Raw genomic sequence first — 57671 nt, forward strand, 5'->3', positions numbered from 1 at the left:
CAAAACGGCCGGAGACGGGGTATCAACATATCTGGCGTTGACTTTTGGCACGCTGTTGAGTTCTCAAGGAACGGACGCTTCCTTCGGTCCCGTATCACCGGGGCCCTCCGGGCGCTTCCCTTCGTTTCACTTCTTTGTCTTGCTGTCTTGCGTTTCCGACTCTATCAGACTCTTTCGTGTCCGATTCCCGGTCGAAGCGGGCCGTGCAGTTTCGCTTTCCAGGTTCTTCGCTTTCGCGCTTCTCCCTTTCCGGCGAGTCCGACTCTATCAGATCCTTTCGGGCCTGATTCCCAGTCAGCGGGGTTTGTCCTCCCGGCCGTTGGGCCGTTCCGACGCTCAAACTCTAGCGGATTCTCCCGGCGGCTCATAATCGGGCCCTCGTCGTGAATTCCGGCATGCCGAAATCATCCCGAGTGGGAGATCGTGCTGAAGTTTGGTTGCCGCGTTCACGGCGGGATCGGCTGCCGCAGAACCGTTAGGCTCCGTGACAACTCGGAGAACTTTACGGATCCACCAGGGGTGTGTCAACCCTTCCCCGGTGGCCTCCCTGGTGGCCTCCGGGGAGGCCACCAGGGTCTTCAGTCCAGGTCCGTGAGCCGGCCGCCGGCGTCCGGCTGGGCGTGCTCGACCCGGCGCAGGAGGCGGACCAGGAGCTCTCCGAGGACGCCCCGCTCGTCGCCGGTCAGGTCCTGGAGCAGGTCCTCCTCGAAGTCGCTCGCCATGCGCATCGCCTCGAGCCACTTCGTACGGCCCTCGTCGGTCAGCTCGACGATGACGCGGACCCGGTTGTTTTCGTCGCGGTCGCGGGTGACGAGGCCTTCGCCGGCCATCCGGTCGATGCGGTGGGTCATGGCCGCCGGGGTGAGGCCGAGGCGCTTCGCCAGTTCGCCGGGGCCCAGCCGGTAGGGGGCTCCCGAAAGAACCAGGGTCTTCAGGACCTCCCACTCGGCGTTGCTGATGCCGAGCGCGGCGACCTGCCTCCCGTACGCGACGTTCATCCTGCGGTTCAGGCGGCCCAGTGCGGAGACGACCTGCTCGACCTGGGGATCGAGGTCGCGGAACTCGCGCTGGTAGGCGGCGATCTGTTCGTCGAGGCTCGGCTCGCTGGGGCCGGGCTCCTCGGTGCTCTCAGACATGGCGGGCAGTATGGCACGCCCTCACCACCCTTGAAGTCCTTCAGGCTGAAGTTTTCACCTTCTAAGTTTAGTGCTAAAGTCTTCGAGTCTGATTCCTTCAAGATCTTGAGGTAGGTGAGTGTGACCAGGGAGATGGGCGCAGCGCTGCGGCGGATCCAGCTGGGCAGCGCGCTGAGCGCGTTCGGGCTCGGGTTCACCGTTCCGTATCTGTACGTCTACGTGGCGCAGGTACGGGATCTGGGCGCCGGGACGGCGGGAGTCGTCCTGGCGGTCTTCGCGATGGCAGCGCTGGCCGTTCTGCCTTTCACCGGACGGGCCATCGACCGGCGGGGCCCGTTGCCCGTGCTGGTGGTGGCCTCCGCGCTGGCCTCCGTGGGCGCCGCGGCCCTCGGGTTCGCGAGCAGTGTTCCGGCCGCCGTGCTGGCCGCCGCGGTCCTGGGTGCGGGCACCGCCGTCATGCAGCCGGCTCTCGCCACGATGCTCGTGTGGTGTTCCAGCACCGCGACCCGTACGCGCGCCTTCGCCATGCAGTTCTTCCTGCAGAACCTGGGGCTCGGCCTCGGCGGACTCGTCGGCGGGCAGCTCGTGGACGTGGACCGTCCGGCGAGCTTCACGATGCTCTTCCTGATCGAGGCCGCGATGTTCGTGGTGCTCGGTGCCGTCGTCACCACGGTGCGGATGCCTCGTACGGCTTCCCTCGGCGGGGCCAGGCCCTCGGGCGACGCCGCTGCCAAGGGCGGCGGGCTGCGGGCGCTGCTCTCGCACCGGGCCATGGTGCAGCTCTGTGTGCTGGGTTTCGTGCTGTTCTTCGCCTGCTACGGGCAGTTCGAGTCCGGGCTCGCCGCGTACGGCACGGAGGCCGCCGGGATCGAGCCCTCGACCCTCGGCTTCGCGCTGGCCGCCAACACCGCGGTCATCGTCGTCGCACAGTTCGTCGTGCTGCGGCTCGTGGAGCGGCGGCGGCGCAGCCGGGTCATCGCCGCGGTCGGTCTGATCTGGGCGTTCGCCTGGATCGTGGCGGGGTATGCGGGGCTGGGCCACGGCAGCCAGGCCATGGCGACGGCCGCGTTCATCTCGACGTACGCGCTGTTCGGGCTGGGTGAGGCGATGCTGTCGCCGACCGTCGCCCCGCTGGTCGCCGATCTGGCGCCGGAGTCGATGGTCGGGCAGTACAACTCGGCGTTCGCCCTGTGCAAGCAGCTCGCGCTCGCGGTCGGTCCGGCCGTCGGCGGCCCGATGGGGGCTTCGCTGCACGGCCCGTACATCGTGACGTTCGTGCTGTTCTCGCTGGGCATCACGGTGCTCGCGCTGCGGCTGGGGCGCCGGCTCACCCCCGTACAGGATCAGCCGTCGCTGGCAGCCGTTCCCTCGCGGGTGGTGGCGGTGTCACTGCCCGAGGGTGCGGACGGGGCGGTGCCCGTCGGGAACACCGCAGCCGCTCCCGCCTCGGCTTCCCCTTCCGCCTCCGCCGGTCATTGACCGAGCCCGACCCAGCACGTCCGCCCTGCCGCCCTGTTTCACTGCGGCAGGGCGAACTCGCACCAGACCGCCTTGCCGCCGCCCGGCGTGCGACGGCTGCCCCACGAGGTGGCGATCGAGGCGATGATCGAGATCCCGCGTCCCGCCTCGTCGGCCGGTTCGGCCTGGCGGCGGCGCGGGAGGTGGTCGTCGCCGTCGGTGACCTCGATGATCAGCCGCCGGTCCGTACGGCGCAGTCCCAGGCGCATCGGCGGCGTGCCGTGCTGGAGGGAGTTCGCGACGAGCTCACTGGTGGCGAGGACGCCGAGGTCGCGGAGTTCCACGGGGAAGCGCCAGGAGGTCAGGACTCCGGTGGCGAAGGCGCGGGCGCGGGGGGCGGCCTCGATGCCGCCGAGGAGATCGAGCGCGGCGTTGTGGAACAGCTCCGCGTTCGCCCCCGTACGAGCGGGGTGCTGGACGACCAGGACCGCCACGTCGTCGTCGTGCTCGGCGGTGACGCCGAGGGAGCGGATCAGCCGGTCGCAGACCACCTGGGGTGATCCCTTGGCGCCCTCGAGGGCCCGGGCCAGGGAGGCGACGCCCTCGTCGATGTCCTCGCTGCGCCGTTCGACCAGGCCGTCCGTATAGAGGACCGCGGTCGAGCCGGGCGGCAGCGCGATGGTGCCCGAGGTGTGGACCCAGCCGCCGGTGCCGAGCGGGGGTCCGGTGGGGTCGGCGGCGCGCTGGACGGTGCCGTCCTCGTCGCGGACGAGGATCGGGAGGTGTCCGGCGGAGGCGTAGACGAGCTGCCCCTCGTTCGGATCGTGGACGGCGTAGACGCAGGTCGCGATCTGGCTGGCGTCGATCTCCGCGGCGAGGACGTCCAGCAGCTGGATCACCTCGTGCGGCGGGAGGTCGAGGCGGGCGTAGGCGCGGACGGCGGTGCGGAGCTGGCCCATGACGGCGGCGGCCCGGACCCCGCGGCCCATCACGTCGCCGATGACGAGGGCGGTGCGGCCCGCGCCGAGGGTGATGACGTCGTACCAGTCGCCGCCGACCGCGGCGTCGGTGCCGCCGGGCTGGTAGGTGGCGGCGATGCGGAGGTCGTCGGGATGTTCCAGCTCCTGCGGCAGCAGGGAGCGCTGGAGGGTGACGGCCGTTTCGCGGTGGCGGCGCTCGCTGGTGCGCAGGCGTTCGGCGGCTTCGGCGTGGTCGGTGACGTCGGCGGCGTAGACGAGGACGCCGTCCTCTCCGGCGATCGGGGTGCAGGTCACCGTGTAGGAGCCGCCCTCGGTGGTTCTGCGGGACTTGACCGTGCGGGGGGTGCCGCTGCGCAGGACCTGGTCGAGGAGTGGGAGGACGCTGAGCCGGTCGAGCTCGGGCATGGCCTCGGCGGCGGGGGCGCCGGTCGGGCGGGGGCCGAACGCGGCTTCGTACGCGTCGTTGACGTATGCGACGCGGTGGTCCGGGCCGTGGAGCAGGGCGACAGGGGCGGGCAGCCGGCCGAGGATCTCGCGGGCGGAGAGGTCGTCGAGGGCGGGCCCGGGGAGGCCCTCCGCCGCATCGGTGCCGGAAGGCTCCGGGGCGGCGTCGTCCGGCTGGGCGGGCGTGCCCTCCGGACGGGCGTACTCGGCTCGGGCGGCCGGCACGGAACTGCGGTCGTCCCGCGCGGCGGCTCGGCGCTGCGTTCCGGGGAGGCGGGCGCTCCAACGCGTGAAGTTCACGGTATTTCTGGCCTCGTGTGTCGGTCTGGTCCGCTCGGGCGGGCTGCTTCTTCTGCCGTTTCCTCGGCCGTGTTCGGGGCTCCGGCGGCCGTACCCCCGGGAAGGCGCAGCCGGGCCTCGTCGTGCTGTTGGTGCGTCGCTGCTGGTCACTGATGGTCACTGCCGACCGGGTCACTCTGTGCAGGTGTGGGCCCACCTATGGTCACACGTCCAGTGTGACCGACCGTACTGACAGTCGCCGCCGGGCCGCTCGGTGAACGGCCGTCAGCCGGCTCTCCGGCCCCACCGTCAGCTGTCGGCCCGGCCGTCCCCCGGCGGTTCTCCGGCGTCCTTCGGCGGTTCCCCGGGGCCCTTCGGGCGGCTGGGGCCGGGCAGTCCGGGGGTGCCGGAACCGCCGCCTCCCGCCGCGAGTTCGAATTCGGCGCGGGGGTGCTCCAGCGAGCCGAGGGAGACGATCTCGCGTTTGAAGAGTCCGGACAGGGTCCATTCGGCAAGGACGCGTGCCTTCCGGTTGAACGTCGGTACCCGGCTGAGGTGGTACGTACGGTGCATCAGCCAGGCGGGGTAGCCCTTGAGCTTGCGGCCGTAGACGTGGGCGACGCCCTTGTGCAGGCCGAGGGAGGCGACCGAACCGGCGTACGCGTGGCGGTACTCCGTGAGCGGCCTGCCGTCGACGGAGGCGAGGACGTTGTCGGCGAGGACCTTCGCCTGGCGCACGGCGTGCTGGGCGTTGGGGGCGGTCTCGCGGCCGGGTTCGGAGGCGGTCAGGTCGGGTACGGCCGCGGCGTCGCCGGCGGCCCAGGCGTGCGGCATGTCCTCGACGCCGAGGGTGGCGGTGCAGCGGAGCCGGCCGCGTTCGGTGAGGGGCAGGTCGGTGGCGGCCAGCAGAGGGGCCGGTTTGACGCCCGCGGTCCAGACGAGGGTGCGGGTGGGGAAGCGGGAGCCGTCGCTGAGGACGGCGACGCGGTCCTCGCAGGTGTCGAGGCGGGTCTCCAGGCGGACGTCGATGTTCCGGCTCCGGAGCTCGCCGATGGCGTAGGTGCCCATGGCCTCGCCGACCTCGGGGAGGATGCGCCCGGATGCCTCGACGAGGATCCATTTCAGGTCGGCCGGCTTGATGTTGTGGTAGTACCGCGCCGTGTAGCGGGCCATGTCCTCCAGTTCGGCCAGCGCCTCGACGCCCGCGTAGCCGCCGCCGACGAACACGAAGGTGAGAGCGGCGTCGCGGATCGCGGGGTCGCGGGTGGCGGAGGCGATGTCCATCTGTTCGATGACGTGGTTGCGCAGCCCGATGGCTTCCTCGACGGTCTTGAAACCGATGCCGAAGTCGGCGAGACCGGGGATCGGCAGGGTGCGCGAGACGGACCCGGGGGCGATGACGATCTCGTCGTACCCGATCTCCAGGGCTCCGGTGCCGTCCTCACCGGTGGCGAGGGTGGTGACGGTCGCGGTCCGTTTGGCGTGGTCGACGCGCTGGGCCTCGCCGATGACGATCGTGCAGTCCTTGAGGACCCGGCGCAGCGGCACGACGACATGGCGGGGCGAGATCGAGCCGGCCGCCGCTTCGGGGAGGAAGGGCTGGTACGTCATGTAGGGCTCGGGCGTGACGACCACGATCTCGGCGTCGCCGCTCTTCAGTCTCTGCTTCAACTTCCGCTGGAGACGCAGCGCTGTGTACATCCCGACGTAGCCGCCGCCGACGACGAGAACGCGCACACCTGGCCGGGTGCCGGGGGTCGTCCCCCGGGAATCTGGAGCCATCACCACCCCATGACGCAACGGAGTCAGTGGTTTGTCCACAGGCCCGGCAAATTGTGTGACCGGAGGACCGGCAACGGCGCTCGGGGCCCTTCGGCGGCGGGAAGCGACAGCCGTGCAGGTCAGGCGGTACGTGTGGGGTGAACGGAGGGGCTATGTTCCGGTGCCGATCGGATCGTGGTCCGATCGGGGGGCGTCCCATGCGGAACAACCCCCTTCTGAATTGACGCGGGCTCAACTATGTTCGTAACCCGTCGGGGTGTCGGGTGCGGATTTCGTATGGCTCCGCTCCCCGGCTGAAACGGCGGGAAGTCTCCGGGGGGAGACGTCATAACCGGGGGAAGTTATGCATATTCAGGATACTCATGGCCAGACTGCGCTCTCGCGCGCTTCCGAGGACACAGGACGCCTCGGCTCCGTGGGTGCGCTGGGCGTCATGAACTCGGCCGATGCTGTTCGTTCCGCGGCCGCGGTGAGTGCGGCGACGCTGAGTTCGGCCGCTGCCGGACAGGCCCCGAACGGGGCGACGACGACCGGAACGGCGACGACGGGGACCGCGGGCGCGCCGCGCTCGGCTCCCCTGCGGGTCGACGCGCAGCGCAATCTGGAGCATGTGCTGCGGGCGGCCCGCGAGGTGTTCGGGGAGCTGGGTTACGGCGCTCCGATGGAGGATGTGGCCCGTCGCGCACGCGTCGGCGTGGGCACCGTCTACCGGCGGTTCCCCAGCAAGGACGTGCTGGTGCGCCGGATAGCCGAGGAGGAGACCGCCCGGCTGACCGAGCAGGCGCGGACGGCGCTGGGGCAGGAGGAGAAGCCCTGGGCGGCGCTCTCCCGCTTCCTGCGGACGTCGGTGGCGTCGGGCGCGGGCCGGCTGCTGCCGCCCCAGGTGCTGCGGGTCGGGGTCGACGGTGAGGAGCAGCCCGGTGTTCCGGCGGCTACGCCGGAGTCGGTGGACGAGACCCGGGTTCCGCAGCAGCGGCAGGGGGTGGGTCAGGAGGAGTTCCAGGGCACCGGCCGCCGCCCCGCCGGAGGCGGTGACGGGCTGGACGGCCTCGACGAGGAGACCGGCGCGGTGGAGCTGCTGGAGGTCGTGGGGCGGCTGGTGGACCGGGCGCGGGACTCCGGTGAGCTGCGCCGGGATGTGACGGTGGCCGATGTGCTGCTGGTCATCGCCACGGCGGCTCCTTCGCTGCCGGACGCCGCTCAGCAGGCCGCGGCTTCGGCCCGGCTGCTGGACATCCTGCTGGAGGGGCTGCGGTCGCGGCCGGCGTGACCGCCGGGGCCGGCGGCCCCCGCTCGTCACGGCCCGGCCGGGGCTCGTCCGGCCGGGGCTCGTCCGGCCGGGGCCTCGTCCGACCGGTGGTCGGTGGGAGCGGTGGTCGGTGGGAGCGGTGGTCGGGTACGACCGGTGGTCGGTGCGAGCTGAGGCTCGTGCGGCCCGCTGATCACCCCGGTCCGCTCGTCCGTATCGCTCGGACGCGTCAACGGGGGGTCATTCCCCGAAAGAGGGAGCTCTAGTACTCACATTCGGGATAACGCCCCGGATGAGTGGTTGGCGGGACTGAGAGGCCAACACGATTGAGCCATGTGGCAGTCTTGGCCGGTATTCGGGTCCGAGGGTGTATACGGGGGCTTCCGCGATGAGCGGTAACGAGCAGCAGGAAGAGCCGCTCGGCGAGATCGCTGCGGCCGACAGGGACACGAAGGCGGACGGACTGTCCGCCGCGCAGGTGCCGGTCCAGGCCGTGCGCGGCCCGTCGGGCGGCGCGGCCGAGGGCGGCACCGTCCTGCCCGGCCCGTGGCCCCCCGTCGCCGAGGAGGACGCGTCCGGCGAGGAGGCCGGTACGGGCACCGGCCCGCACGCGGTTCCGCAGCAGCGCGCCGGCCGCAGCGGGGCTCCCGAGGCCGGCCCCTCCGACGCCCGGCTGATCGAGGACATGCGGGCGGGCGACGACCAGGCCTACGAGGAGCTGTTCCGGCGGCATTCGGGCGCCGTGCTCCGCTACGCCCGCAGCTGCTGCCGGGACGCGCACACCGCCGACGACCTGACGGCCGAGGTGTTCGCCCGCACGCTCCAGGCCGTACGGGGCGGAAAGGGGCCGACGGAAGCGGTCCGGGCCTATCTGATGACCGCCGTCCGCCATGTCGCCGCCGCCTGGACCAAGAGCGCCAAGCGGGAGCATCTGGTCGACGACTTCGCGGTGTTCGCCGCGCAGGCGACCCGTTCCGCCGAGATCTCCGACGACGACACCCTCGAACTCGGCGCCGACGTCCTCGCGATGCACGAGGCCGAGCAGTCGATGGCGATGCAGGCGTTCCGGAGCCTCCCGGAGCGCTGGCAGGCGGTCCTGTGGCACACGACGGTGGAGGAGGAGTCGCCGAGCGAGATCGCCCCGCTGTTCGGCCTCACCGCCAACGCCACCGCCGTGCTGGCCAGCCGTGCCCGCGAGGGGCTCAAGCAGGCGTATCTCCAGGCCCACGTCAGCCAGGCGCTCACCACCGGCGGAGACTGCGCGCAGTACGCCGACCGGCTCGGCGCCCATGCCCGGGGCGGGCTGCGGACCCGGGCCGAACGCGGGCTGCGCAAGCATCTCGACGAGTGTGCCAAGTGCCGGGTGGCCGCGGGCGAGCTGGACCATGTGAACGCGGGGATTCCGGCGCTGCTGCCCGTCGCGGTCATCGGCTGGTTCGCCGCCGGGTTCTCGCTCAAGGCCGCGGGTGTCGTGGCCGGCGGTGCGGCCGGGGCCGCCGGGGCGGGTGCCGCCGCCGCGGCCACCGGGTCCGGTTCCACCGGCGGGGCCGCCGGGGGTGCGGCGGCATCCGAAGGGCTCGGCGCGCCCGCCAAGGCGGGGATCGCCGCCGCCGTGGCGGTGGCCGCCGCGGCCGGTCTGGTCTGGGCACTCGTCGGCGACGACCAGCCGAAGCCGGAGCCCAAGCCAGTCGCGAAGCCCCCGGCCGTGGCGCCCGCGGTGCCGGCGCCGGAGCCTCCGCCGCCGTCCCCGAAACCTGCTCCGAAGCCGCCGGCCGCACCCGCGCCCCCGGCGCCGTCCCCGTCCGAGCCGGCGCCGAAGCCGACGCCCACGCCGAGCCCCACGCCCTCGCCCGAGCCGCCGCCGAAGCCCGCGCCCCCGGCGCCGAGCCCGCCGCCGTCCCCGAAGCCGACGCCGAAACCGCCCGAGCCCGCACCGCCGCCGCCCGCCCCGGAGGTGTACCAGGTCAGCGAGTTGGCGTATTCCGTGTTCGGCGACCACACCGAGCCGGAAGTGGCGATGGGCCGGAGCAGTTGGATCTGGCAGCGGTCGAACGTGTCGATCGCCTCCACCCGTTACGCACACGGGGTGACCGTGCACTCCCGCTCCTCGGTGACCATCGAGCTGAACCGGCCGTGCACGCGTTACGAGGCCATGGTCGGGGTGGACGACATGACGCTCGGGCTCGGCGCGGTGCGGTTCTCCGTGTTCAACGGGGACGGGGTCCGGCTGTGGCGCTCCCCGGTGATGGAGGGCGGCGAGCCCGCCGTCCCGGTGAGCGTGGGCATCGCGGGCCAGTCCTCGATCCGCCTCGTGGTGGAGCCGGAGGGGCCGATGGGCGGGGTGGCCCTGGCCGACTGGGCGGAGTCCCGGATCAGCTGCGCCTGAGCCGTACGCGCGCCGCACCTCCTCGACGGCGGATTCCGGTCAGGGCTGGAGTGTGCGCCGGGCGGGGATCACTCCGCCCGCGACCGCGCGCTGGCGCGGGGCCGCCGTGCCCGTCCAGCAGGTGCCGCGGCGGGTCACCAGGCGGCGCAGCCACAGTTCGGTGGAGGCCAGGTCCGCCAGGCCGTCCAGGGGCAGCGGTTCGCCCTCGGACGCGGCTCGCAGGGCCTTGCGGACCACCCGGGCCTCGACCAGGCCCGCGTCCGCCAGCAGCGGGGCGTCGAACAGGGCCATCAGCTCGGGCAGCGCGGTGCGCAGGCCGGTCCGGGTGACGGCGGTGGAGGTGGCCTGGGAGGGCGTGCCCCAGCCGGGCGGCAGATCGTGGATGCCCGCCCCGCCGAGCACCCGGCGCAGGATCGCGGCCCGTGCGCCGGGCTGGACGCGCAGCGACTCGGGCAGGGCGCGGGCCGCCCGGACGACCTGGTTGTCGAGGAACGGGGCGTGCAGCCGCTGGCTGCGGATCTCGGCCGCCTGCTCCAGGATGCGGTGATCGGCGGCGGCGCGGGCGAGGGTGGCGCGGGCGCGGGCCTCGCCGGGGCGCTGCACGGAGGTGGGGCGGATCGCCGCCTCCTGGAGACGAACCGATACTTCGGCCAGTGCTTCCCCCGTCAGCCAGCGCGCCGCCGGCCCCGGGCGCGACCAGGCGAGGGCCGCGAGCGAGGCGTCGGCGGGGGTGGCGAGGTCGGGGGCGTGACGGTTGGCGTCGGGGAGGAGCCCGGCGGCGGACTCCAGGCCGGTGCGGTACGACGTACGGGCCAGGCGGCGCGCGGCGCGGTAGACCGTGAGCGGGACGAACAGCGAGTGCGCCGTGGGGCCTTCGGCCTTGGTGAGGGCGGCGACGGGGCGCAGGAGGTGGCGTCTGCGCCGGTCCATCAGGAGGTCGGCGAGGCGGGCCGGGTGGGCGTCCAGGACCTGCCGGGCCCCGGTCCCGACGAGGTGGTCGGCGCTGCCGGCGGAGAGCCGGCGGCGGTGGCGTTCGGCGAGGACGAGGGAGGGTGCCGGTTCGTCGGTGAGCGCGCCGGTCTCCAACGAGGCGTACGGCAGGGCCTCTTCGCCCGCCGCGACGACGACGTGGTGCAGGCGCGGGTTGGCGGCGATGGAGCGGGCCCGCTCCATCTCGTCCTCGTTGCCGCGGGTGGTGAGGTCGTTGAAGGTGACGGCGAGGAGCCGCTCCCCCGCGCCGGTGCCGTGGCCGAGGAGGGTGCCGGGCAGTCCGGGCAGTCCGGAGGCGAGCAGGGCGAGGGTGGCGGACGCGCTGCCTCCGGAGAGGTCGGCGCCGATGCCCGCGACGGGTCCGCCCCGGGCCGCGCGGCGGTCGGCGGGGCCCATGCCGGGGACGGGACCCGGGTCCGGCGGCATGCTCTCCGGCGCGTGGCGCGGGGCCGTGAGCCGGGCGCGTACGGCTTCGACGAGCGCGTCCCGTACCCCCTCCACCGCGTGCACCGGGTCGGCCTGGGGTGCGGCGACGGCGAGCGAGGCGACGGCCTCGTACCCGGTGATCTCCCGCGAGCCCTCGCGGAGGATCAGCGCGTGGCCCGGCGGGACCCGCCGCACGCCCTCGTACGGCGTGCCGTCTCCGAGGGCCTCGGGGGTCTCCGGGCAGGCGAGCAGGGCGGCGAGGTGCCCGATGTCGAGCTGGGCCTCGATGAGGTCGGCGAGCGGCAGGGCGGCGGTGGCGTAGGCGGTGCCGCCGGCCCAGGGGGTGTGGAAGACGGGCCGGGCTCCGGCGAGGTCGCCCGCGACGGTGATGCGGCGGCCGATCTGGACGACGGCGGTGTAACTGCCGGGCCAGGCCGTGAGATGGCGCATCGCGCCGCCGCGTGCGGCGAGCAGCCCGACGCGCAGCTGTTCGTCGGTGGCGCCGCAGCAGCCGAGGACCGCGAGGCGGGCGGTGGGGGCGCCTTCGGGGGTCGCGACGCCGATGACGCGGATCTCGTCGGGGCGCCAGTCGCCGACCGCCCACAGCGGATCCGGGTCGCCCCACAGGAGTTGGGAGCCCACGGGGTGAACCGTGCGCCCCTCTCCGCCGTTTCCGACGGTGCCGAAGCTCGCGGCGATACTGCTCCATCCCACCAACCAACGCATCGCCGCCTCCACAGGCTGTGGACAAACGGCGCACGAGATGAGCGAAAACGCCGCTGCGGGACATGCTGCCACGACAACGCCGCAGGAGAGGGTGTACGGGCAGCGCACGCCGGAAGAGCATGCGCCCCTGGCAAAGGCCCGACGCGGTCTTCACCGCGGCGACAGCAACGGAACTGCCGGTTCCGGGAGTTGTCGAGGCCGGGCCGTGCGGTCACCGCGCCGCCCCGGCCCGCTCCCCGAGGCAGGGGAGGGGCCGGCGCCGCCCGGAAACAGCGGCGATATCCGGCCATAGTCGGACCGTTGGCCAGACCCTGACCGGACCGTCGCTATTCGGCCATTCTCTCGAAGTGTCGCCCTGCGCGCATACCGCGCCGCGCCCCCCTGGCGACTCCTCCACGCACAGTCCGGGAGGTGGGCCTCACCTCCCGGACCGGTCCGCCGCCCGCGGGGAATGGAGCGGCGGTTTCCCCCAGCCCACTGAGTCCAGTGCAGCGGGCCGACCCACGCAGGACTCAGCCAAGCGCCACGCGACGGGACGGGCCAGAGCGCACGGCCGGGCGCACGGCCACACACCGGGAGCACGCCGCACCCCGGCCCGTAACCCCCGCCCCGAACACCCGGACCGCCCGCACGGACAACAATCCCGCCATCCGGACGTCTGCCCCTTAACGGTAGGGATAGGGAGAACTACGCTGTGTTCACTGGTGTTCTCGACAGGGGGCATATTCCTCGGGGCTCGGCCACATGCGTGTGCAGGCGGAGTACGAGGGTTCGAACCTGGGGAGGCATCGGTACGAATGCCGCGCGCCGTCCTCGGTGACGCGGCGGCCGTCTGTGTGTCGAGGGGTGGCGCATGTCCAGGGAGCAACGCGGGCCGAACGAGAAGCTCGGCACGGTTCTCGCCCTCGCGGGAATCAGCAACGCCGGGCTCGCCCGGCGGGTCAACGACCTCGGAGCACAGCGCGGTCTGACACTTCGCTACGACAAGACCTCGGTGGCCCGGTGGGTCGCCAAGGGGATGGTGCCGCAGGGCGCGGCGCCGCATCTCATCGCCGCGGCGATCGGGGCCAAGCTCGGCCGCCCGGTGCCGCTGCACGAGATCGGCCTCGCCGACGCGGACCCGGCCCCCGAGGTCGGTCTCGCCTTCCCCCGGGACGTGGGCGAGGCGGTCCGGTCGGCGACCGAGCTGTACCGGCTGGATCTGGCCGGGCGGCGGGGCGGCGGCGGGATCTGGCAGTCCCTGGCGGGATCCTTCTCGGTGAGCGCCTACGCGACGCCCGCTTCCCGCTGGCTGATAACCCCCGCCGACCCGTCGGTGGCCCGGGACCCGACGGCGGCGCAGGCGGCGGTCCTCGGAGCGCGCGGTGGCGGATCCGAAGGCCCCGGCACGGCCGGAACCCAGGGGCCGGGGGCCGCACCGGACGCCCGGGGCGCACACATCCTCCACACCGGCGGCACGGCGGGCTCCGTCCCCGTACAGCCGGGGCCCGAGTCCGCGGCGGACGCCTCGCCGCTGCGGGTCGGCCACAGCGATGTGTCGAAGCTGCGCGAGGCGGCCCAGGACGCCCGGCGCTGGGACTCCAAGTACGGCGGCGGCGACTGGCGTTCCTCCATGGTTCCCGAGTGCTTACGCGTCGACGCCGCACCCCTGCTCCTCGGCTCGTACACCGACGAGGTCGGACGGGCCCTGTTCGGCGCCTCCGCCGAGCTGACCCGGCTGGCCGGCTGGATGGCCTTCGACACCGGCCAGCAGGAGGCCGCCCAGCGCTACTACATCCAGGCCCTGCGCCTGGCCCGGGCCGCCGCCGACGTCCCGCTCGGCGGCTATGTCCTCGCCTCGATGTCCCTCCAGGCGACCTACCGCGGCTTCGCCGACGAGGGCGTCGACCTCGCCCAGGCCGCCGTCGAGCGCAACCGGGGTCTCGCCACCGCCCGCACCATGAGCTTCTTCCGGCTGGTGGAGGCCCGCGCCCATGCGAAGGCCGGCGACGCACCGGCCGCGGGGGCCGCGCTCAAGGGCGCCGAGAGCTGGCTGGAGCGGTCCCGGGCGGGCGACGCCGATCCGTCCTGGCTCGGCTTCTACGGCTACGACCGGTTCGCCGCCGACGCCGCCGAGTGCTACCGGGACCTGAAGGCCCCCCGCCAGGTGCGGCGCTTCACCGAGCAGGCGCTGTCCCGGCCGACCGAGGAGTTCGTCCGCAGCCACGGACTGCGGCTCGTCGTCTCCGCCGTCGCCGAGCTGGAGTCGGGCAATCTGGACGCGGCCTGCGCCGCGGGCACCCGGGCGGTGGAGGTCGCGGGCCGGATCTCCTCGGCCCGCACCACGGAGTACGTCCGCGATCTGCTGCACCGCCTGGAGCCGTACGGGGACGAGCCCCGCGTCGCGGAGCTGCGCGAGCGGGCCCGCCCGCTGCTGGTCTCCCAGGCCTGAACGGGACGCACACTCCGCCCACCGGGCAGGTGCCGGGCGGAGTGTGCGCCACGCCCTGCCCATCTCGGGTTTGAGCCGGTTGTCAGTGGGTCAGTGCACTATCGGGGTGGGAGGTGGCGTGATGATGACGCACGCGGCGTACGACTGCGATGTGCTGGTGATCGGCGGCGGGATCGTCGGTCTGTCGACCGCGTATGCGCTGACCCGGGCGGCTCCGGGCACCCGGGTCACGGTCCTGGAGAAGGAGCGCGGCCCCGCCCGCCACCAGACCGGCCGCAACAGCGGCGTGATCCACAGCGGCATCTACTACCGCCCCGGCTCCCTCAAGGCGCGGTACGCGCTGCGCGGCTCGGCGGAGCTCGCGGACTTCTGCGCGGAGCACGGAATCGCCCACGCCACCACCGGCAAGCTGATCGTCGCCACCGAGCGCTCCGAGCTGCCCCGGCTGCACGCCCTGGTGCAGCGCGGCCGCGAGCACGGGCTGCCCGTGCGGGAGCTGGGCCCGGCCCAGATCGCGGAGCACGAGCCGGAGGTCCGGGGCCTGGCGGCGATCCGGGTCGGCACGACGGGCGTCTGCGACTTCACCGCCGTGGCCACCCGCTTCGCGACCGAGGTCACGGCGGCGGGCGGCATCGTGCGGTACGGGGCGGAGGTCACCGCGATAGACCGGCGCCCCTGGGGCGTCGCGGTGCGCACGGCGGACGGCCTGGTAGTCCGGGCCCGGGTGCTCGTCAACTGCGCGGGGCTGCACTGCGACCGGGTGGCCCGCCTCGCCGGGGACGACCCGGGGGTGCGGATCGTGCCGTTCCGGGGTGAGTACTACGCGCTGGCCCGCCCCGAGCTGGTGCGCGGTCTGGTCTACCCGGTGCCGGACCCGGCGTTCCCCTTCCTCGGCGTCCACCTCACCCGGGGCTTCGACGGCTCCGTCCACGTCGGGCCGAACGCGGTCCCCGCCCTGGCCCGCGAGGGATACACCTGGCCCCAGGTCCGCCCCGCCGAACTGCTGTCCACGCTGAGCTGGCCGGGCACCTGGCAGATCGCCCGCCGCCACTGGCGTTACGGGGCGGGCGAGGTGCACCGCTCGCTGTCCCGGTCCGCGTTCACCCGGGCCGTCCAGCGGCTGCTGCCCGCCGTCACCGAGGACGATCTGCGCCCGTCGCCCGCCGGGGTGCGGGCCCAGGCGGTGCTGCGGGACGGCACGCTGGTCGACGACTTCCTGATCCGCGAGGCCCCGCACACCGTGCATGTGCTCAACGCCCCGTCGCCCGCCGCGACGGCGTGCCTGCCCATCGGACGGGAGGTGGCGCGGCTCGCGCTGCGCCGGGCTCGGGGGACGGGGTGGAAGCCGCCCGCCGTAGAATCCGGTCATTGTGTCTGAGCAGCCCCTGAACCCCACGCCCGCCGGATCCCACGACGCCGACGTCACATCCGACGCCACGTCCGACCCCTCGGCCGCCGACGAAGCCGCCGCGCTGCGGGCCGCCTCCTTCGAGCGGGCGCGCCGGCTGCGCATGGAGCCGCGCTTCCCCGGCGGCCCCGCCGCCGACCCGGCCGGTTCGCACCACGAGCGCCGGATCCGCAGCTTCCAGCCGCGCCGCAGCCGGGTCACCACCGGCCAGCAGGAGTCCCTGGAGCGGCTGTGGCCCACGTGGGGCCTGGACATCGACGGCAAGCGGGTCCTCGATCTGGCCGAGCTGTTCGACGGGCTGCCCGTGGTCCTGGAGATCGGCTTCGGCATGGGCGAGGCCACCGCGCAGATGGCGGCCGACGACCCGGGCACCGGCATCCTCGCGGTCGACGTCCACACCCCCGGCCAGGGCAATCTGCTGGGCCTCGCGGACAAGGCCGGCTCGACGAACGTACGGGTGGCCAACGGCGACGCGGTCATCCTGCTGCGCGAGATGCTGGCCCCCGAGTCCCTCGACGGCCTGCGGGTCTACTTCCCCGACCCGTGGCCCAAGGCCCGGCACCACAAGCGGCGGCTCATCCAGCCCGAGTTCCTGGACCTGGTGGCCCCGGTGCTGAAGCCCGGCGCGATCGTCCACTGCGCCACGGACTGGGAGCCGTACGCCGAGCAGATGCTGGAGGTGCTCACCGCGCACCCCCGCTTCGAGAACACCGCGGCCGACGGCGGCTACGCCCCGCGTCCCGCGTTCCGGCCGCTCACCCGCTTCGAGGGTCAGGGCCTGGACAAGGGCCACGTCGTCCACGACCTGCTGTTCGCCCGCGTCTGACGCACCGGCCGGCAGCCGGGCGCCGTGCCTCACGCACCGGCCGGCAGCCGGGCGCCGTGCCTCACGCACCGGCCGGCAGCCGGGCGCCGCGTCTCACGCACCGGCCGGCAGCCGGGCGATGGCCGGATGCGCCGTCGCCGGGTGTCAGTGCTCCTCGTTAGGGTCGAGAGGTGTCCGACCCCTCCACACAACCCCAGCAGGCGCACCCCGCCGTCCCGGTCCTCCACGAGCAGCGGCTCGACGAGGTCTTGGGCTCCGCGCCGGAGCACGGCCGGGCGCGTTACCGGCCGCGCCGCGTCGGCATGGTGTGGCGCAGCAAGGTGTTCCGCGCCGGAGCCGTGATCGTGGCGCTCCTGCTGTGCGGGCTGCTGATCCTGGCTCTCGTCCGCGAACAGACCGGCCCGGAGGGGTTCCTCGTCGGTCTGGGCCTGGCGGTGCTGCCGGTCCCGCTGCTGATGGCGGCGTTCCGCTGGCTGGATCGGGTCGAGCCGGGCCCCTGGCGGAATCTGATCTTCTCCTTCGCCTGGGGCGCGTGCGCCGCCGCGCTCGTCGCGATCATCGCCAACTCCTTCGCGACGCGCTGGATAGCCACCGCGACGGCCGACCCGGCGAGCGCCGACACCCTGGGGGCGACGGTGATCGCCCCTGTCGTCGAGGAGAGCGCGAAGGCGGCGGCCGTGCTGCTGATCTTCCTGTTCCGCAGACGGGAGTTCAGCGGGGTGGTGGACGGCATCGTCGTCGCCGGCTTCACCGCGACGGGCTTCGCGTTCACCGAGAACATCCTCTATCTGGGCAACGCCTTCGGCGAGGACCAGCAGCTCGGCAGCTCCGGGTTCGCCTCGGTGACGGCCGGGACGTTCTTCGTCCGGATCGTCATGTCGCCGTTCGCGCACCCCCTGTTCACGGTGCTCACCGGCCTCGGCTTCGGCTTCGCGGCCGTCAGCGCCCGCCGCCACCGGGTCCGCCGGATCGCCCTGCCGTTGCTGGGTCTGCTGCTGGCGATGGGGCTGCACGCCCTGTGGAACGGCTCGTCGGCCTTCGGCCCGTACGGCTTCTACGCGGTGTACGGGATCGTCATGGTCCCGGCGTTCGGCCTGGTGACCTGGCTGGCGATCTGGTCGCGCCAGCGGGAGCTGCGCACGCTCGCCGCCGAGCTGCCCGCGTACGCCGCGGCCGGCTGGCTCACCCCCGCCGAGCCGTCGGCGCTCTCCTCCATGCGGGCTCGGGGCATGGCCCGCGATCTGGCCCGCCACTGGCAGCAGGACCGGGCCCGGGGGCGGGCGGCGGCCCGCGCGGTCGCGGAGTACGAGTCGTTCGCGACGTCGCTCGCGGGTCTGCGCCGCCGGGCCCGCCACGGCGCGGTGGGCCCGGACTTCGGCGCCCGGGAGCGGGAGTTGCTGCACCACCTGTGGCAGCGCCGGGACATCGCGGCCCCGGCACTGACCCACGCGGCCCGCCTCACGTCCCACCGGGCCCCGCACCACGCGCACCATGCGCACCACGGCCACCGCGCGCCGATGCCGTACGGCCGGCCCCCCGCGCAGCCGCACGGCCCGGGTTACGGATACGGGCACGGCCCGGCGTACGGACAGCCGTACGGCCAGACTCACACACAGCCGTACGGGCCGCCGTACGAACAGCCTCAGGCACAGCAGGCCGGATACGGCTACGGATACGGATACGGCGACCCCGGCTCCGTCAGGCCGACGCCTCGGTGAGCAGCGCGTGCCAGACGTCGCCCGGCAGGCGGCAGTTCGACGGCAGGCCCCAGGGGAAGACCTGGAGGCCGGAGGTGCCGAGGGGGGTGCGCGCGGAAGTCATGTGAGCGTTCAACGGGCCGGGCGGGGGCCGGTCTTCCGCCGCGTACTCCCTCCGGCCGATCGCCCCTCCCCGGACAGACCGGCAGCCCTGACGTCGGGGGGTGTGCGTCAGGGCTGCCGGGGTTTCGGGGGTGGGCCGCCGGAGAAGGGCGGCCCAGAGGCCGGCGGCGCGCGCCGGCCGGGGGGCTCAGACCGAGAGGCCCTTGCTGTTCAGCCAGGCCATCGGGTCCATCGCGGAGCCGCCCGCGGTGCGGACCTCCAGGTGGAGGTGGACGCCGGTCACGTTGCCGGTGGCGCCCATGCGGCCGATGGTCTCGCCGGTGGTGACCTTCTGGCCGACCGAGACGTCGATCGAGGACTGGTGCGCGTACCAGATCTCCGTGCCGTCATCGAGCTGGAGCACCGTGCGGTAGCCGTACGAACCGGACCAGCCGGCCGACGTGATCGTGCCGCTGTGCACGGCCTTGAGCGGCGAACCGGCCGAACCGGCGAAGTCGAGGCCGGTGTGCTGGCCGGAGGACCACATCGCGCCGGACTGACCGTAGGTCGAGCTGATCGTGTACGAGGAGGCCGGCAGGGAGAAGCTGGCGGCGAGCTTGGCGAGACGCTCCTCCTCCGCCTTCTTCTTCGCCGCTTCCTCTGCCGCCTTCTTCTTCGCGGCGGCGTCGGCCTCGGCCTCGTCCTGCTGCTTCTTGGCCTCGGCGGCGGCGGTCTCGGCCGCGGCCTTCTCGGCTGCCGCCCTGGCCTCGGCGTCGGCGCTGGCCTGCTGCTGCTCGGCCTGCTGGAGGATCCGGGCGCGCAGTGCCTCGCCGGCTTCGGTGCCCTGCTCGGCCTCGGCGCTGGTGAGCCCGGCGGTGGTGAGCGGCGCGGCCGCGGCGACCGGGGCGGCCTCCGCGTCGTCGGACATGAAGGACCCGACGCCGGGAAGGGACTTGGCGTCGGGGAGGTTGTCCGCGATGGCATCGGGAAGAGAGATGGAGACGGGTGCCTTGTCCTGAGCAGTGGCCATGCCACCAGCTCCGACGGCCGCTATGACGCCGACCCCGAGGACGGTGGAGCTACGGGCCAGACCACGCTGCTTGGCCACGCGGTGCCTGCCGCGCACGGGCCGGATGGAGTCCTCGGTGGGATTCCACTCCCCCACGGAGCGCTCCGCGCCACCGTAGGTGTCGGTGCTGAAGGGTGACGGGGCCTCAGGGGCAGGCTTGTTGGACGCCACGTGGGCGCACTCCTTTCCTTCCTTCTCGCCTACCGGGTTAGCTGACGGGTTCGGAGCAGGAAGGTCTCCTACGGGCCCCTCCGCCTCTCACGAGACGCAGGCGTCCGATTCACCCCATGTAGGTGGTTCCCCGGTTCCCTTGCGGAATTCGGCGCTCGCGCGCGGTGCCGTCTCTGGCGACGGCTGTGACGACCGCGCTGCGTTATCGAACGTTAATAGACGGACGGGCCCGATTCCAAGCTGTTCCTGTTGATCATTAACGAACAGGGGCGGGAGGTACGGGGTTCAAGCGGGCGGAAACGGGCGACTTGACCGCGGCTCAGGCACAGGCCTTTTTCTGACGGTGCATCAAATGTTATGCGGAGTGGTGCGCTTCGATTACGCACCGTGTCGTCGCTGCGAGTTCAGCGCGCCGACAGCGCACGTGCCGCGTCAGCGGGCCGCGTCCTCGTCGCCCCGGCCCACGATCTTCACCGTCGTCCGGCGCACGGGCTGCCCCTCCGCCGGCCGGCCGACCGCGATCAGCGCCATGTCGTCCGTGGCGTGCCCTCCGGTGTGCAGCCGTACGTCGTCGGTCAGCGCCGACAGCAGTTCCTCCGGCCCCGGGAAGATCCGGCCGCGCAGCCGGGCCGCCGGATCGTAGAAGACCCCGTTCGCGTCCCGGGCCTCGGACAGGCCGTCCGTGAAGGCGAGGAGCGTCGCCCCGGGAGGCATCGCCCACTCGTCGGCGCGGTCCGGCCACACCCCGAGGTCCATCCCCAGCGGCAGCGCGGGCACCGAGGGCGCCAGCACCTCCAGGGCCCCGTCCGCGTGGAGCAGGATCGGCTCGGGGTGACCTCGGTTGACCAGGCGGACCGTGGCCGCCCCGGGCGGGATCTCGGCCACTACGGCGGTGATGAACCCCTCCATGGCGTCCAGCCCGTACCGCCGCGTCTCCTCCCGGGCCAGCGCCCGCTCCAGCCGCTGGGCCACGCCCTCCAGCGAACGCTCCTGCTCGGCGGCCTCCCGGAACGCCCCGATGATCACCGCCACCGCCTCGACGGCGTCCAGCCCCTTGCCGCGGACGTCGCCGACCACCGCCCGGACGCCGTAGGGGGTGTCCGCGACGGCGTACAGGTCACCGCCCACGAACTCGTCCGCCTGCGCAGCCTCGTACCGCGCGGCCACCTGGAGCCCGCCGATCCGCTCGGCCGGCGTCGGCAGCACGGCCCGCATGGCGGTCTCCGCGACGGCGCGCGCCGAGGCGAGCTGCTCGTTGCCCCGGCGCACGACGCCGTTGATGACGAGGGCCAGCACCGAGCCCGTGAGCACGGTGATCGTCTCGATGACCGGGACGACCTGGGTGGAGGTCCCGTCGGAGATCCGCATGACGATGACGGAGATGACCGCGGCGATCCCGGTGCGGACGGTCCGGGAGAGCGAGAAGAACGGGGCGGCGATCAGCGGGGCCGCGACGAAGAGGGGGACGGCGGTGAAGTTGGGCGGGGCCAGCGAGTCGAACAGCAGCCCGCCGAGGATCAGCAGGGCGGGCAGCATCCGGATGAACCGTCCGGTGCCCCGTCCGCCGCCGGAAGTCAGCTCCCCCTCGCGGGACCCGAACACCGCGCGGCCCACGGCGTCCATGCTCCCCGCCGCTCCGCTGCGCCGTCCCTCGGCCATCCCCACCTGTGCACTCCTGCCCGGTCCACCCACGGCTGCGGACGGTACCGCGCCCTGTCCAGGCTTCCCGGAGCCGCGCCGAGCGGCGACCGGGCATCGGCCGAATAGGGGGAATACGCGGTGGCGGCCGGGCCCCCGTGGTCAGTCGGAGAGCCGGTGCCGCGCGTAGACCGTCAGTGCGTCCCGTACGAAGGCGGCGGTGCCGTCCCCGTAGCGATCGTAGTTCTTTCCGAAGCGCGGGTCGGCGACATACATCTCCCCGAGCCCGATCACATACGAACGGCTGGGCTCCTTGGCCGAGGACAGCCAGGCGCAGTGCCGCCGCGCGAGCTCCTGCGCCTCGGGCCCGTCGGCGGCGAGCCCGGCCTCCCTGGCCCGGCCCCAGTCCCGCGCGATGGCCTCGTGCTCGTCCCTGAACGCCTTCTTCTCCCCCTCCCCGAGCGAACGCCACCAGCGGTCGCCCTCCTCGTACGCGTCCCGGCCCCAGCGCTCGGTGACCTCCTGCTCGTGGGCGGTGTGGTCGAAGCCGTCGAACACCTCAGCGGCCATGAGTTCCATCCCCTCCTGGGTCTTGTGGAGCGTGGTCCGCACCGAGGCGATCTGCCGTCCGATGCGCGCCTGCTCCTGTTCGAGCAGCCGCAGATGTGCCCGCAGCGCCACCGCCGTGTCCCGCTGCCCCTCCAGTACGTCCTTGATCGCGGGCAGCGAGAGCCCGAGCTCCCGCAGCAGCAGGATGCGCTGCAGCCGGACGAGGGCGTCCTGGTCGTAGTAGCGGTAGCCGTTGCTCCCGATCCGGCTCGGCGTGAGGAGACCGAGGTCCCCGTAGTGCCGGAGCGTGCGGCTCGTGGTGCCGGCCTGGCGGGCGATTTCCTGAATGGACCACTCCATGCCGGAAACGCTAGATCTTTACGTTGCGTCAAGGTCAAGCGTCGTTGGCCGGGCCCGGAGAGCGGCTCGGGCCCGGCCAACGACCCGGCCCCGGGAAACGACTCGGGCCCGGCACGCTGTCTGCGTGCCGGGCCCGGATCTTTAGTAGCGGGGACAGGATTTGAACCTGCGACCTCTGGGTTATGAGCCCAGCGAGCTACCGAGCTGCTCCACCCCGCGTCGGTGAACACAACTGTACGGCATTCCAGGAGTGGCGTTGACCAATATGAGCCCCGCGCCCTTCCGTCCGCGTTCCCCCGCCCGGACGAGTACCTTGTTGCATAGAGGTTGCAATAACGATCACTGTGCGAGAAGAGGACCCCGTGCGGACTCCGGTGGTGCTGGGCATCGAGTCGTCGTGTGACGAGACGGGGGCGGGGATCGTCTCCGGCGGCCGTCTGCTCGCGCACGTCGTGGCGTCGAGCATGGACGAGCACGCCCGCTTCGGCGGGGTGGTGCCGGAGATCGCCGCCCGGGCCCACCTCCAGGCGTTCACCCCCGTCGTCCAGGAGGCCCTGGCGCAGGCGGGGCTCGGGGTGCGGGACATTGACGCCGTCGCGGTGACCACAGGGCCCGGTCTGTCCGGGGCGCTCCAGGTCGGCCTGGCCGGGGCCAAGTCCCTGGCGTACGCGGCGGGGGTGCCGCTGTACGGGGTGCACCACCTGGCCGGGCACGTGGCCGCCGACACCCTGGAGCACGGGCCGCTGCCCGATCCCTGCATGGTGCTCATCGTCTCGGGCGGGCACACCTCGCTGCTGCTCGTCCGCGATCTGGTGCGCGATCCGATCCTGCACCTGGGCGACACTGTGGACGACGCCGCGGGCGAGTGCTTCGACAAGGTCGCCCGGGTCTTCGGCCTCCCGTATCCGGGCGGACCGGCCATCGACCGGGCCGCGCGCGAGGGCAACCCCTGCGCCGTCGCCTTCCCCCGGCCGCTGCTGGGGTCGAAGGACGACCCGTACGCGTTCTCCTTCTCCGGGCTGAAGACCGCCGCCGCCCGCTGGGCCGAGCAGCACCGGCTGCGCGGCGAGGACATCCCGCTGGCCGACGGGGCGGCTTCGCTCCAGGAGGCCGTCGCGGACGTCCTGACGCGCAAGGCGCTGGCCGCCTGCCGCCAGTACGACGTCCGCACGCTCGTCGTGGTCGGCGGGGTCGCGGCGAACTCCCGGGTCCGGGCGCTGGCCGAGGAGCGGTGCGCGGCGGCGGGCGTCGAGCTGCGCGTACCGCCGCTGACGCTGTGCACCGACAACGGGGCGATGATCGCCGCCGTCGGCGACCTGTTGGTAGGGGCCGGGGCCGACCCGGCGCAGCTGAACGTGTCCATCGACCCGTCGGCGCCGCTGGAGTACGCCGCGCTGCACCCGGTCGCGACGCCCGCGAGAGCGGCCCGAGCCGCCTGAGCGGTGTGCCGCCGCGCCCGGAATTCCCCCTGGTGACCGACCGAAGGACTTAAGAGGACTGCTTGTGCGTACCGCCGAGATCCGCAGCCGATTCCTGGACTTCTTCGCCGCCCGGGACCACACCGTCGTCCCCAGCGCGCCCCTGCCGACGCCGGACCCGACCCTGCTGTTCGTCAACGCGGGCATGGTGCCGTTCAAGCCGTACTTCACGGGTGAGGCGGCCCCGCTGTGGGAGCGGGCCACCAGCGTGCAGAAATGCGTCCGGACCCTGGACATCGAGGAGGTCGGCCGCACCACCCGGCACGGCTCGTTCTTCCAGATGAACGGCAACTTCTCCTTCGGCGACTACTTCAAGGACGAGGCCATCGCCTACGCCTGGGAGCTGTCCACGCGTCCGCAGACCGAGGGCGGCTACGGGCTGGACCCGGACAGGATCTGGGTGACCGTCCACCACTCCGACACCGAGTCGCGCTCCATCTGGCGCCGGGTCGCGGGCCTGCCCGACGAGCGGATCGTGGACCGGGGGGACGAGGACAACTTCTGGTCCATGGGCGTCCCCGGACCGTGCGGGCCCTGCTCCGAGCTGTACTACGACCGCGGCCCGGCCCTCGGCCGGGAAGGCGGTCCGGCGGTCGACGAGGACCGGTACATGGAGTTCTGGAACCTCGTCTTCATGCAGTACGAGCGCGGCCCGGGCCCCGGCAAGTCCGGCTACCCCATCCTCGGGGAGCTGCCCCGCCGCAACATCGACACCGGCATGGGCCTGGAACGGATGGCGACCCTCCTCCAGGGCGTGGACAACCTCTACGAGATCGACGAGACCCGCCCCGTCCTCCAGCGCGCCGCCGACCTGGCCGGCGTCCGCTACGGGGCCGATCCGGAGGCCGACGTACGGCTGCGGGTCGTCGCCGACCACGTCCGTACGGCCCTGATGCTCCTCGCCGACGGCACCACCCCCGGCAACGAGGGCCGCGGCTACGTCCTGCGCCGCATCCTGCGCCGCGCGGTCCGCTCCATGCGGCTGCTGGGCTACGAGGACGTGGCGCTGGCCGAACTGCTGCCGGTGGCCCGCGACTGCATGGCGCCGAGCTACCCGGAGGTCGCCGACGCCTATCCCCGTATCGCCGATCAGGCCGGGGCCGAGGAGGACGCCTTCCGCGCCTCCCTCAAGCAGGGCACCACGGTCCTGGACACCGCCGTCGCCCGGGTCAAGGAGGGCGGCGGCCGGCTGCTGCCCGGCGCCCAGGCGTTCCTGCTGCACGACACGTACGGCTTCCCCATCGACCTCACCCTGGAGATGGCCGCCGAGCAGGGCGTCGAGGTCGACCGCGAGGGCTTCACGGCGCTGATGAACGAGCAGCGCGAGCGGGCCCGCGCGGACGCCCGCGCCCGCAAGGCCGGCGGGGCCGTGGACACCACCGCCCTGCGCCCGGTCCTCGACGCGCACGGGCCGACCGACTGGCGGGCCTGGGACACCCTGGAGACCGAGTCCCGTGTCCTCGCGCTGCTCGGCCCGGCCGGCCCGGTGCCGGTGGCCCGTACCGGCGACATCGTCACCGTCGTCCTGGACCGCACCCCGTTCTACGCCGAGTCCGGCGGCCAGGACAGCGACGCCGGGCTGCTGTCCGGTACCTCGGTCGAGGCCGAGGTCCTCGACGTCCAGCGCCCGCTGCCCGGCCTGGTCGCCCACCAGGTCCGGATCACCGCCGGCGAACTCGCTCCCGACGACACCGTGCACGCCGCCGTCGACCCCGAGTGGCGGCTCGGCGCCCGCCAGGCCCACTCCGGCACCCATGTCCTGCACGCCGCCCTGCGCGAGATCCTCGGCCCCGGCGCCCTCCAGTCCGGCTCCTACAACCGGCCCGGCTACCTGCGCCTCGACTTCCCCTGGCGCGGCGCCCTGTCCGCGGCCGTCCGCAGCGAGATCGAGGAGGCCGCCAACCGCGCCCTGCGCCGCGATCTGCCGGTCGGCGTGCGGTGGATGACGCTGCCCGAGGCGAAGGAGATCGGCGCGCTCGCCCTCTTCGACGAGACGTACGGGGAGAAGGTCCGCGTCGTCGAGATCGGCGGGGCCTGGTCCCGGGAGCTGTGCGGCGGTACGCACGTGGAGCGCGCGGCCCAGATCGGCACGGTCGCGCTGGCCTCGGAAGGCTCGGTCGGCGCGGGCATGCGCCGTCTGGAGGCCGCCGTCGGCATCGAGGGCTTCGGCTACCTGGCCCGCGAGCGGGACCTGGTGGCGCGGATCGCCGAGCAGCTCGGGGCGCCGCGCGCCGAGCTGCCCGACCGGATCGCCGGTCTGCTGGACCGGCTCAAGGCGGCCGACCGGGAGAACGCCCGGCTCAAGCAGCAGGCCACCACGGCACGCGCCGGCGAACTCGCCGAAGCGGCGGCCGAGACGAACAGCGTGCGGATCGTGACCACGACGGCGGACGGCAGCGCCCAGGAGGCCCGCGCGCTCGCCCTCGCCGTCCGCGACCGGCTGCCGGGCGGCGCGCCCGGCGCGGTGGCGGTCGGCACGGAGGACGGGGCTCTCGTCCTCGCGCTCAACGGCTCGGCCCGGGAAGCGGGCCTGCACGCCTCCGCCGTGGTGAAGCAGCTCCTCGGTGGCCGCGGTGGCGGGTCCGCCGAGGTCGCCCAGGGCGGCGGTCTCGGGCCCGGCGGGGTCTCCGACGCGCTGGCGGCCCTGCCGACGGTGATCGCCGCCGCCGCCAACTGATCCCGCGCGGACCGTGCGGCGCCGGCGGATACGCGTCGCAGGGGCCGCGACGTACGGTCCCCGTCGCGAGGTCCGCGCCGCAGGGTCCCCGTCGCGGCGTCCGCGCCGCACGGTCGGCTAGCGCAACCCGGCCCCCTCCACCGGATACGGCACATACGTCCGCCGGTCCGGGTCGATCGCCAGTCGGCCGCCCGCCGGGGGCCGGGCCCGCTGGGCGCAGTCGCGGCGTTCGCAGATGCGGCAGCCCAGGCCGATCGGGGTCGCCGCCCGGGGGTCGTCGAGGGCGACGCCTTCGGCGTACACGAGACGGTGGGCGTGGCGGAGTTCGCAACCGAGGGCGACCGCGAACTCGGCCCGCGGGGCGTGGTGGCTGTACCCGCCCCGGGTGATCGTGCGGGCAACCCAGAAGTAGCGCTTGCCGTCGGGCATTTCGGCGACCTGGGTCAAGGTCCGGCCGGGCGCGGAGAACGCCTCGTAGACCGTCCACAGCGGGCACGTACCGCCGAGGCGGGAGAAGTGGAAGTCGGTCGCGGACTGCCGTTTGGAGATGTTCCCGGCCCGGTCGACGCGGAGGAAGGAGAACGGCACTCCGCGGTGGCCGGTGCGTTGCAGGGTGCTCAGTCGGTGGCAGACCGTCTCGAAGCCGACGCCGAAGCGGGCGGACAGCAGCTCGATGTCGTAGCGGACGGCCTCGGCCGCGGTGTGGAAAACGGTGTACGGCATGAGCAGCGCCCCGGCGAAGTAGTTCGCGAGGCCGATGCGGGCCAGGGCGGACGATTCGGGTGAGGTCAACTCGGCCGCGCTTCCGGCGAGTTCGTCCATCAGCGGGCGCTGTTCCAGGAAGGCCAGCTGGGTGGCGAGCTGGAACGCCCGCTGGCCGTCGCTGAGCCAGGGCGAGAGGAAAAGGAGCCCGGTGTCGGGGTCGTAGCGGCGGGCGTCGGCGGTGCGGCCCGGGGCGGCCTGGACGACGTGGACGCCGTGGCGTTCGGCGAGCAGGGTCGTGAGCGGGTCGGCGGCCCGGCCCGGCCGCAGCTCCAGGGCCTCGGCGGTGCGTTCGGCCTCCGTGTCGAGGGGGCCGAAGTGGTTGTGGTGGGCGTAGAAGAAGTCGCGTACCTCGTCGTGCGGCTCCGCCGGGGGCAGCAGCGTCTGTCCCGTCTCGGGTGAGGCGAGGGCGGCCGCCTGTTCGGCGGTCTCGCGGTAGCGGTGGTGCAGGGCGACCAGGGCGCGGGCCACTTCCGGGTGGTCGCGGGCCGCCTCGGCGATCTCCTCGACGGCCGGGACCGTGACCCCGCACGCCTCGTCGGCGAGGGCCGCGCGCAGGTCGGCGGCGAGACGGTCCCCGGCGGCCTCGGAGAAGAACTCCGCGTCGACGCCGAAGACCTTCGCGATCTGGAGCAGCACGCTCGCGGTGAGCGGCCGCTGGCCCAGCTCGATCTGGTTGGCGTAACTGGCGGAGATGCCGAGCGCGCGGGCCATGTCGACCTGGTTCATGCCCCGCTCGCGGCGGAGGCGGCGGAGCTTGGAGTGGGCGTAGACCTTGTGCTCGGTCGCTCGTCGGGCCACGGGGTCCCTCCCTGGTCGCGTGCCTTCCGGAGACGGCGTACACCTGCGAATGTACTTGCGAACATCGCATCCGCGTTATTCGCAATATTCGCAGATTCGCAGCTCGTTCCTGTAGAGGCTCCACAGCTTCAACAGGTGGTCGCGGGGCTCCGGAGCGGGCACTGTCCATGACGTCAGCTCCGTCAGCACCGACCGCACTCTCTGCGAGGAGTCCCGTGATCGACCACCAGGTACGCGTCCACCCCAGCGCCGCCCGGCTGCCCCGCGAGGAGCAGCTCGCGTGGAAACTGGCCGTCGTCGCCACCGGTACCCAGGAGGCCGGGGAGCTCGACCCGGACGCGGCGGCCATGGCCGCCAACCGGATCATCGACAACGCGTCCGTCGCGGTCGCGTCCCTGCTGCGCCGCCCGGTCGCCGTCGCCCGCGCCCAGGCGCTCGCGCACTCCGCCGCCGTGCCCGGCGTCGCCGTCTTCGGGGCCACCGGCCGGGTCTCGCCCGAGTGGGCGGCCTGGGCCAACGGCACCGCCGTACGGGAGCTGGACTTCCACGACACCTACCTCGCCGCCGACTACTCCCACCCCGGCGACAACATCCCGCCGCTCCTCGCCGTCGCCCAGCACACCGGGCGTTCCGGCGCCGACCTGCTGCGCGGGATCGTCGCCGCCTACGAGGTGCACGTCGCCCTGGTGAAGGGCATCTGCCTGCACGAGCACCGCATCGACCACGTCGCCCACCTGAGCGCGGCCACGGCCTGCGGCCTGGGCGCCCTGCTCCGGCTGCCGACCGAGACCGTGTACCAGGCGGTCCAGCAGGCGGTGCACACCACGACGGCCACCCGGCAGTCCCGCAAGGGCGAGATCTCCAGCTGGAAGGCGTACGCCCCGGCCTTCGCCGGCAAGGCCGCGATCGAGGCCGTCGACCGGGCGATGCGCGGCGAGACGTCCCCCTCCCCGATCTACGAGGGCGAGGACGGGTTCCTCGCCTGGATGCTGAACGGCCCGGAGTCCGACTACACCGTGCGGCTGCCCGAGCCCGGCGAGGCGCGTCGCGCGATCCTGGACACGTACACCAAGGAGCACTCCGCGGAGTACCAGGCGCAGGCGCTGATCGACCTGGCGCGGCGACTGCGCGAGAAGACCGGCCCGCTGGACAAGGTGCGCTCCGTCGTCCTGCACACCAGCCACCACACGCACAATGTCATCGGCTCCGGTGCGAACGATCCGCAGAAGTACGACCCGACCGCGAGCCGGGAGACCCTGGACCACTCGGCCCCGTACATCCTGACCGTCGCCCTGGAGGACGGGGGCTGGCATCACGAGCGCTCCTACGCCCCCGAGCGCGCGGGCCGGCCGGAGACCGTGGAGCTGTGGCGGAAGGTCACCACGGTCGAGGACCCGGAGTGGACCCGCCGCTACCACGACCCCGACCCGGAGCGCCGGGCCTTCGGCGGCCGGGTCGTGATCACCATGGCGGACGGTTCGGTGGTCGAGGACGAACTCGCCGTCGCCGACGCCCACCCGGCCGGGGCCCGCCCCTTCGACCGCCCCGCGTACGCGCGCAAGTTCCGCACCCTCGCCGAGGGGATCGTCGCCCCGGACGACCAGGACCGCTTCCTGTCGGCGGCCGAGCGCGTCGCCGAGCTGTCGACCACCGGCCTGGACGGGCTCTTCCCGGCCGTGGACGCCGAGGCGGTCGCCGCGTACGACGCCACGCTCCCCGAGGGCCTGTTCTGATGGCCCGCCCCCGTACCGCCCCGAACTCCCGCAGCGTGCGCCCGACGGCGTCGCCGACGAACCGGAGGCACACCCCATGACCACCACCGCACCGGAGATCCACCGCGGTCTGGCCGGTGTCGTCGTCGACACCACCGAGATCTCCACCGTCATCCAGGAGACCAACTCCCTCACCTACCGGGGCTACGCGGTCCAGGACCTCGCCGCCCACCGGTCCTTCGAGGAGGTCGCGTACCTCCTCTGGCACGGCGAGCTGCCGGACTCCGCCCAACTGGCGGCCTTCCAGGCCCGTGAGCGCGCCCTGCGCCCCCTGGACCGCAGCACGCTGGAGCTGCTGACCCGGCTGCCCGACACCTGCCACCCGATGGACGTGCTGCGTACCGCCGTCAGCTTCTTCGGCGCGGAGGACCCGCTGGAGGACGACGGCAGCCTGGCCGCCAACCGGGCCAAGTCCCTGACGCTGCTGGCCAAGCTGCCCACCGTGGTCGCGGCCGACCAGCGCCGCCGCCGGGGTCTCGCGCCGATCGCGCCGGACCCGGAGCTGGGGTACGCGGAGAACTTCTTCCACATGTGCTTCGGCACGGTGCCCGAGCCGGAGGTGGTCCGCTGCTTCGAGATCTCCCTGACCCTCTACGCCGAGCACAGCTTCAACGCCTCGACGTTCACCGCCCGCGTCGTCACCTCGACCCTCTCCGACCTGTACAGCGCGGTGACGGCGGCGATCGGCGCGCTGAAGGGCCCGCTGCACGGCGGGGCCAACGAGGCCGTGATGCACATGCTGAACGAGATCGGCGACCCGCAGCGGGCGGGGGGCTGGCTGGACGAGGCGCTGGCCTCCAAGCGGAAGATCATGGGCTTCGGCCACCGCGTCTACAAGCACGGCGACTCCCGCGTCCCGATCATGCAGGAGGCCCTCGACCGCCTGGTCTCCCGTGCGGCCGACCCCGAGGTGACCCGCCTCGCCACCCTGCACGGGGCCCTGCGCCACGCCATGGTCACCCTCAAGGGCATCCACCCGAACCTGGACTACCCCGCAGGGCTCGCCTACCACCTGATGGGCTTCGACATCCCCGTCTTCACGCCGATCTTCGTGATGAGCCGGATCACCGGATGGACCGCCCACATCACCGAACAGCTCTCCCACAACGCCCTGATCAGACCGCTCGCCTCGTACGACGGCCGCGAGCAGCGCCCGGTGCCGGCCGCAGTGCACCGAGTCCGATGAACGAGGAAACACCATGACCAAGCCGCAGCGACCGACCACCCGCCTCCGCCGTCTGATCGAGGGCGACGGCATCCACGTCGCCCCCGGCGCGTACGACGGGTTGAGCGCGCGTCTCGTGGAGGAGAGCGGCAGCGAACTGCTGTACGCCAGCGGGGGCGCGATCGCCCGCAGTTGCGGGATCCCCGACATCGGCCTGCTGAGCCTCACCGAGGTCGCGGCACGGATCGAGCAGATGGTCGACGTGACGAGCCTCCCGGTCATCGCGGACGCCGACACCGGCTTCGGCAACGCGGTGAACGCGGTCCGCACCCTCGCGCTGTACGAGCGCATCGGCGTGGCCGGCCTGCACATCGAGGACCAGACCTTCCCCAAGCGCTGCGGCCACCTGGACGACAAGTCCCTGGTGCCCACCGACGAGATGGCCCGGAAGGTCCGCGCCCTCGCCGAGGCCCGCACCGACCCGGACTTCGTCCTGATCGCCCGTACGGACGCCATCGCGACCGAGGGCCTGGACGCGGCGATCGAGCGCGCCCGGGCCTACGCCGAGGCGGGCGCGGACGTGATCTTCGTGGAGGCTCCGGAGACCGTCGAGCAGATCGAGGAGATCGCCGCCCGTGTCCCGCAGCCGAAGCTGATCAACATGTTCCACGGCGGCAAGACCCCGCTCGTCCCCCGGGACCACCTCCGCGAACTCGGCTACCGGCTGATCATCGTCCCCTCGGACCTCCAGCGCGCGATGATCACCGCGGTGCGGCGCACGCTGGAGGCCATCAACCGCGACGGCGACAGCGGCGCCGTACGCGAGGACCTGGCCTCCTTCGCCGACCGCGAGCGCATCGTGCGGACTGCGGAGTACCTGGCGATCGGGACCTGAGGCGGGAGGAGGCAGAGACGGGTGCCCCGGGTCAGTTGCCGGGTGACGGGGCGGCGGCGCCGGAGTGGTCGATGACGTTGCCGTTGGAGCAGTTGTTCCGGTGGTCGCCGGTCCAGTCGCTGAGGGCGGGGACCACGGCGAGTTCCTGGATACAGACGTCGGCTGCGGTGAAGTTCCAGTTGTTCGCCGCGTTGACCACGCTGCCGAAGTTGCTGTCGTTGTCGGCGAAGGCGGGCGTGGCGGTGGACAGAGCCGCGGCGGCCAGCAGGCCGCAGGTGATGATCTTTCGCATGCTTCATGAACGTGTCCGGCTCGCGTGAGTCACGCGGCGATCGACCGAACGGGAGCAGCCCGCCGGGCTCGGACGTGCCCGGATACGACGAAGTGCCTCGACCGGCCGGAACCTGTCGAGGCACTGAGGAGCAGATCGGAGGAGGTTTCCTCGCTCTGCTGTCGGTAGGCCGTGTGGGACTCGAACCCACAACCAACGGATTAAAAGTCCGCTGCTCTGACCAATTGAGCTAACGGCCCCTGCAACATCACCCCCCGAGCATAGCCCGCCCGGTCCCGGCAGCCGATCCGGTATCGGTCTTGGGCCCGTCGCGGGTCCTGAGAAGCGGTTCTCACGGGGTCGGGAACAGCAACAGGGCCCGTACGTCACCGAGTCGGTTCGGTGGCGTACGGGCCCTGCCGGTCTGTCAGGCGGACCTGCTCGGCCGGGGGCCGGCCGGGCGGGGGTCAGCCGTTGCGCTTCCAGCGCGGCTTGTCGTCGCGGCGGCCGAACGAGCCGGTGTTGGCGCCACGGTGGTCGTCACGGCGGCCGGTCGGGCGGTCGCTGCCGCCGGAGCGGAAGCCACCCGACGGGCGGTCGTCACGGCGGTCGCGGTTGAACGGGCGGTCGCTGCCGCCGGAGCGGTAACCGCCGGAGGGGCGGTCGTCGCGGCGGTCGCGGTTGAACGACGGGCGGTCGTCGCGGCGCTCGAAGGAACGGCCACCACGGTCGTCACGGCGGTCGCCACCGGAGCGGAAGCCACCCGACGGGCGGTCGTCACGACGGTCACGGAACGACGGACGGTCGTTGTCACGACGCTCGAAGGAACGGCCACCACGGTCATCGCGGCGGTCGCCACCGGAGCGGAAGCCACCCGACGGGCGGTCGTCACGACGGTCACGGAACGACGGACGGTCGTTGTCACGACGCTCGAAGGAACGGCCACCACGGTCATCGCGGCGGTCGCCACCGGAGCGGAAGCCACCCGACGGGCGGTCGTCGCGGCGGTCGTTGCCGCGGTAGCCGCCACGGTCGCCACCGCGGTTGTCGCGGCGCTCGTAGTTGCCCCGCTCGTCGCGGCGCTGCTCGTCGCGGGCGGCCGGCTGTTCGGGGACGGAGATGGCGGCCACGAGGGCGGCCTCCGCCTCGGCGGTGACCTCGGCCACCGCGGCCTCCGGGTCGTCGCCCCGCTCGCGGGCGGCACGGGCGACCAGGCGGTCGGCCTCCTCGCGGAGCTCGACGGCGCGGCGCTGGACGCGCTCCAGCTGCTTCGTCAGGTCGGCGGCCTCGCGCTCGGCCTGCTTGGCGGCGTTGTTCGCGGAGTCGGCCTGGACCTCGGTGAGCGAACGGGCGCCGGTGATCTCGGCGACCTCCGGCTCGAAGACGCCCGCGCCCTGGACGATGTGGCGCGAGGCGTCGACGCCCGCGTCCTCCATCAGGCGGAAGATCTGGCGGCGCTGGTGCGGGAGCGCCAGCGAGACGACGACACCGGACTTGCCGGCGCGGGCGGTACGGCCCGAGCGGTGCAGGTAGTCCTTGTGGTCGCCGGCCGGGTCCACGTTCAGGACCAGGTCGATGCCGTCCACGTGGATACCGCGGGCGGCGACGTCGGTCGCGACGAGCGCGTTGACGTAGCCCTTCTTGAAGTCCTCCAGGACCCGCGTACGGGCACCCTGGGTCATGCCGCCGTGCAGCGCGTCGGCCTTCACGCCGGACTCGATGAGCTGCTCGGCGATGCGGTCCGCGCCCAGCTGGGTGCGGACGAAGATGATGGTGCGGCCCTTGCGGGCGGCGATGGCGGCCGTGACCGGCGCCTTGTCCTTCGGCTTCACGACGAGGACGTGGTGCGACATGGTCGTGACGTTGCCCTGGGCGCTGTCGACCTCGTGCGTGACCGGGTTGGAGAGGTAGCGCTTGACCAGCGTGCCGATCTCGTTCTCCATGGTGGCGGAGAAGAGCATCCGCTGACCGCCGGCCGGGACCTGGTCGAGCAGCTCGGTGACCTCGGGCAGGAAGCCCAGGTCCGACATCTGGTCGGCCTCGTCGAGGACGGCGACCTGGACGTCCTCCAGGGAGCAGGCGCCGCGGTTGATGATGTCGCGCAGCCGGCCCGGGGTGGCGACGAGGACGTCGACGCCGCGCTCCAGGGCGTAGATCTGGTTGCCCATCGACGTACCGCCGCAGACGACCTTCATCTTCAGGCCGAGCACGTCGCCGTACGGCTGGAGGGCGTCCGCGACCTGCATCGCGAGCTCACGGGTCGGGGTGAGGATGACGGCGCGGGGCTTCTTCTTCTCGGTGCGGCCACCGGCCAGCGCGGACAGGGTGGGCAGACCGAAGGAGAGGGTCTTGCCGGAGCCCGTACGGCCACGGCCGAGGATGTCCTTGCCGGCCAGGGCGTCCGGGATGGTCGCCGCCTGGATCGGGAAGGGGGTGGTGACGCCGTTCTGCGCGAGCTTGCGGACGATGCCCTCGGGCAGGCCCAGGTCGCCGAAGGTGACGGTCGGCTCGGCGGAGGCCTCGGAGGAGTCGGACGCCTCGGCCTCAGGGGCCTCCTCGGCGGCCGGGGCGGTCGCACCGGCGGGGGCCTCGGTCACGGCGGACTCGACCAGCTCGGCGAGCTCGGCGTTGTCGACGTTCTCGGGCATGACGGTGCGGTCAGAACTGGAAATTGACATGCGAAATGCGAAACCTTCCGGAGTCTCGGCACGCGCCCATAACTCCGTGATTCGCAATTTCGACCGCCTCAATGCGGTCCAGCCACGGCAAGGGAGAGTACGCGCCACACGGCGCTCTTCTGTGTCGGCGCCGGGCAATGGGATCAAACGATCTACCACCATACGCACTCTCACCCACCTTGCGCAAACCACCCTCGCTGTGACGCCGACTACACCGGCCCCACCTGCGGCGATGCCTCCGGCGTCCGCAGCGGGCCGACCGGCTTCGGCCCGCCTGTCCCCTGTGCCCGGAACTGCGCGGCGGGCGACGCCGACGGCGGCGGCTCCGGCGGATCGGTGGGCTCCGGCTCGGGGTCCGGGTCCGGGGCGGTCGTCGGCGGGGCCGGCGGCTCCGGGGTGACCGGCGGCGGCTCCCCCGGCCCCGGCGTCGAGGGCGTCGGCGTGGGCTGCGTCGCGCCGCCGCTGCCACGGGTGGGCTGCCCGGGGGCGGCCGGTTCCGGGCGGGCGTCCTTGGAGGTGGCCGACGGCGTGGCCCCGGAGGCGTCCGGGCGCGGGCTGCCGCCGGGAGCGCCCCGGTCCGAGTGGGGGTGGGCGCCCCCGCCACGCCCCCCGGACTGTCCGGAGCCGGGAACCGTGTCCCCGGCCGGATCGGCGGCGGAGCCCTTCGGGCCCGCGGACCGCGTGGGGCCCGGGCCTCCGGCGCCGTCCTCTCCGACGCTCATGCAGCCGGTGGACGCGGCGATCGTCAGCGCGGTGACGGCTGCCCAGCGGACAGGGGCGGGGAACTGGCGCACGAGGGGCACCTCCGGGGCGAGGGAGCGGAAGCGTGGCGAGGGGTGGAGCCCGCGACGCCGGAGCGAGGCTTCGCACCGTGCCCAACTCCCCCGACCCCGCCGGAGACACGCCCGAAACCGCAACGCCCCGCACGTGCCCTCACCGCACGAAGCCCGCTACCCCCCGAACCCGCCCGCCAGCTCCGCCCCCAGGAACACCGCGCCCAGACCTGCCAGCAGGGACGCCAGCATATTGGCCGCGGCCAGGAAGGCGCGGCCCGTCTCGGCCAGGCGGAGGGTCTCGTAAGAGAACGTCGAGTACGTCGTCAGCGCCCCGCACAGGCCCGTCGCCAGCAGCGCGTGCACCGGGGAGGAGACAGCGGCGCCGGTCAGCACGCCGAGCAGCAGGCTGCCCGCGATGTTCGCCGTGAAGGTGCCCCACGGGAAGACGTACGGGACGCCCGGCCCCTGGTACTTCTGCACCGCACGGTCCGTCAGATAGCGCAGGGGCGCGCCCACCGCGCCACCGATCGCCACCAGCAGCCAGGTCACGCCGTCCGCCCCGCGTCCCGCGCGCCCGGTCCCCCGGTCGGCCGCGCGTCCCGGTCCAGCCAGACCCGGGTGGCCACGGCCGCCGCCCACACCGATCCGAGCGCGGCCACCGCCGTCGCCACCGTGTACGCCGTCGCCACCGCGATCTCCTGACGGACCAGCAGGCCCGAGACGTCCGCCGCGTACGTCGAGAAGGTCGTGTAGCCGCCGAGCACCCCGACGCCGAGGAAGGGCCGCACCAGCGGGTGGGTCACCCGGCCCCGCTCGACGGTCAGCACCATCAGGACGCCGATGAGGGCGCAGCCCGTCACGTTGACGACGAACACCGTCCACGGGAACCCGTGACCGGGTGCCGGCCACAGCACGAGCGCCCCGTACCGGGCGAGGGCGCCGAGCGCGCCGCCGGCCGCGACCGCCGCCAGCACCCGGCCCTGCGGCGCGGACGGCGGACCGGGCTCCGGCAGCTCCCGCGGTTCCTGCTCGCTCATCCGTACCCCAGGGCGTGCAGCCGCTCGTCGTCGATGCCGAAGTGGTGGGCGATCTCGTGGACCACGGTGATCTCGGTCTCCGCGACGACGTCCTCCTGCGTCTCGCACATCCGCAGCGTCGGGCCCCGGTAGATGGTGATCCGGTCCGGCAGCACTCCGGCGTACCACTCGCCGCGGTCGGTGAGCGGGGTGCCCTCGTAGAGCCCGAGCAGATCGGGGTCGCCTGGGTCCGGTTCGTCCTCGACGAACACCGCCACGTTGTCCATCAGCCGCGTCAGCTCCGGCGGAATCCGGTCCAGAGCCTGGCTCACCAGCTCCTCGAACTGTTCGCGCGTCATCTCCAGCACCCGGCCATTGTCCCGTACGGGGGACGGGTACGGGCAGATGGCCACCGCCCGGCATCGCGGAGACCGGGTCCGTACGGACGCATGACCGGTGGCGCCGCCCGGCATGGCGAAGGCCGTACCGGGGCATACGGGCCCAATGGTCCGCGTCCCGTTCCGTGCCGCAGCCGACCGCGTCCGGCACCGCCTCAGCCGGCTCGCCCGCCCGGCGTCCCGGCCCCGTGCCACCGCCCCGAAAGCGCCCCGCGCGGCGGCCGGAGGCGGCCCGAAGGCACCCCGCACGCCGGTCCCCGGCGACCTGGCGGCCCCCGCCCCGCGCCCCTGGCTCCGCGCGCTCGGCATGCTCGCCGTCGTCGTGCTGGGAGCCTGGCTGGGACTGCTCGCCGTGGGCTCCGTCCGTACGCCGGTCGGCCCCATGGACACCAACATGACGCTCCGCCCCTCCCTCACCGGCGGCAGCAAGATCAACGTTGCCCCGCTCGGCGCCCTGGAGCTGGACTCGCACATCGCGCCGCTGCGGCTCGACGTGGACGTGGACCGCCTCGACCCCGAGCGCTCCCAGGCCCTGGTCGACCAGCCGGAACGGTTCTCCGGCCTCCAGGACGAGGTCACCCGGGACGTCGCCGCCGGGACCGGGGAGCTGGCCGTGCGCTCCTGCGTCGCCGTGATCTCCGGCGCGACCGCCCTCGGCCTCGTCGTCTACCGCCGCCCCCGCCGCGCCCTGGCCGCCGGCGGGCTCGCCCTCGCCCTGCTGGCCGCGTCCGGCGTCAGCGCGTACGCCACCTGGAACCCGAAGTCCGTCCTGGAGCCGAAGTTCTCCGGGCTGCTCTCCAGCGCCCCGTCCCTGGTCGGCGACGCCCGCTCGATCGTCACCGAGTTCGACATCTACCAGCAGGAGCTGGCCCGCCTGGTCACCAACGTGACCAAGCTGTACGACGCGACCTCCACGCTCCCCGTCTACCAGCCCGACCCCGGCACCATCCGGGCCCTGCACGTCTCCGACATCCATCTCAACCCGGCGGCCTGGCACATCATCGCCTCGCTCGTCGAGCAGTACGAGATCGACGTGATCATCGACTCCGGCGACACGATGGACCACGGCTCCGCCGCCGAGAACGGCTTCCTCGACCCGATCCGCGACCTCGGCGCGCCCTACGTCTGGGTGCGCGGCAACCACGACTCGACCGTCACCCAGGACTACCTGGAGAAGTTCCGGAACGTCCGCGTCCTCGACGACGGCAAGGCGGTGAACGTCGGCGGGCTGCGCATCGCGGGCACCGGCGACGCCTCCTTCACCCCGGACCGGACCGCCCCGGTCGGCGGCAAGGCGGCCGCCCAGCTCGAAGGCGCGCGCCTGGCCTCCGCGCTGCGCGACCAGGAGCGCGCGGGCACCCCGGTCGACATCGCCGTCGCCCACGACCCGAACACCGCCCGGGAGACCGACGGCACGGTCCCGCTGGTGCTCTCCGGCCACCTCCACCGCCGGATCAACGAACAGCTGAAGCTCGGCACCCGGCTCAAGGTCGAGGGCTCCACGGGCGGCGGCGGGCTGCGCGCCGTGCAGAACGAGAAGCCGGAGAAGGTGCACGCCTCGGTGCTCTACCTGGACCGCTCCACCCGCCGGCTCCAGGCCTGGGACGAGATCACGCTCGGCGGTCTCGGGCTGACGACCGCCGAGGTCAGCCGCCATCTCCCGGAGGAGAACCTGAAGAAGGACTCCCCCGCCTCCCCCTCCCCGGCGCCGTCGTCCGCGTCCTCGTCGCCCTCTTCGAGCCCGTCCCCGACGGGCTCCGGAACGCGCCCGACCCCATCGCCGTAAACCGTTTTGGCGATAGCTCCACCCATCCCATATGCTTCTCACGTCCCCGACGCGCTGCAAAGCGAACCGGCGGGCCAATAGCCCTCATCGTCTAGTGGCCCAGGACGCCGCCCTTTCAAGGCGGTAGCACGGGTTCGAATCCCGTTGGGGGCACGTTTCACCGTGTGCGAGACTTGTTTCGCGCATTGCTTGGTCCTGTGGAGCAGTTTGGAGTGCTCGCCACCCTGTCAAGGTGGAGGCCGCGGGTTCAAATCCCGTCAGGACCGCTTGCAGCCCCAGCGGCTGCGTGGCTGGGTAGCTCAGTTGGTACGAGCGATCGCCTGAAAAGCGATAGGTCGCCGGTTCGATCCCGGCCCCAGCCACTTCTCGAAGGCCCCGTCCCCCGGACGGGGCCTTCGCCGTGTCACACCTTCTCGGTCCCGGCGTGCTCCTCCTGCTCCTTCTCCTCCGCCGGTACGCCGGCGTCGCGCCGCCGCCAGGCCCGTACGCCCAGGACCAGCAGCGCCACGAGCACCACCGCGACCAGCGCCACCCCGTCCGGCACCCGTTCGCCGAGCTTCTGCGCCCACTGCTCGACCGCGAACGAGTCGTCGACCCCGAGCAGGCCGGGCAGCGCGGTCGTCCCGTCGTAGACGAGGAACAGCGCGCCGAGGCCGATGAAGAACAGCCCCGACAGCAGCGATGTGGTGTGCAGCTCGAACCGGCCGAGCCGGACGGTCCGGCCGCGCAGCCAGGTGCGGCGGCCGAGGTCGAAGCGTTCCCACAGCAGGGCGAGGACGAAGAGGGGGACGGCCATCCCGAGCGCGTAGACCGCCAGCAGCAGCCCGCCGTAGACCGGGCTGCCGCTGACCGCCGCGACGGTCAGGACGCTGCCGAGGATCGGGCCCGCGCAGAATCCGGCCAGGCCGTAGACCGCGCCCAGCGCGTAGACGGAGAACGCGGTGGTGGGGCGGATCCGGCCGCTGAGCTCGGCCATCCGCCGGGAGGCGAAGCCGAGGCCGACGATCTGCGCGAGACCGAGCACGATGATCAGCCAGCCCGCGCCCGTGACGAGGGCGTCACGGTGCCCGTAGAACAGCCGCCCGGCGTACGAACCGGCCGCGCCGAGCGGCACGAGGGTGGTGGCGAGACCGGCGTAGAAGATGCCGGTACGGGCCAGCAGCCGGGACGTGGAGTCGATGGAGTACGCGAAGAAGGCCGGGAGCAGCAGCGCGCTGCACGGGCTGACCAGGGCGAGCAGCCCGCCGAGGAAGGCCGCGAAGTAGCCGATGTCCGCCGTCACTTGGCGGGCTCCCCGGCCTGGCCCGCCGCCCCCGTGGTCTTCGCCCGCTCGGCGGCGGCCTCGATGGCCCGGGTGAACGTCTCGTCCGGCTGGGCGCCCGCGATCGGGCGGCCGTTGATGAGGAACGACGGGGTGGAGGTGGCGCCGATCCCGTACGCCTGCTCCTGGTCCTTCTTGACCGACGCACGGGCCGCGTCGCCGTCGAGGTCCTCCATGAACCGGTCCAGGTCCTTCACCCCGGCCTCCTCGGCGAGCGCCTTCACCCGGTCCTTGCCGAAGCCCTTCTCCTTCGCCCCTTCGGCGTAGGCGGCCCGGTGGAACTCCCAGAAGCGGTTCTGCTGCCCGGCGGCCCAGGCGCCGCGGGCGGCGTTCTCGGACTCCTCGCCGAAGATCGGGAAATTGCGCCACTCGATGCGCAGCGTGCCGTCCTTCACGTACTTCTCGATCAGCTTCGGCTCGGTGTCCCGGGCGAACTTGCCGCAGTAGCCGCACTTGAAGTCGGCGTATTCGATCAGGACGACCGGGGCGTCCGCCTGGCCGATGGCCAGCTTGTCGTCGGCGTCCCGGCGGGCGAGCTTCTCCAGCTCCGGGTAGACGCCCGCGTCCGGGTCGGCGGAGACCTCGGCGGCGGGGCCGGTGGCGGTGGTGTCCTTCGCGGTGTCGTCGGGGGCGGTGGCCTTGTACGAGGCGAAGCCGAGGAGACCGGCCGCGACGACGACCACCGCGCCGTAGACGAGGGGCTTGCGCGGGTTCGCGGACTTCGAGGGCTGCGAGGGCTTCGGGTTCTTGGGCGTGGGCATGCGGCACTCCGTGCTGGTGATGCGGGAGGAAGGGGCGGAGGGTGCGGGGCGGGCGATTGCCCGCCGGACGCCCCCTACACCCTCAGCACGGAGAGTTCGACGGGGGTCGGGGTGTACGGAAGCGGGGCGCGGGCCCGTATCCCCGGCGGCGGCTCGGCCGGCAGCGCGCCCGTCGCGGCGGGCAGACCCCACGGTGCGAGACCCGGGGCGTGGTCGTGGGCGGACCGGGCGCGGGAGGGGACGGCGGGCTCACCGTCGTGGTCACGGAGCTTCCCGCAGCCGGGGACCGGGGCGCGCTCGCCGGTGGCCTCGGCCACGGGGGCCGGGGCGTCGGCCACGGTCGCGAGGGTCTGCGCCTGCGCCACGCGCGCCACCGGCGCGGCGGGGGTGCCCGGTCCGGCGGACGCGAAGGCCGTCGGCCCGCACAGCAGCCCCAGCACCACTGCGAGCAGCGCCGTCAGGCTCCACCACTGTGTACGGGACACGGGACCGGGCCTTTCTCGCGCGACGGCGGTTACGGGGCGTTCGACTGCCCGAAATGGTACGTGCCGCGTGACGCAGCCCGCGCGAAATGAGGTCGCCACCGGCCGGGCCCGGGTGAGATCCTGGGATCCGTATGTCTACTTCCTTCGCCGATCTCCAGTCCCAGCTCGGTCAGCTCTCGCTCCGCGACGCGAACCGGCTCGGCCGGCGCCTCGAAGGAGCGCGCCGCATCCGCAAGCCCGAGGCCCGCCAGTCCGTGCTGGACGAGATCGCGGCCGAGGCGGGAAAGGCGGCCGACCGGCTCGCGGCGCGCGCGGCCCGGCTGCCCGCCCTGTCGTACCCGGAAGAGCTGCCGGTCAGCCAGAAGAAGGACGAGATCCTGGAGGCGATACGCGACCACCAGGTCGTGATCGTCGCCGGGGAGACCGGGTCCGGCAAGACCACGCAGCTCCCGAAGATCTGTATGGAGCTGGGACGCGGCGTCCGGGGCATGATCGGGCACACCCAGCCCCGCCGGATCGCCGCCCGTACGGTCGCGGAGCGCGTCGCGGACGAGCTGAAGACGCCGTTGGGCGAGACGGTCGGCTGGAAGGTCCGCTTCACCGACCAGGTGAACCCGGAGTCGACGTATCTGAAGCTGATGACGGACGGCATCCTGCTCGCCGAGATCCAGACGGACCGCGAGCTGCTGGCGTACGACACGATCATCATCGACGAGGCCCACGAGCGGTCCCTCAACATCGACTTCCTGCTCGGCTATCTGGCCCGGCTGCTGCCCCGCCGCCCCGATCTGAAGGTCGTCATCACCTCCGCGACGATCGACCCGGAGCGGTTCGCGCGCCATTTCGGGGACGCCCCGATCGTGGAGGTCAGCGGGCGGACGTATCCGGTCGAGGTGCGGTATCGCCCGTTGCTGGAGGAGGACAGCGAGGACTCCGACCGGGACCAGATCACCGCGATCTGCGACGCCGTCGACGAGCTGGGCCACGAGGCCCCCGGCGACGTCCTGGTCTTCCTCTCCGGTGAGCGCGAGATCCGGGACACGGCGGACGCGCTGAACAAGCGCAACCTCAGACATACCGAGGTGCTCCCCCTCTACGCGCGTCTCTCGCACGCCGAGCAGCACCGCGTGTTCCAGCGCCACACCGGACGCCGCATCGTCCTCGCGACCAACGTGGCCGAGACCTCGCTGACCGTCCCCGGCATCAAGTACGTGATCGACCCGGGCAACGCCCGTATCTCCCGCTACAGCCACCGCACCAAGGTCCAGCGGCTGCCGATCGAGCGGATCTCCCAGGCCAGCGCCAACCAGCGCAAGGGCCGCTGCGGCCGTACGTCGGACGGCATCTGCATCCGGCTGTACTCCGAGGACGACTTCGTCACCCGGCCGGAGTTCACCGACCCGGAGATCCTGCGGACCAACCTGGCCTCCGTCATCCTCCAGATGACCGCCGCCGGGCTGGGCGACATCGAGAAGTTCCCCTTCATCGACCCGCCGGACCACCGCAACATCCGCGACGGCGTGCAGCTCCTCCAGGAACTGGGAGCGCTCGACCCCGCCGAGAAGGATCCGAAGAAGCGGCTCACCCCGCTCGGCCGCAAGCTCTCCCAGCTGCCCGTCGACCCGCGCCTGGCCCGCATGGTCATCGAGGCCGACAAGAACGGCTGCGCCCGCGAGGTCATGGTCATCGCCGCCGCGCTCTCCATCCAGGACCCGCGCGAGCGGCCGGCGGAGAAGCAGACGCAGGCCGACCAGAACCACGCCCGGTTCAAGGACGAGACCTCCGACTTCCTGGCCTTCCTCAATCTCTGGACGTACGTCCGCGAGCAGCAGAAGGAGCGCGGCTCGTCCTCGTTCCGCCGGATGTGCAAGCAGGAGTATCTGAACTTCCTGCGCATCCGCGAGTGGCAGGACATCTACGCGCAGCTGCGGACGGTCGCCAAGCAGATGGGCATCACCGTCGAGGAGCCTAAGGCGGAGGCGTCCATTCCCGAGCAGGCGGTGCACACGTCGCTGCTGGCCGGGCTGCTGTCGCACATCGGGCTGAAGGACACCGAGAAGAACGAGTATCTGGGCGCGCGCAGCGCCAAGTTCGCGATCTTCCCCGGCTCGGCGCTGTTCAAGAAGCAGCCCCGGTTCCTGATGTCGGCGGAGCTGGTGGAGACCTCCCGGCTCTGGGCGCGGGTCAACGCCAAGGTCGAGCCCGAGTGGATCGAGCCGCTGGCCCAGCATCTGGTGAAGCGCACCTACAGCGAGCCGCACTGGGAGAAGGACCAGGCGGCGGTGATGGCGTACGAGCGGGTCACCCTCTACGGCGTGCCGATCGTCGCCCAGCGCAAGGTCAATTTCGGACGTATCGACCAGGAGGCCTCGCGGGATCTGTTCATCCGCAACGCCCTGGTCGAGGGCGACTGGCGCACCCACCACCAGTTCTTCCACGACAACCGCAAACTGCTCGGCGAGGTCGAGGAGTTGGAGCACCGGGCCCGGCGCCGCGACATCCTCGTGGACGACGAGACGCTCTTCGACTTCTACGACCGGCGGATTCCCGAACACATCGTGTCCGGGGCGCACTTCGACTCCTGGTGGAAGCACAAGAAGCGCGAGGAGCCGGACGCGCTCGACTTCGAGCGCTCCATGCTGATCAACGAGAAGGCCGGGGCCGTCACCAAGGACGACTACCCGGACTCCTGGCGGCAGGGGAAGCTCAAGTTCAAGGTGACGTACCAGTTCGAGCCCGGCGCGGACGCGGACGGTGTGACCGTGCACGTGCCGCTCCAGGTGCTGAACCAGGTCACCGCCGAGGGCTTCGACTGGCAGATCCCGGGGCTGCGCGAGGAGGTCGTCACCGAGCTGATCCGCTCGCTGCCGAAGCCGATCCGCCGGCACTACGTCCCCGCGCCGAACTACGCCGACAAGTTCCTGGACCGGGCGGTCCCGCTCCAGGAGCCGCTGCCGCAGACCCTGGCGCGCGAGCTCCAGCGGATGGTCGGGGTCCCGGTCACGGCGGACGACTTCGACCTCTCCCGGGTCCCGGACCACCTCAAGATCACGTTCCGGATCGTCGACGAGCGGCGGCGGAAGGTCGCCGAGGACAAGGACCTGGAGGCGCTGAAGCTCCAGCTGCGCCCCAAGGCCCGCCAGGCGCTCTCCAAGGCCGCCGCGGCGACCGCGGGGCCCTCGGGCGAGTCCATCGAGCGCTCGGGCCTCACGGACTGGACGATCGGCACGCTGAACAAGGTCTTCGAGACCCGCAGGGCCGGTCAGCCGGTGAAGGCGTATCCGGCGCTGGTCGACCAGGGCGAGACCGTGGCGGTGCGGCTCTTCGACACCGAGGCCGAGCAGCAGCAGGCGATGTGGCGCGGCACCCGGCGGCTGATCATGCTGAACATCCCGGTGAACCCGGCGAAGTTCGCGTCGGACCGGCTGAGCAATCAGCAGAAGCTGGCGCTGTCCCGTAACCCGCACGGTTCGGTGCAGGCCCTCTTCGAGGACTGCGCGACCGCCGCGGCCGACCGGCTGATCGCCGCGCACGGGGGGCCCGCGTGGGACGAGAAGGCGTTCCGGACGCTGTACGACAAGGTGCGCGCGGACCTGGTGGACCTGACCGTCCGCACGATCGACCAGGTGCAGCAGATCCTGGCCGCGTGGCAGGCGTGCGAGCGCCGGCTGAAGTCGACGAACAGCCTGGCGCTGGTGGCCAACGTCACGGACGTACGGGAGCAGCTGGCCCGTCTCGTACCGCCCGGTTTCGTTACGGCCACCGGGCTGCGCCGGCTGCCGGACCTGATGCGCTACCTCGTGGCGGCGGACCGGCGGCTCCAGCAGATGCCGACGGCCGTCCAGCGGGACACCACGCGGATGGAGAAGGTCCACGAGATGCAGGACGAGTACGCGTGGCTGCTCGAACAGTTCCCGCAGGGCAGGCCGGTGCCGCAGGAGGCTTGGGACGTCCGCTGGATGATCGAGGAGCTGCGGGTGAGCTACTTCGCCCATGCGCTGGGGACCGCGTTCCCCGTCTCGGACAAGCGGATCGTGAAGGCGATCGACGCCCTCGCACCCTGACGCGGGGCCGCCGGAGGGGGCCGGGAGGCGGGTGACGGAGTCACCACCAGGAGTGAAGTCGACCTGGGCCTCCCACCTCCTGTACAGTCTGGTTTCGCAGCAAGCCGCAAGGCAAGCGGCGAAAACCTGGTCCTGTGGAGCAGTTTGGAGTGCTCGCCACCCTGTCAAGGTGGAGGCCGCGGGTTCAAATCCCGTCAGGACCGCAGTAGGAGAAAGCCCGGATCGTTTCGATCCGGGCTTTCTCGCGTCTTGACGGCCTCGTCGGCCGCGGGTACCCCGTAGAAGCAGAGGCCGTATCCGTACCCTCGGCGCTTCTCGCGGCGGGGGACGGCCGGGCCCACCGGGAGGTGGCTCGCATGTCCGCGTCCGCAGCACGACACAAGACCCGCGCGCTGCTGCGCGCCCATCTGGCGGCCGCTTCCTCCTATCGCCATCTCACCCGGCACTGCGCGGTCTGCCATCGCCTCCTGCGCCTCGCCATGGAGCCCGGGGCGACCGCGGAGCCCCAAGGAGCGGCCGAGGATCCTCAGGACGTCGGCGGGAGCGAGGACGAAAGACCCCCGGCGACACGACCATCGGCCGGGTGACTCCGCGTTCGGACAGTGGCAGGCTCGAAGTTGGCAAGCATCAGGCGATGTGACGGTAGTCACCGAATGAGTTTTCAGACCGGGGGATTTTACGCCTCCCCTACAACTGGTGAATTTAATATGTGCAATTGCACGGGGTCCGTGGAGTTGCGGGGACCGTTCCGTCCGGGGCTGTCCCACCGCGTCCGGGACGCTCACCCACACTCCCGCACAGACCCGCTCACAGACCCACGAACGCCCCCGTCGGCCCGCTGAAGCCGACCGACCGCCCGGTTCTGACTGCGAGTCGGTCCGGGTACGGGAACGGCCGGGAGAGCGCTGTCCAGGGACCCTCCGGGCGGTCCGGGAGCCGGCCGGAGCATCCTCGTCCGGGCACAGAAAGATCGCGCTGGACCCGGCGGAGTCCAGCGCGATCGATACGACGAAAACCCGTGGAACACAGGTATGACGCCCGTTGGGGCAGGCGTCCGTCGAGTGGAGCTATGGGTGGGCGACTGAGGTTGGGGGACCTGGCAGCTGCCCGGATGTTGTGCTGTGCTGCGGTACTGCTGTGCTGCTGTTATCGCTGGTCGGCAGGGGTGTGTCAGGCCTCGCTGCGCTGCTGCGGAATACCCGCAAGCAGTGCGCGGACCTCTGCCTCGCGGTACCGGCGATGTCCACCGAGCGTGCGGATGGACGTGAGCTTGCCAGCCTTGGCCCAACGGGTGACCGTCTTCGGGTCCACGCGGAACATCGTGGCAACCTCAGCCGGGGTCAGCAGCGGCTCGGCATCAGGGGTGCGAGCGGTCATGAGCGGCCTCCTCGGGAGAACCGAACCTTCTCGGTTCTTTCCTCTAAATTCTGCACCTTGACCCGCGTTGCCCGAAATGGCGGACGCGGGCCGAGTCGGTTATAGGACGAACGGCTTGTCCTCGGCACTACAACTACACCATCCGTCCAGCCACGTCGGCCAAACCGATGGAATTGCCCTCCCAGGTGTTCATCAGCGACGGAAGCCGATGGACCATGCCATAGCGGACAGTCACGCCCCGGTGACGATCAGTCACAGAGCGATCAGGAGTCGTCAGACCCCCCATAGAGTGCAATGTCGAGCATTCTGCCCTTACTTGGACAGAAGGAGCCCTCCCCGGACTCCTTGTCCTATTTTGGCATGAGGGTTAGGGATAGGCGCAAGGGCCCCGTTAGTGCTGTCCATCACGCTTGAGGCAAAGGCCCGGTTCGGGACGTAGGTCCCGGGCCCAGCGGCGTACGCCCCTGCCCCACCCGTCCCATGAGACCTCACGTGTCACACGGAACGCCGGTTCACAGAACATCGGTTCACGGATCGTCCGTCGGTTCACGGCTCGTCCGTGGTGTCTCCTCCCTCCTTCTCGCGTCCCGGCCTTTCGTCCTGGATGAAGGATGCCCCGGTTCCGTCGCCTTGATGCCACTGTGGGCCTTTTCACGTCAATTGGTGAACTGGAGGTCCCGGACCGCCCGCCAGCGTTCCGCGAGCCGCGCGTACGCCTCGCCCGCGCCCTCGCTGTCGCCGTCCCGCAGCGCGGCGAGCCCCTCCGCCACATCCGCCGCCGACCGGTCCCCGGCGAGCCGGTCCGCCGACAGCGCGTGGACGAGGCCCCCGTAGTCCAGCTCGACCAGCGAGCGCGGATGGAACTCCTCCAGCCATCGCCCCACGTCCACCAGGCCCTCGGTCAGCGGCCCTTCCGGAACGCTCTCCCGCAGCGTCCGCAGCGCCCGCGCCAGCCGGCGCCGGGCCTCGACCATCGGCGTGCGGTACCGCAGGACGGGTCCGGCCCCCTCCCCGTCCGCCGCCGCGTACTCCCGCTCCTCGTCGTGGAAGAGGACGAACCAGCGCACCGGGACCTGCCACACCGTGGTCCGGATCCACGGCCGCGCGTCCGGGTGGAGCCGCTGCCAGCGCTCGTGGTCCGCCGCCGCCTGGCCGCGCACCACCGCGGGCAGCACGGCGTCGAGCACGTTGGCCGGAAACATGCCCCCCAGCTCCTCCAGGGCCAGCCAGCTCCGCAGCCGGGTCCGCCACGGGCAGACGCACACCACCCCGTCCAGCTCCGTCACGAACGCGTCGCCGCTCTCGTGCACGGGCACCGCGACCGGCGGCGTCGACACCAAGTCGGCCAGCGAGCGGCGCAGTTCGTCCTGGGCCGTGGGGAGCTCCTCGCGTTGCGCGTAGCGCGCCCAGTGGCTGCGCTCGGGCTCGGCGAAAGCGGCGAGCGGCTCGTAGATCCGGAGGTAGGACGTGTAAGGGACGCGCACCGAAGACACCACCGACATGGAGCGCATCGTGTCATGGCCGATCACCACCTGAGAGTGATCCTTCGCGCGGGGGCAGATACGCGCCGCCGGAGGACTTACGCTCTTGCCCATCGGACCGGCCGTGCCGGTCGGTCCGGGGCCCTCCCCACCCCTAGGAGGGCCTCCGCCGCTTCGTTATTTGGGAGTCACCACAGTGACCGATGTGACCGACGGCGTCCTGCACACCCTGTTCCACTCGGATCAGGGGGGCCACGAGCAAGTCGTGATCTGCCAGGACCGTGCCAGCGGCCTCAAGGCCGTCATCGCCCTCCACTCCACCGCCCTGGGCCCGGCCCTCGGCGGTACCCGCTTCTACCCGTACGCCTCCGAGGCGGACGCCGTCGCCGACGCGCTGAACCTGTCGCGCGGGATGTCGTACAAGAACGCCCTCGCCGGCCTCGACCACGGCGGCGGCAAGGCCGTCATCATCGGCGACCCGGAGAAGATCAAGAGCGAGGAACTCCTCCTCGCCTACGGCCGGTTCGTCGCCTCGCTCGGCGGCCGCTACGTCACCGCCTGCGACGTCGGCACCTATGTCGCCGACATGGACGTCGTCGCCCGGGAGTGCCGCTGGACCACCGGCCGCTCCCCCGAGAACGGCGGAGCGGGCGACTCCTCGGTGCTCACCGCGTTCGGCGTCTTCCAGGGCATGCGGGCCTCGGCCCAGCACCTGTGGGGCGACCCGACGCTGCGCGGCCGCAAGGTCGGCGTCGCCGGCGTCGGCAAGGTCGGCCGCCACCTCGTCGAGCACCTGCTCTCCGACGGGGCCGAGGTCGTGATCACCGACGTCCGCGAGGAGTCGCTGCGAGCGATCACCGATCTGCACCCCGAGGTCACCGTGGCGGCGGACACCGACGCCCTGATCCGCACCGAGGGCCTTGACGTCTACGCGCCGTGCGCGCTCGGCGGCGCGCTGAACGACGACACCGTCCCGGTGCTCACCGCGAAGGTGGTGTGCGGCGCGGCCAACAACCAGCTGGCGCACCCGGGCGTGGAGAAGGACCTGGCCGACCGGTCGGTTCTCTACGCACCCGACTACGTGGTCAACGCCGGTGGCGTGATCCAGGTGGCCGACGAACTGCACGGGTTCGACTTCGACCGGTGCAAGGCGAAGGCGACGAAGATCTTCGACACCACGCTGGAAATATTCGCACGTGCGAAGGCGGACGGGATTCCGCCGGCCGCGGCGGCCGACCGGCTCGCCGAACAGCGGATGGCGGAGGCACGCTCGCGCTGACCGGTGGCCGTCCATGACCCGCCGACCGGCGAGACAAGACTCACGCCGGTCGGCGGGTCGTACCTCCACAAGAGGTTAAAATCGCAGTTGACCAGCGAGGACGGGGCTCCTCACTGGCCCTGTGCCGGGGACCGGGATGCGGGCGGCGTACCGTATGGCCACGGAAGCAGGTACCGTTAAAGCCCTACGGGCGCGGTCTCTCTGCCGAGAGTCCGTCCTGAAACATGAACGCGTGTCAAGACTCTGGGGCCGTCGAGCCCCGTCACCGAGGGGGTCGAGCCATGGGGCGCGGCCGGGCAAAGGCCAAGCAGACCAAGGTCGCCCGCCAGCTGAAGTACAGCAGCGGCGGGACGGACCTGTCGCGTCTGGCCAATGAGCTGGGCGCATCGCCTTCGAGTCAGCCACCGAACGCAGAGCCGTTCGAGGACGACGACGAGGAAGATGACCCGTACGCACAGTACGCGGATCGCTACAACCAGGACGATGACGACGATCAGGACGACCAGTCCGGTCCGTCGTCACAGCGCCGCGGCGCTTGACCTCGCGCTGACACTTCAACCCGGTCCGGGCTTGCCCCGGGCCGGGTTCTGTGTGTCCCGGTCCGGGGCGCCCGTGGTGCGCGCCGGTTCCGTTCCGCGTGCGGTGGTGCGCCGGGCGCACCACCGCATGCCTGTGCCTAGCGTGCGTAGGACCCGGTCAGCTCGGCGCCCGTCGCGTGGTCGCCGCGGTCGGTGATCTCACCGGCGACCCAGGAGTCGACCCCGCGGTCGGCCAGCGTCGTCAGGGCCGCGTCCACCGAGTCGGCCGGGACGATCGCGATCATGCCGACGCCCATGTTGAGCGTCTTCTCCAGCTCCAGCTGCTCGACCTGACCCGCCTTGCCGACCAGGTCGAAGACCGCGCCGGGCGTCCACGTGGAGCGGTCCACGGTGGCGTGCAGGCCGTCCGGGATGACCCGGGCCAGGTTGTTGGCCAGGCCGCCGCCGGTGACGTGGCTGAAGCCGTGCACCTCGGTCGTACGGGTGAGGGCCAGGCAGTCCAGGGAGTAGATCCGGGTGGGCTCCAGAAGCTCCTCGCCGAGCGTGCGGCCGAACTCCTCGACCTCGCGGTCCAGGGACCAGCCGGCCCGGTCGAAGACCACGTGGCGGACGAGCGAGTACCCGTTGGAGTGAAGACCGGAGGACGCCATGGCGATGACGGCGTCACCCTTGCGGATACGGTCCGGGCCCAGCAGGCGGTCGGCCTCGACCACGCCCGTACCGGCGCCGGCGACGTCGAAGTCGTCCGGGCCGAGGAGCCCCGGATGTTCGGCCGTCTCGCCGCCGACCAGGGCGCAGCCAGCCAGGACGCAGCCTTCGGCGATGCCCTTCACGATGGCCGCGACACGCTCGGGGTGCACCTTGCCGACGCAGATGTAGTCGGTCATGAACAGCGGCTCGGCACCGCAGACGACGAGGTCGTCCACGACCATGCCGACGAGGTCGTGGCCGATGGTGTCGTACACGCCCATCTGGCGGGCCAGGTCCACCTTGGTGCCCACACCGTCGGTGGCGGAGGCGAGGAGCGGACGCTCGTAGCGCTTCAGCGCCGAGGCGTCGAAGAGTCCGGCGAACCCTCCGAGTCCGCCGAGACCGGCGACCTCGGGGCGCTGGGTCTTCTTCACCCACTCCTTCATCAGCTCGACGGCGCGGTCACCGGCTTCGATGTCGACGCCGGCCGCCGCGTAGGAAGCACCTGTTGTCTCAGACATGGCCTGGGATCTTTCGTGTGGAGATACGGGGCTGGTGGGAGGGGCCGCGGTGCGTCCGGGTCACGGACGGCGCAGCGCGTCGGCCGCGGCGGTCGCCGCGGGGCCCGCCGCCAGCTCGGTCTCCAGCAGCTGCTTGCCGAGCAGCTCCGGGTCCGGGAGGTCCATGGGGTACTCACCGTCGAAGCAGGCGCGGCAGAGGTTCGGCTTGTCGATCGTCGTCGCTTCGATCATCGAGTCGATCGAGATGTACGCGAGCGAGTCGGCGCCCATCGAGGTGCAGATCTCGTCGACGGTCATGCCGTTGGCGATCAGCTCGGCGCGGGTGGCGAAGTCGATCCCGAAGAAGCAGGGCCACTTCACCGGCGGCGAGGAGATCCGGATGTGGATCTCGGCCGCACCGGCCTCGCGGAGCATCCGGACCAGGGCCCGCTGGGTGTTGCCGCGGACGATCGAGTCGTCGACGACCACCAGGCGCTTGCCCTTGATGACTTCCTTCAGCGGGTTCAGCTTGAGCCGGATGCCCAGCTGGCGGATGGTCTGCGAGGGCTGGATGAAGGTCCGGCCGACGTAGGCGTTCTTGACCAGTCCGGCGCCGAACGGGATACCGCTGGCTTCCGCGTACCCGATCGCGGCGGGGGTGCCGGATTCCGGGGTCGCTATGACGAGATCCGCCTCGACGGGGGCCTCGGCGGCCAGTTTCCGGCCCATCTCCACGCGGGAGAGGTAGACGTTCCGCCCGGCGATGTCGGTGTCGGGGCGGGCCAGGTAGACGTACTCGAAGACACAGCCCTTGGGCTTCGCTTCTGCGAATCGAGAGGTGCGGAGACCGTTCTCGTCGATGGCGATGAGCTCGCCCGGCTCGATCTCGCGTACGTAGCTGGCGCCGCAGATGTCGAGCGCGGCGGACTCCGAGGCGACGACCCAGCCGCGCTCCAGCCGGCCGAGGACCAGCGGGCGGATGCCCTGCGGGTCACGGGCGGCGTAGAGCGTGTGCTCGTCCATGAAGACGAGCGAGAAGGCGCCCTTGACGTCGGGGAGCACCTTGGCGGCGGCTTCCTCGATGGTCAGCGGCTTGTCGTTCTCGTCGCGCTGTCCGGCGAGCAGCGCGGTCACCAGGTCGGTGTCGTTGGTCGCGGCGACCTGGGTCGCCCGGCCGTCCTTGCGCGGGAGGTCGGCGACCATCTCCGCGAGCTGGGCGGTGTTGACCAGGTTCCCGTTGTGGCCGAGGGCGATCGAGCCGTGCGCGGTGGCACGGAACGTCGGCTGCGCGTTCTCCCACACCGAGGCACCGGTGGTCGAGTAGCGGGCATGACCGACCGCGATATGGCCCTGGAGGGAACCCAGAGACGTTTCGTCGAAGACCTGCGAGACCAGTCCCATGTCCTTGAAGACCAGGATCTGGGACCCGTTGCTCACTGCGATGCCCGCGGATTCCTGTCCGCGGTGCTGCAGGGCATACAGTCCGAAATAGGTGAGCTTGGCGACCTCTTCGCCCGGAGCCCAGACACCGTAGACGCCACAAGCGTCCTGGGGGCCTTTCTCTCCGGGGAGCAGGTCGTGGTTGAGTCGTCCATCACCACGGGGCACGGCACCGAGTGTAGGCGAGATCGACCACTGGTCCGAATTGGGGACCGGGGGGCGAACGCGCCGTGGAGCACGGGGAACGGGCCCGCCCGCCGCCCGGGGCGGGCGATTCGCGGGATTTCGGCCGGTGACCCTGCGTGACGTCGGCCCGGAGGGCGCGGAGCGACGGGAGGGACGCGGCGCTCACTTCCGGGCCGAGCGGCTGGTTACCGACGGGTAGCCACGTTGGGCGGCGGGCGGGCGGCCGTGGCGCTCGGTGAGCCCGGCCGATCTTCGCCCGGGCTCCTGGCCGAACGCTCGTTTCGTGGTGAGCCTCACACCGAGGAGCCGGGTTCAGCCGTGCTCGGAGCTGTTTTCGGCCCCGGCGGGTGCGGCTGTGGCACCGATCCCCTTGCCGTCGTCGGCGGCGAGGGTGAGCGTGCTGCCCTTGATCGTGTACGTCTTCGTCCCCTTGAGGGCGGCGAGCACGGCCCGCTCCGTCTCCATCTCGGCCTCCGGGCACATCTTGCGGGTGCTGACCGTGGGCCCGAAGACGATTCGGGAGTCCTTGACCGTGGCCTTGCCGCTGAAGGAGTTGCAGCCGGCGTTGCCGCGTACGGTGCCGTCCTCGGCGAAGGTCAGGTGCGGCGTGCGCTCCTTCGGCAGGTCAGCCGGCACGGTCGTGGCGGTCTTCCCGTCGAGCAGCGTGTTCACCGTCCACTTGGTGCCCACGAGGTCGGCGGGCTTCTCCTCGCTGAGCGCCATGGTGTCCCCGCTCTCGGTGGTGAGGGTCAGCTTGTCGCCGGACAGCTTCGCGGTGTGCTCGCCGCCCATCGCGTCGATGGCGGCCTTCTCGAACTTCTCGATCTTGACGTCGCACGCCATCTGGGTGGTGACGGGCTTGCCCAGGGTGATCCGGTCGCCCTTCACCTGCGCGTCCACGCTGATGTGATTGCAGCCGAAGTCCGCGGTGGCACGGCCCTTCGGGTCGATCTCCAGGCGGGCCCCCTCCGGGGCCTCGGTCTTCTTCCCGCCGACGGTCACCGAGTCGACGCTCCACGCCACGCCGGTGACGGGGACATCGCTCTGCACGGTGTCACCGCCGTCGCCGGATCCCTTGCCGGAGCCGGAACCCGACTCCGTACCGCAGGCGGCGAGGGCGAGGAGGGCCAGGACACTGACGCTGAGGGTCATCCGTTGTGTGTGCATGGCGATGTGACGGTACGAGGGTCCGATCCGGTTCCGCTGCCTCCGGTTCTCTCCGTTCCGCCGGGCCGGACCGCCCGGGTCTCTCAGGCCAGCAGAGGCAGCAGCGCGGCCAGGTCGGCCCGCTCCCCACTGGCGCTGACCTCGGCGTCCTCCAGGGCCCGCGCCCATTCCGTACGCCCGGTGGCGAGCCGGATCCAGGTCAGCGGGGAGGTCTCCACGACGTTGGGCGGGGTGCCCCGGGTGTGCTTGGGCCCGCCGATGCACTGGACCACCGCGAACGGCGGGACGCGCACCTCGACCGAGCCGCCCGGGGCCCGGTCCGCGAGGGTGTCCGCCAGCAGCCGGGTGCAGGCGGCCAGGGCCTGCCGGTCGTAGGGGATCTCCAGCCCGAGCGCCTCGTTCAGGTCGTCCGTGTGGACGACCAGCTCGACGGTCCGGGTGACCAGGTAGTCGGTCAGCCGCATGGAGCCGACCAGCGTGGGCAGCAGCCGGTCGCCCGTGCCGGTGGCGGGGACGTCCGCGAGGAAGGCCGCCTCCACCTCCCCGTACAGCGCGAGGAGGTCGGGGCGTGCGGCCGCCGGGGCCGGGGCCTCGGGGTCCCTGACGAACGCGGCGACGGCGGGCGGCCACTCCAGGAGGGTGGTCGCGGGCCTGGGTCCCGGCGGCTCCGGCAGGGCCAGGTCCCGGCTGACCGAGCCGAGCCCCTGCGCGATGTGCGCGACCAGATCGCGCACCGTCCAGTCGCCGAGCCGGGTCGGCCGGGCGAGCTGCTGCGGCGTCAGCGCGGCGACGGCGTCGCGCACATGGGCGTACTGGGCGAGGACCGCCGTCCGGGTCCTGAGGTGGTCGTAGGCGCGCGGGCGCTTCTTGGCCGGGGGCATGGGGCCGAGACTAACCGGCGCCACCGACAGTGCCGGGCCGGGCTTCCGCGACCTGCTCCTCGACGGTGAACGTCTCGCCGTTCGCCGGGACTCCGACGCCCCGCCAGGTGAACGGGACGCCCCGGGCGTCGTCGAGGTCCGGGCTGTCCATGAGGTGGACGTGGAGGTGCGGTTCGGAGCTGTTGCCGGAGTTCCCCACGCCGCCGATCTGCTGCCCGGCCCGGACGGTGTCCCCCGCCTTCACCCGGAGCGAGCCGCGCCGGACGTGCGCGTAGACGGCGTACGTGCCGTCGCCGAGGTCGAGGATCACGTGGTTGCCGACGATCCGGTGCGCACCGACGTACGAGCGGACGGTGCCTTCGATGAGCATCAGGTAGACGAGGCCCGGCAGCGAGTTCCGGCTCAGGTGGTCGCGCTGGCCGTCGCTCGCGGTCACGACCGTGCCGTCGGCCACCGCGAGCAGCGGGGCGCCGAAGGCCGGGAAGGCGCTGTTGCGGCGGAAGAGCGGCCAGAGCCAGCGGAACGCGGGCCGGGCCGGGGGCTCACCCTCCCCCGTCTCCGGGTCGGCCACGATGTCGATCGCGTACGTCTGCCCGTACACGTGCGTCCCATGGCTCGGCACCTTGTCCGCCGGGCTGTTCAGAGCCTTCCAGCGGCCGGTGACCGGCGGGTCGACCTCGACCGGGGGCCTCGGCTCGCCCAGGGGCGCGGCGGCCCGGGTCTGAAGCGCCATCGTGGCCGCGCTCAGGGCGAGCACGACCAGCGCGGGCAGGACGGTGGTCGCCCAGCCCGGTCCGGGCAGATCCGTGACGAACTCACCGATCATCAGCGCGAGCAGGACCAGCCAGGACAGCCGCATGGCGGTCGGAACAGCTTTGCGGACGGACATGATCATTTCCCCCAGTCGTCTGCGGCTCTACGGCCGCGCCGCCGTCAGCACCACCAGCAGCGGCACGACCCGGGCGGGCGGCACCTCGTACTTGCCGCGCCCCGCCGCGTGCAGCCAGCCCGCGCCGGTCAGCTGGCGCAGGTGGTGGTAGATCTGGCCGGTGGTGCCGGCGCCGTCGAGCGCGGCCAGTTCGGCGGCCGTCCTGAGGCCGCCGAGGATCTCGCGGAGCAGGCGCAGCCGGACCGGGTGGCCCAGGGCGGCGAACGACTCGGCGGCGTCCGCCCAGTCCCCGTCGAACAGGGCCTCGGTGAAGGCGCCGTACTGCCATCCGTACTGCTCGCCGGTGGGCAGCCGGACCGAGCCCGTGTAGAGCACTCCCCCGTCGGCCCCGGCCTCCCCGACGTCGGCGAGCTGCTCTTTCAGCCCTTCCAGCGCCCAGAAGTCACCGTCGCCCAGGCGGGGTGACTCGGGGTCCCGCCGCTCCAGCGCCGTGAGCCGCCTCTCCAGCTCGGCGACCCGCTGCTCCAGCTCCATGACACCAACCTTACGTAATTACGTAATTTCCATCAAGAGGTTCATCAGGGGTTCGGGGGAAGGCCGAAGCCCCCGCCCGGATGATTCCGGACGAGGGCTTCGGATGTACGCGATGTACGGGCGGCGGCTCCGGCTCAGGCGAGCAGCGCGGGGATCGTCGCCTCGTGCGCCGTACGCAGCTCGCTCAGCGGAATGCTGAACTCGCCCTGGATCTCGATCTCCTCGCCGTCCACGACACCGATGCGGGCGACGGGCAGACCGCGCGCCCCGCACATGTCGGTGAAGCGGAGCTCCTCGCTGCGCGGGACCGCGACGACCGCGCGGCCCGCCGACTCGGAGAAGAGGAACGTGAACGCGTCCAGGCCGTCCGGCACGACCAGCCGGGCGCCCTTCCCGCCGCGCAGGCAGGACTCGGTGACCGCCTGGATCAGGCCGCCGTCGGACAGGTCGTGCGCGGCGTCGATCATGCCGTCGCGCGAGCCCGAGATGAGGATCTCCGCGAGCAGCTTCTCGCGGGCCAGGTCCACCTTGGGCGGCAGGCCGCCGAGGTGCTGGTGGACGACCTCGGACCAGGCCGAGCCCCCGAACTCCTCGGCCGTGTCGCCCAGCAGGTAGAGGAGCTGGCCCTCTTCCGCGAAGGCGACGGGCGTACGCCGGTTCACGTCGTCGATCACGCCGAGCACGGCCACGACCGGCGTCGGGTGGATCGCCGTCTCACCGGTCTGGTTGTACAGCGAGACGTTGCCGCCGGTGACCGGGGTGCCCAGCTCCAGGCAGCCGTCCGCGAGACCGCGCGTGGCCTCGGCGAACTGCCACATGACGTCCGGGTCCTCCGGGGAACCGAAGTTCAGGCAGTCGGAGATGGCCAGCGGCTTGGCGCCGGAGGCGGCGACGTTGCGGTACGACTCCGCCAGCGCGAGCTGCGCGCCGGTGTACGGGTCGAGCTTGGCGTACCGGCCGTTGCCGTCGGTCGCCAGCGCCACGCCCAGGTTCGACTCGGCGTCGATGCGGATCATGCCCGCGTCCTCGGGCATCGCGAGGACGGTGTTGCCCTGCACGAAGCGGTCGTACTGGTCGGTGATCCACGCCTTGGAGGCCTGGTTCGGGGATGCGACCAGCTTGAGGACCTGCTCGCGCAGCTCGGCGGCGTTGGCCGGGCGGGCGAGCTTGCCCGCGTCGTCCGCCTGGAGCGCGTCCTGCCAGGACGGGCGGGCGAACGGGCGCTGGTAGACCGGGCCGTCGTGGGCGACCGAGCGCGGCGGTACGTCGACGATCTGCTCGCCGTGCCAGAAGATCTCCAGCTGCGAGCCGTCGGTCACCTCACCGATGACGGTGGCGATGACGTCCCACTTCTCGCAGATCTCCAGGAAGCGGTCCACGTGCTGCGGCTCGACGATCGCGCACATGCGCTCCTGCGACTCGCTCATGAGGATCTCCTCGGGCGAGAGGGAGGAGTCGCGCAGCGGCACGGTGTCCAGCTCGACGCGCATACCGC

The 57671-nt window shown here is 72.3% G+C and carries 44 protein-coding genes, 6 tRNA genes and 1 riboswitch (1 of these 51 running past the window's edge); of the genes, 21 read left to right on the forward strand and 29 right to left on the reverse strand.

Going from position 1 to position 57671, the window contains the following annotated elements; translation table 11 throughout:
- Window positions 1–578: 578 nt before the first annotated feature.
- Window positions 579–1136, reverse strand: a complete 558-nt coding sequence (locus tag IE140_RS10255) for a MarR family winged helix-turn-helix transcriptional regulator (protein ID WP_032783785.1) — start codon at window positions 1134–1136, stop codon at window positions 579–581.
- A gap of 132 nt (window positions 1137–1268) precedes the next feature.
- On the opposite strand from IE140_RS10255, the gene IE140_RS10260 reads away from it, so the two are divergent.
- Window positions 1269–2615: an MFS transporter gene (locus IE140_RS10260; protein ID WP_093441624.1), complete on the forward strand. Its 1347-nt coding sequence runs from the start codon at window positions 1269–1271 to the stop codon at window positions 2613–2615.
- A gap of 38 nt (window positions 2616–2653) precedes the next feature.
- On the opposite strand, the gene IE140_RS10265 is transcribed toward IE140_RS10260, so the two are convergent.
- Window positions 2654–4318 (reverse strand): ATP-binding SpoIIE family protein phosphatase, encoded by a 1665-nt coding sequence (locus tag IE140_RS10265; RefSeq protein WP_093441627.1) that lies wholly within the window; start codon window positions 4316–4318, stop codon window positions 2654–2656.
- A gap of 288 nt (window positions 4319–4606) precedes the next feature.
- On the reverse strand, window positions 4607–6079 hold the full coding sequence (locus IE140_RS10270) for an NAD(P)/FAD-dependent oxidoreductase (RefSeq protein ID WP_229826741.1): 1473 nt from the start codon (window positions 6077–6079) through the stop codon (window positions 4607–4609).
- Between the two features lie 433 nt (window positions 6080–6512).
- Between IE140_RS10270 and IE140_RS10275 the strand changes: the two genes are divergently transcribed.
- Entirely contained in the window at window positions 6513–7349 is an 837-nt protein-coding gene (locus tag IE140_RS10275; protein WP_229826742.1) for a TetR/AcrR family transcriptional regulator, read from the forward strand.
- Window positions 7350–7716: 367 nt separating this feature from the next.
- A complete protein-coding gene (locus tag IE140_RS10280; RefSeq protein WP_150197065.1) occupies window positions 7717–9714 on the forward strand; it encodes a sigma-70 family RNA polymerase sigma factor in 1998 nt (665 codons plus the stop codon).
- 39 nt (window positions 9715–9753) lie between these two features.
- Here IE140_RS10280 and IE140_RS10285 read toward each other — a convergent pair whose 3' ends face one another.
- Window positions 9754–11856 (reverse strand): asparagine synthase-related protein, encoded by a 2103-nt coding sequence (locus IE140_RS10285; RefSeq protein WP_189460314.1) that lies wholly within the window; start codon window positions 11854–11856, stop codon window positions 9754–9756.
- An 853-nt stretch (window positions 11857–12709) separates the two neighbouring features.
- Between IE140_RS10285 and IE140_RS10290 the strand changes: the two genes are divergently transcribed.
- From IE140_RS10290 to IE140_RS10305, 4 genes are all read left to right on the forward strand, one after another.
- Entirely contained in the window at window positions 12710–14287 is a 1578-nt protein-coding gene (locus IE140_RS10290; RefSeq protein WP_109179204.1) for an NsdA family TPR-like regulatory protein, read from the forward strand.
- A gap of 121 nt (window positions 14288–14408) precedes the next feature.
- Window positions 14409–15665, forward strand: coding sequence for an L-2-hydroxyglutarate dehydrogenase (gene lhgD / locus IE140_RS10295; protein ID WP_150196378.1), 1257 nt, complete (start codon window positions 14409–14411; stop codon window positions 15663–15665).
- Window positions 15658–16521, forward strand: coding sequence for a tRNA (guanosine(46)-N7)-methyltransferase TrmB (trmB, locus tag IE140_RS10300; RefSeq protein WP_150196377.1), 864 nt, complete (start codon window positions 15658–15660; stop codon window positions 16519–16521). Before lhgD ends, trmB begins: the two co-directional genes overlap by 8 nt.
- A gap of 170 nt (window positions 16522–16691) precedes the next feature.
- A complete protein-coding gene (locus IE140_RS10305; RefSeq protein WP_150196376.1) occupies window positions 16692–18239 on the forward strand; it encodes a PrsW family intramembrane metalloprotease in 1548 nt (515 codons plus the stop codon).
- Here IE140_RS10305 and IE140_RS36390 read toward each other — a convergent pair.
- From IE140_RS36390 to IE140_RS10325, 5 genes are all read right to left on the reverse strand, one after another.
- Window positions 18220–18342 carry a hypothetical protein gene (locus tag IE140_RS36390; RefSeq protein ID WP_263869804.1) on the reverse strand — a complete coding sequence of 41 codons (123 nt, stop codon included), beginning with the start codon at window positions 18340–18342 and terminating at the stop codon, window positions 18220–18222. The two genes, IE140_RS10305 and IE140_RS36390, sit on opposite strands and share 20 nt — an antisense overlap.
- 186 nt (window positions 18343–18528) lie before the next feature.
- Window positions 18529–19560, reverse strand: coding sequence for a M23 family metallopeptidase (locus tag IE140_RS10310; protein ID WP_150196375.1), 1032 nt, complete (start codon window positions 19558–19560; stop codon window positions 18529–18531).
- A gap of 12 nt (window positions 19561–19572) precedes the next feature.
- Window positions 19573–19724, reverse strand: a riboswitch (cyclic di-AMP (ydaO/yuaA leader).
- Window positions 19725–19992: 268 nt separating this feature from the next.
- Entirely contained in the window at window positions 19993–21219 is a 1227-nt protein-coding gene (locus tag IE140_RS10315; RefSeq protein WP_150196380.1) for a PP2C family protein-serine/threonine phosphatase, read from the reverse strand.
- 141 nt (window positions 21220–21360) lie between these two features.
- Entirely contained in the window at window positions 21361–22107 is a 747-nt protein-coding gene (locus IE140_RS10320) for a MerR family transcriptional regulator (protein WP_150196374.1), read from the reverse strand.
- A gap of 145 nt (window positions 22108–22252) precedes the next feature.
- Window positions 22253–22326: transfer RNA gene (locus IE140_RS10325), tRNA-Met, on the reverse strand.
- Between the two features lie 155 nt (window positions 22327–22481).
- Here IE140_RS10325 and tsaD point away from each other — a divergent pair.
- Entirely contained in the window at window positions 22482–23546 is a 1065-nt protein-coding gene (tsaD, locus tag IE140_RS10330; RefSeq protein ID WP_150196379.1) for a tRNA (adenosine(37)-N6)-threonylcarbamoyltransferase complex transferase subunit TsaD, read from the forward strand.
- 64 nt (window positions 23547–23610) lie between these two features.
- A complete protein-coding gene (gene alaS / locus IE140_RS10335) occupies window positions 23611–26262 on the forward strand; it encodes an alanine--tRNA ligase (RefSeq protein WP_150196373.1) in 2652 nt (883 codons plus the stop codon).
- Between the two features lie 117 nt (window positions 26263–26379).
- On the opposite strand, the gene IE140_RS10340 is transcribed toward alaS, so the two are convergent.
- On the reverse strand, window positions 26380–27825 hold the full coding sequence (locus IE140_RS10340) for a short-chain fatty acyl-CoA regulator family protein (protein ID WP_150196372.1): 1446 nt from the start codon (window positions 27823–27825) through the stop codon (window positions 26380–26382).
- 215 nt (window positions 27826–28040) lie between these two features.
- Between IE140_RS10340 and IE140_RS10345 the strand changes: the two genes are divergently transcribed.
- The 3 genes from IE140_RS10345 (at window position 28041) to IE140_RS10355 (ending at window position 31657) form a co-directional block, all read left to right on the forward strand.
- Window positions 28041–29558 (forward strand): MmgE/PrpD family protein, encoded by a 1518-nt coding sequence (locus IE140_RS10345; RefSeq protein WP_150196371.1) that lies wholly within the window; start codon window positions 28041–28043, stop codon window positions 29556–29558.
- Window positions 29559–29634: 76 nt separating this feature from the next.
- Complete coding sequence (locus tag IE140_RS10350) at window positions 29635–30783, forward strand: bifunctional 2-methylcitrate synthase/citrate synthase (RefSeq protein ID WP_150196370.1); 1149 nt, start codon at window positions 29635–29637, stop codon at window positions 30781–30783.
- A 13-nt stretch (window positions 30784–30796) separates the two neighbouring features.
- Window positions 30797–31657: an isocitrate lyase/PEP mutase family protein gene (locus IE140_RS10355; RefSeq protein ID WP_150196369.1), complete on the forward strand. Its 861-nt coding sequence runs from the start codon at window positions 30797–30799 to the stop codon at window positions 31655–31657.
- Between the two features lie 31 nt (window positions 31658–31688).
- On the opposite strand, the gene IE140_RS10360 is transcribed toward IE140_RS10355, so the two are convergent.
- The 7 genes from IE140_RS10360 to IE140_RS10390 all read right to left on the reverse strand — a co-directional run bounded on the left by IE140_RS10360 (window position 31689) and on the right by IE140_RS10390 (window position 36766).
- Window positions 31689–31949: a hypothetical protein gene (locus tag IE140_RS10360; protein WP_150196368.1), complete on the reverse strand. Its 261-nt coding sequence runs from the start codon at window positions 31947–31949 to the stop codon at window positions 31689–31691.
- A 165-nt stretch (window positions 31950–32114) separates the two neighbouring features.
- Window positions 32115–32188: transfer RNA gene (locus IE140_RS10365), tRNA-Lys, on the reverse strand.
- Between the two features lie 207 nt (window positions 32189–32395).
- The gene (locus IE140_RS10370; RefSeq protein ID WP_189460317.1) at window positions 32396–34576 is read right to left on the reverse strand and encodes a DEAD/DEAH box helicase; all 2181 of its coding nucleotides are present in this window, start codon (window positions 34574–34576) and stop codon (window positions 32396–32398) included.
- 239 nt (window positions 34577–34815) lie between these two features.
- Window positions 34816–35400, reverse strand: coding sequence for a hypothetical protein (locus IE140_RS10375; protein WP_150196366.1), 585 nt, complete (start codon window positions 35398–35400; stop codon window positions 34816–34818).
- Window positions 35401–35556: 156 nt separating this feature from the next.
- On the reverse strand, window positions 35557–35931 hold the full coding sequence (gene crcB / locus IE140_RS10380; RefSeq protein WP_189460319.1) for a fluoride efflux transporter CrcB: 375 nt from the start codon (window positions 35929–35931) through the stop codon (window positions 35557–35559).
- Window positions 35928–36419: a FluC/FEX family fluoride channel gene (locus IE140_RS10385; RefSeq protein ID WP_150195962.1), complete on the reverse strand. Its 492-nt coding sequence runs from the start codon at window positions 36417–36419 to the stop codon at window positions 35928–35930. Before IE140_RS10385 ends, crcB begins: the two co-directional genes overlap by 4 nt.
- Window positions 36416–36766, reverse strand: a complete 351-nt coding sequence (locus IE140_RS10390) for a metallopeptidase family protein (RefSeq protein WP_006125792.1) — start codon at window positions 36764–36766, stop codon at window positions 36416–36418. The genes IE140_RS10385 and IE140_RS10390 overlap by 4 nt, the downstream gene beginning before the upstream one ends.
- A gap of 136 nt (window positions 36767–36902) precedes the next feature.
- Between IE140_RS10390 and IE140_RS10395 the strand changes: the two genes are divergently transcribed.
- The 4 genes from IE140_RS10395 to IE140_RS10410 all read left to right on the forward strand — a co-directional run bounded on the left by IE140_RS10395 (window position 36903) and on the right by IE140_RS10410 (window position 38944).
- Window positions 36903–38582: a metallophosphoesterase family protein gene (locus IE140_RS10395; protein ID WP_093440743.1), complete on the forward strand. Its 1680-nt coding sequence runs from the start codon at window positions 36903–36905 to the stop codon at window positions 38580–38582.
- Between the two features lie 80 nt (window positions 38583–38662).
- A tRNA-Glu gene (locus IE140_RS10400) sits at window positions 38663–38735 on the forward strand.
- A gap of 38 nt (window positions 38736–38773) precedes the next feature.
- Window positions 38774–38848: transfer RNA gene (locus IE140_RS10405), tRNA-Asp, on the forward strand.
- Between the two features lie 22 nt (window positions 38849–38870).
- Window positions 38871–38944, forward strand: a tRNA-Phe gene (locus IE140_RS10410).
- Between the two features lie 41 nt (window positions 38945–38985).
- Here IE140_RS10410 and IE140_RS10415 read toward each other — a convergent pair.
- The 3 genes from IE140_RS10415 to IE140_RS10425 form a co-directional block, all read right to left on the reverse strand.
- Complete coding sequence (locus IE140_RS10415; RefSeq protein ID WP_150195960.1) at window positions 38986–39864, reverse strand: cytochrome c biogenesis CcdA family protein; 879 nt, start codon at window positions 39862–39864, stop codon at window positions 38986–38988.
- Window positions 39861–40664 carry a DsbA family protein gene (locus IE140_RS10420; RefSeq protein ID WP_150195958.1) on the reverse strand — a complete coding sequence of 268 codons (804 nt, stop codon included), beginning with the start codon at window positions 40662–40664 and terminating at the stop codon, window positions 39861–39863. The genes IE140_RS10415 and IE140_RS10420 overlap by 4 nt, the downstream gene beginning before the upstream one ends.
- Window positions 40665–40738: 74 nt before the next feature.
- Window positions 40739–41149, reverse strand: a complete 411-nt coding sequence (locus tag IE140_RS10425) for a hypothetical protein (RefSeq protein ID WP_109179218.1) — start codon at window positions 41147–41149, stop codon at window positions 40739–40741.
- A gap of 131 nt (window positions 41150–41280) precedes the next feature.
- On the opposite strand from IE140_RS10425, the gene hrpA reads away from it, so the two are divergent.
- The 3 genes from hrpA (at window position 41281) to IE140_RS10440 (ending at window position 45800) form a co-directional block, all read left to right on the forward strand.
- The gene (gene hrpA, locus IE140_RS10430; protein WP_150195955.1) at window positions 41281–45213 is read left to right on the forward strand and encodes an ATP-dependent RNA helicase HrpA; all 3933 of its coding nucleotides are present in this window, start codon (window positions 41281–41283) and stop codon (window positions 45211–45213) included.
- Between the two features lie 128 nt (window positions 45214–45341).
- Window positions 45342–45416 (forward strand) — tRNA-Asp (locus IE140_RS10435).
- Window positions 45417–45569: 153 nt separating this feature from the next.
- On the forward strand, window positions 45570–45800 hold the full coding sequence (locus IE140_RS10440) for a DUF6274 family protein (protein ID WP_150195953.1): 231 nt from the start codon (window positions 45570–45572) through the stop codon (window positions 45798–45800).
- Between the two features lie 583 nt (window positions 45801–46383).
- Here IE140_RS10440 and bldC read toward each other — a convergent pair.
- Together bldC and IE140_RS10450 are read right to left on the reverse strand one after the other, a co-directional pair.
- Window positions 46384–46590 carry a developmental transcriptional regulator BldC gene (gene bldC, locus IE140_RS10445; RefSeq protein ID WP_003949541.1) on the reverse strand — a complete coding sequence of 69 codons (207 nt, stop codon included), beginning with the start codon at window positions 46588–46590 and terminating at the stop codon, window positions 46384–46386.
- Between the two features lie 656 nt (window positions 46591–47246).
- The gene (locus tag IE140_RS10450; RefSeq protein ID WP_093440775.1) at window positions 47247–48092 is read right to left on the reverse strand and encodes a DUF8083 family protein; all 846 of its coding nucleotides are present in this window, start codon (window positions 48090–48092) and stop codon (window positions 47247–47249) included.
- Window positions 48093–48267: 175 nt separating this feature from the next.
- Between IE140_RS10450 and IE140_RS10455 the strand changes: the two genes are divergently transcribed.
- Both IE140_RS10455 and IE140_RS10460 read left to right on the forward strand, forming a co-directional pair.
- On the forward strand, window positions 48268–49350 hold the full coding sequence (locus tag IE140_RS10455) for a Leu/Phe/Val dehydrogenase (protein ID WP_150195951.1): 1083 nt from the start codon (window positions 48268–48270) through the stop codon (window positions 49348–49350).
- 281 nt (window positions 49351–49631) lie between these two features.
- Window positions 49632–49889, forward strand: a complete 258-nt coding sequence (locus tag IE140_RS10460) for a DUF3073 domain-containing protein (RefSeq protein ID WP_006125824.1) — start codon at window positions 49632–49634, stop codon at window positions 49887–49889.
- Between the two features lie 137 nt (window positions 49890–50026).
- On the opposite strand, the gene purM is transcribed toward IE140_RS10460, so the two are convergent.
- The 7 genes from purM to purL form a co-directional block, all read right to left on the reverse strand.
- A complete protein-coding gene (gene purM / locus IE140_RS10465) occupies window positions 50027–51100 on the reverse strand; it encodes a phosphoribosylformylglycinamidine cyclo-ligase (protein ID WP_006125825.1) in 1074 nt (357 codons plus the stop codon).
- A 60-nt stretch (window positions 51101–51160) separates the two neighbouring features.
- Complete coding sequence (purF, locus tag IE140_RS10470; protein ID WP_032764440.1) at window positions 51161–52687, reverse strand: amidophosphoribosyltransferase; 1527 nt, start codon at window positions 52685–52687, stop codon at window positions 51161–51163.
- A 330-nt stretch (window positions 52688–53017) separates the two neighbouring features.
- The gene (locus IE140_RS10475; protein WP_109181509.1) at window positions 53018–53857 is read right to left on the reverse strand and encodes an META domain-containing protein; all 840 of its coding nucleotides are present in this window, start codon (window positions 53855–53857) and stop codon (window positions 53018–53020) included.
- 98 nt (window positions 53858–53955) lie between these two features.
- Window positions 53956–54753, reverse strand: coding sequence for a maleylpyruvate isomerase family mycothiol-dependent enzyme (locus tag IE140_RS10480; RefSeq protein WP_109179223.1), 798 nt, complete (start codon window positions 54751–54753; stop codon window positions 53956–53958).
- Window positions 54754–54763: 10 nt separating this feature from the next.
- Window positions 54764–55642, reverse strand: coding sequence for a M23 family metallopeptidase (locus IE140_RS10485; protein WP_150195950.1), 879 nt, complete (start codon window positions 55640–55642; stop codon window positions 54764–54766).
- A 27-nt stretch (window positions 55643–55669) separates the two neighbouring features.
- Window positions 55670–56176: an ArsR/SmtB family transcription factor gene (locus tag IE140_RS10490; protein WP_093440761.1), complete on the reverse strand. Its 507-nt coding sequence runs from the start codon at window positions 56174–56176 to the stop codon at window positions 55670–55672.
- Window positions 56177–56310: 134 nt separating this feature from the next.
- Window positions 56311–57671: the 3' portion of a phosphoribosylformylglycinamidine synthase subunit PurL gene (gene purL / locus IE140_RS10495; RefSeq protein ID WP_150195948.1), read on the reverse strand. Its footprint extends 889 nt past the window's final position; 1361 of the gene's 2250 nt are visible here — the last part of the coding sequence; its start codon lies off the right edge, out of view; its stop codon occupies window positions 56311–56313.

The sequence above is a fragment of the Streptomyces parvus genome (assembly GCF_014648875.1).
Taxonomy (GTDB): domain Bacteria; phylum Actinomycetota; class Actinomycetes; order Streptomycetales; family Streptomycetaceae; genus Streptomyces; species Streptomyces parvus.

Bases quoted from the DNA above. Each gene is read 5' to 3' on its own strand.
- IE140_RS10395 (WP_093440743.1), top strand. From the start codon at position 36,903: ATGGTCCGCGTCCCGTTCCGTGCCGCAGCCGACCGCGTCCGGCACCGC.
- IE140_RS10370 (WP_189460317.1), bottom strand. From the start codon at position 34,576: ATGCCCGAGAACGTCGACAACGCCGAGCTCGCCGAGCTGGTCGAGTCC.
- bldC (WP_003949541.1), bottom strand. From the start codon at position 46,590: ATGACCGCTCGCACCCCTGATGCCGAGCCGCTGCTGACCCCGGCTGAG.
- IE140_RS10355 (WP_150196369.1), top strand. From the start codon at position 30,797: ATGACCAAGCCGCAGCGACCGACCACCCGCCTCCGCCGTCTGATCGAG.
- IE140_RS10450 (WP_093440775.1), bottom strand. From the start codon at position 48,092: ATGTCGGTGGTGTCTTCGGTGCGCGTCCCTTACACGTCCTACCTCCGG.
- IE140_RS10420 (WP_150195958.1), bottom strand. From the start codon at position 40,664: ATGCCCACGCCCAAGAACCCGAAGCCCTCGCAGCCCTCGAAGTCCGCG.
- IE140_RS10285 (WP_189460314.1), bottom strand. From the start codon at position 11,856: ATGCGTTGGTTGGTGGGATGGAGCAGTATCGCCGCGAGCTTCGGCACC.
- IE140_RS10475 (WP_109181509.1), bottom strand. From the start codon at position 53,857: ATGACCCTCAGCGTCAGTGTCCTGGCCCTCCTCGCCCTCGCCGCCTGC.
- IE140_RS10350 (WP_150196370.1), top strand. From the start codon at position 29,635: ATGACCACCACCGCACCGGAGATCCACCGCGGTCTGGCCGGTGTCGTC.
- IE140_RS10490 (WP_093440761.1), bottom strand. From the start codon at position 56,176: ATGGAGCTGGAGCAGCGGGTCGCCGAGCTGGAGAGGCGGCTCACGGCG.
- IE140_RS10290 (WP_109179204.1), top strand. From the start codon at position 12,710: ATGTCCAGGGAGCAACGCGGGCCGAACGAGAAGCTCGGCACGGTTCTC.
- IE140_RS10360 (WP_150196368.1), bottom strand. From the start codon at position 31,949: ATGCGAAAGATCATCACCTGCGGCCTGCTGGCCGCCGCGGCTCTGTCC.
- IE140_RS10270 (WP_229826741.1), bottom strand. From the start codon at position 6,079: ATGGCTCCAGATTCCCGGGGGACGACCCCCGGCACCCGGCCAGGTGTG.
- IE140_RS10440 (WP_150195953.1), top strand. From the start codon at position 45,570: ATGTCCGCGTCCGCAGCACGACACAAGACCCGCGCGCTGCTGCGCGCC.
- IE140_RS10385 (WP_150195962.1), bottom strand. From the start codon at position 36,419: ATGAGCGAGCAGGAACCGCGGGAGCTGCCGGAGCCCGGTCCGCCGTCC.
- IE140_RS10280 (WP_150197065.1), top strand. From the start codon at position 7,717: ATGAGCGGTAACGAGCAGCAGGAAGAGCCGCTCGGCGAGATCGCTGCG.
- IE140_RS10275 (WP_229826742.1), top strand. From the start codon at position 6,513: ATGAACTCGGCCGATGCTGTTCGTTCCGCGGCCGCGGTGAGTGCGGCG.
- IE140_RS10255 (WP_032783785.1), bottom strand. From the start codon at position 1,136: ATGTCTGAGAGCACCGAGGAGCCCGGCCCCAGCGAGCCGAGCCTCGAC.
- IE140_RS10260 (WP_093441624.1), top strand. From the start codon at position 1,269: ATGGGCGCAGCGCTGCGGCGGATCCAGCTGGGCAGCGCGCTGAGCGCG.
- IE140_RS10480 (WP_109179223.1), bottom strand. From the start codon at position 54,753: ATGCCCCCGGCCAAGAAGCGCCCGCGCGCCTACGACCACCTCAGGACC.
- IE140_RS10315 (WP_150196380.1), bottom strand. From the start codon at position 21,219: ATGGCCGAGGGACGGCGCAGCGGAGCGGCGGGGAGCATGGACGCCGTG.
- IE140_RS10460 (WP_006125824.1), top strand. From the start codon at position 49,632: ATGGGGCGCGGCCGGGCAAAGGCCAAGCAGACCAAGGTCGCCCGCCAG.
- IE140_RS36390 (WP_263869804.1), bottom strand. From the start codon at position 18,342: ATGACTTCCGCGCGCACCCCCCTCGGCACCTCCGGCCTCCAGGTCTTC.
- purM (WP_006125825.1), bottom strand. From the start codon at position 51,100: ATGTCTGAGACAACAGGTGCTTCCTACGCGGCGGCCGGCGTCGACATC.
- IE140_RS10485 (WP_150195950.1), bottom strand. From the start codon at position 55,642: ATGTCCGTCCGCAAAGCTGTTCCGACCGCCATGCGGCTGTCCTGGCTG.
- lhgD (WP_150196378.1), top strand. From the start codon at position 14,409: ATGATGACGCACGCGGCGTACGACTGCGATGTGCTGGTGATCGGCGGC.
- hrpA (WP_150195955.1), top strand. From the start codon at position 41,281: ATGTCTACTTCCTTCGCCGATCTCCAGTCCCAGCTCGGTCAGCTCTCG.
- IE140_RS10320 (WP_150196374.1), bottom strand. From the start codon at position 22,107: ATGGAGTGGTCCATTCAGGAAATCGCCCGCCAGGCCGGCACCACGAGC.